We start from the raw sequence: 57671 nt of genomic DNA on the forward strand, positions 1-57671 counted from the left end.
GCATCCGGCGCCAGCGATTGCGCAGGGCAATGGCGACGGCGCGCTTGGCATCGTCCTGGCCGATGATATGGCGGTTGAGTTCGTGGACGATTTCACGGGGAGTCATGGACATAATATTTGACGGACCTTAAACAAGTGAGTCGTGGCATGGGGCCGAAACAGACTTACTCGTCGCCTTTGGCGCAGTCCTGCTCCTCAATGGTCTGAGTGTGGTTGGTGAATACGCAGATGTCGCCGGCGATGCCGAGAGCGGTCTCGACGATTTCCCGGGCCGACAGGTCGGTTTTCTTCAGCAGTGCGCTGGCGGCGGCCTGGGCGTAGGCGCCACCGGAACCCATGGCGATCAGGCCGTGCTCGGGTTCGACCACGTCGCCGTTGCCGGTGATGATCAGCGAGGCGTCCTTGTTGGCGACGGCGAGCATCGCTTCGAGGCGGCTCAGGGTGCGGTCGGTGCGCCATTCTTTGGCGAGCTCGACGGCGGCGCGAACCAGATGGCCCTGGTGTTTTTCCAGCTGGCCTTCGAAGCGTTCGAAAAGGGTAAAGGCGTCAGCCGTGGCGCCAGCAAAGCCGGCAAGGACTTCGCCGTGGTACAGGCGACGGACTTTCTTGGCGTTGCCTTTCATCACGGTATTGCCGAGAGAAACCTGGCCGTCGCCGCCCATGACGACTTTGCCTTGGCGGCGAACTGAAACGATGGTGGTCAAGGGAAGAGTCTCCACGCAGCTGGGCGAAAGTGCCTTATGCCAACCCATATGGGGGTGTAGGAAAAGATTTCAACTGTGGGGTGGAGGAGGGGACGAGTGGTGTAGGACGGGGGATGGCGTGTTGACTGTTCTGGCGCCATCGCGGGCAAGCCTTGCTCCCACAGGTCAGCGTGATTCTGTGGGAGCAAGGCTTGCCCGCGATGAACGATGACGCGGTTTTTAAATGGAATCAGCGGCTCTGGCGTTGTTGTAACAACAGATTGCTAAACCCGGCGCCGGCCAGTTGTTTCTGCGCGGTAGTCAGTTGTTCGCGATTGCTGAACGGCCCCACCAATACCCGATACCAGGTCTCGTCCTTGACCGTACCCGATTCAACCGCCACCGCCTGACCGAGCAGGATGATCTGCGCCCGAACCTTGTCGGCGTCGGTTTCCTTGCGGAACGAACCGGCCTGCAGGAAGAACTTGGTCACCGGCGCGGCCTTGGCCACAGGTGGTGCAGGGGGCGGCGTGATCCCGGACAGGGCGGCCTGGGCGCGGGCCGTGTCGATCTTCGCCGCTTCCGCGGGCGTCACCGGCGTGGTCGGAATGGCTGGCACCTGCGGTGTCGGCAGAGTTTTCTCCGGCACGGCATCCGGCGGCACGATCACTTCCGATTCCGGCAGCAGGGTGTAGAAGTCGTACTTCGGCTTCACCGGTTGCGTCGGGCTCGGCGGGGTCTTGTTGGCCTCGGCGATCTTCGCGGCTTTCTGCTGTTGCTGTTCGACCTTCTCACGCTTGACCGTATCGCTGCCCTTGCCCGGCTCCAGCTTCATCAGGAACACGATGAAGGCGCCGACCGTCAGGCCGATGGCCATCCACAGCCAACCCGGAATCGGTTGCTTCGCTGGAGCTTGGTAACGGCTGGCGCCACGTTTGGGTGCAGGTTTTTTCTTGGCAGCCAACTTACATGCGCTCCAGGGTTTCCAGACCCAGGAGTTCCAGGCCTTGCTTGAGAGTACGGCCGGTCAGCGCAGCGAGGCGCAGGCGGCTCTGCATTTGTTCCGGGGTCTCGGCGGCGAGGATCGGGCAGTTCTCGTAGAAGCTGGAGAACAGGCCGGCAACGTCGTACAGGTAGGTGCAGAGAATGTGCGGCGTGCCTTTCTCGGAGACGTTGTTCAGCACTTCGCCGAACTGCGCGAGTTTGGCTGCCAGCTCCAGTTCGTGCGGGGCATCGAGAACGATCTGGCCTTCGACTTCGCTGAAGTCCTTGCCCAACTTGCGGAACACACCGGCCACGCGGGTGTAGGCGTACAGCAGGTAAGGCGCGGTGTTGCCTTCGAAGTTCAGCATCAGGTCGAAGTTGAAGCTGTAGTCGCTGGTGCGGTGTTTCGACAGATCGGCGTATTTCACCGCGCCGATGCCCACTACCTTGGCGATGTTGCGCAGGTCGGCTTCGGCCAGTTCCGGGTTCTTGTCCTTCACCAGGGTGTAAGCGCGTTCCTGGGCTTCGGTCAGCAGTTCGATCAGCTTCACGGTGCCGCCGTCACGGGTCTTGAACGGACGACCGTCGGCGCCGTTCATGGTGCCGAAGCCCATGTGTTCCATTTCCATCGGGTGCGTCACGAAGCCGGCCTTGCGCGCCACGGCGAACACCTGCTGGAAGTGCAGGGCCTGGCGCTGGTCGACAAAGTACAGCGCGCGATCGGCCTTGAGCTTGCCACTGCGGTAGCGCACGGCGGCCAGGTCGGTGGTGGCGTAGAGGTAACCGCCGTCCGCCTTGACGATGATCACCGGCAGCGGGTCGCCGTCGGCGTTCTTGAACTCATCGAGGAACACGCACTGGGCGCCGTTGCTCTCGACCAGCATGCCGGCGGCCTTGAGGTCGTTGACCACGTTGATCAGGTCGTCGTTGTAGGCACTTTCGCCCATCACGTCGGCCATGGTCAGTTTGACGTTCAAAAGCTCGTAGATTTTCTGGCAGTGGGACAGCGAGATGTCCTTGAACTTGGTCCACAGCGCCAGGCAATCGGCGTCGCCGGCCTGCAGCTTGACCACCAGGCCACGGGCGCGGTCGGCGAACTCTTCGGATTCGTCGAAGCGTTGCTTGGCAGCGCGGTAGAAGTTCTCCAGGTCCGACAGCTCGTCGCTGGTGATCGGGTTTTCCTGCAGATAGGCCATCAGCATGCCGAACTGGGTACCCCAGTCGCCAACATGGTTCTGACGGATCACTTCGTCGCCGAGGAATTCAAGTACCCGAGCGACGCCATCGCCAATGATGGTCGAGCGCAGGTGGCCGACGTGCATCTCTTTGGCCAGGTTCGGCGCAGACAGGTCGACCACGGTGCGCTGCACAGGGCCGGCCTTGCGCACGCCGATTTTGGCATCGGCCAGCGCGGCGTCCAGACGGGAAGCCAGGGCCTGGGTGTTCTGGAAGAAATTGAGGAAGCCTGGGCCGGCGATTTCGGCCTTGGAGACGTTCTCATCAGCCGGCAGGGCGGCGATGATCTTTTCCGCCAGGTCGCGCGGCTTCATGCCGGCCGGCTTGGCCAGCATCATGGCGATGTTGCTGGCGAAGTCGCCGTTCTTCTTGTCGCGGGAGTTCTCCACCTGGATCGCCGGCGACAGGCCTTCAGGCAACACACCTTCGTTGACGAGTTGGGTGATGGCTTGTTGGATCAGCTGGCGAATGGTGTCTTTCATGGTCTTCTCTTTCGACCGCAGGCGCGGCGGCGCATGGTGCGCTGGTGGAAAAACTGGGCATTATCCGTTGCGAAGACGGGCTTGCCAACTATAGCGGGCAGGTTGTGGATGTGTGGTGACAAATCTGGCCTGTGGGAGCAAGGCTTGCCCGCGATGGCGCCCTCAATATCGCTATCGCGGGCAAGCCTTGCTCCTACAAATTCAATTGAACTTGAAATCAATACAAATCCACGGGATCGACATCCAGCGACCAGCGCACCGCCCGTCCGCTCGGCATCTGCTCCAGCACCAGCAACCAACTGGCCAGCAACCGGTGCAACGGCGCCCTGGCGTTGGCCTGCAACAGCAACTGTGCACGGTAGCGCCCGGCCCGACGCTCCATCGGTGCTGGCACCGGCCCCAGGAGTTCAATGCCGGTCAGGTTCTGTTCGGCCAGCAAGCGCTCGGCCTCGCTGCACGCCTCATCGAGAAACCCTTCAGCCTGCCCCGGTTTGTGCGCTTCGGCCCGCAACAGGGCCAGGTGGGCGAACGGCGGCAAGCCCGCCGCACGGCGCTCGCTCAAGGCCTGTTCAGCAAAGGCGAAGTAACCCTGTTCGGTCAATTGCACCAGCAACGGATGGTCGGCCAGGTGCGTCTGGATGATCACTTTGCCGGGCTCTTCCGCCCGCCCGGCGCGACCGGCGACCTGGACGATCAGTTGCGCCATGCGCTCACTGGCGCGGAAGTCACCGGAAAACAGGCCGCCGTCGGCATCGAGAATCGACACCAGCGTCACCCGAGGGAAATGGTGGCCCTTGGCGAGCATTTGCGTGCCCACCAGAATGCAGGGCTGGCCCTTCTGGATGGTCGCGAACAACTGGTTCATCGCGTCCTTGCGCGAGGTGCTGTCGCGATCGACGCGCAACACCGGGTAGTCCGGAAACAGGATCGCCAGGCGCTCTTCGGCCCGCTCGGTGCCGGCGCCCACCGGACGCAAATCGACCTTGTTGCATTTCGGGCACTGGCGCGGCACGCGTTCGACGTAGCCGCAATGGTGGCAGCGCAGCTCGCCATAGCGCTGATGCACGGTCATGCGTGCATCGCAGCGCTGGCATTCGGACATCCAGCCGCAGTCGTGGCACAGCAGCGTAGGGGCGAAGCCTCGCCGGTTGAGGAATACCAGCACTTGCTGGCCCGCCGCGAGGGTCTGGCCGATCGCCTGTTGCATCGGCCCGGAAATGCCGCTGTCCAGCGGGCGGCTTTTGACGTCCAGGCGCAGGAAGCGCGGCTGCTTGGCACCGCCGGCGCGTTCGTTGAGTCGCAGCAGGCCGTAGCGGCCGGTATAGGCGTTGTGCAGGCTTTCCAGTGACGGTGTGGCCGAGCCCAGCACGATCGGGATGTTTTCCTGTCGGGCGCGGACCAGCGCCAGATCCCGGGCGTGATAACGCAGGCCTTCCTGCTGTTTATAAGAGCCGTCGTGCTCTTCATCGATAATGATCAGCCCCGGGTTTTTCATCGGCGTGAACAGCGCCGAACGGGTGCCGATAATGATGTCGGCCTCGCCATCCCGGGCCGCGAGCCAGGCGTCGAGGCGTTCGCGGTCGTTGACCGCCGAGTGCAGCAGGGCAATGCGCGCATTGAAGCGCTGCTCGAAGCGCGCCAGGGTCTGCGGGCCGAGGTTGATTTCCGGGATCAGCACCAGCGCCTGCTTGCCGGCTTCGAGGGTCTGGCGAATCAGCTGCAAATACACTTCGGTCTTGCCGCTGCCGGTGACGCCGGCCAGCAGAAAGGCGTGATAACTGTCGAACCCGGCGCGGATCGCTTCGCAGGCGGCGCTTTGTTCCGCGTTGAGCGGCAGCTCCGGCTGGGCCAGCCAATGTTCGTGGCGAGCACCGGGCGCATGCCGGCGGACTTCGACCTGCACCAGATCCTTGGCCAGCAGCAAGTCGAGGCTGTCCTTGCTCAGCATCAGCTTGCTCAGCAGCTGATGGGCGACGCCATGGGGGTGTTGGGCCAGTGTCGCCAAGGCCTCACGCTGGCGCGGGGCACGGGCGATGCGCGGATCATCGAGGCTGGCGCCGGGGGCGACGGACCAGAAGCGTTCCTGCCGCGCTTCCGCCAGTTCGCCCTGGCGCAACAACACCGGCAGTGCCCAGCTCAGGGTGTCGCCGAGGCTGTGCTGATAATACTGGGAGGTCCACAGGCACAGCTTGAACAGCGCAGGCGGCAGCGGCGGGGTGGCATCCAGCAGCGCCAGGGCGCGCTTGAGTTTTTCCGCCGGCACATCGCTGGTCTCGGTGACCTCCACCAGAATCCCGATCATCTCGCGCCGGCCGAACGGCACCCGCAGGCGCATGCCGGGATGCAGCCGGGCGCGCGGGACCCCGGCCGGCGCCCGGTAGTCGAACAGGCGGCGCAGCGGCGAAGGCAGGGCAAGGCGCAAAATGGCGTCGGGCACGCGGGGGATTCTCGATAAACAAAGAAAGGTAACGCATGTCCTGTGGGAGCGAGCCTGCTCGCGATAGCGCCGTGTCAGGCGCCTATAGGCTGGCTGACAGGGCCTCATCGCGAGCAAGCTCGCTCCCACAGGGGGATGTGCTTGGGGTCGGGAGCCTAGCAGACGGTCGGTAGAAGCGACAGCTTGCGCGATTGGCATTGTCTGGTAGAATCCGCGGCCTAATTACGTGCGGTATTCAACAATAGTGTTGGGTGGCGGCACGCTAGCCTGAGGAAGACACCATGAAAGCTGATATCCATCCAGAATACCCAGCAGTTGCTGTTACCTGCAGCTGCGGCAACAAGTTCGAAACCCGTTCGACCTTCGGCAAAGCCCTGGCGATCGACGTTTGCAACGAATGCCACCCGTTCTACACCGGTAAGCAAAAGACTCTGGACACTGGCGGCCGCGTTCAGAAGTTCGCCGACCGTTTCGGTGCTTTCGGCGCCAAAAAGGCCTAAGGCCTCTCAACTTGGGAAGCCGTCACGGTTTTTCCATGCTGATGAAGAAGGCGTCCCTTGCGGGCGCCTTTTTTGTGTCCGCGATTTGGCTCTCCGCGGCCCAGGCGTTCTGCCCGGCGCCGAGCGCCCTGGCCCCCGTCGCGGTGCAGCGGGTGGTGGATGGAGACACGCTGCGCCTGAGCGATGGCCGCAGCGTACGCATGATCGGCTTGAATACCCCGGAGCTGGGCAAGAAAGGCCGCACCGACGAGCCATTCGCCGTGGCGGCGCGCAAACGCCTTGAAGCCCTGGTGGCGGCGAGCGACGGGCGGGTCGGTTTATTGCCGGGCAAGGAAAGCAAGGATCACTACGGCCGGACCCTGGCCCATGTCTACGGCGCCGACGGCGCCAATCTCGAAGCGCAAATGCTCGCCGAAGGTCTCGGTTTTCTGGTGGCGATCCCGCCGAATGTCGATTTGGTTGCCTGCCAGCAAGCCGCCGAGCGCAGTGCGCGCCAGGCGGGGCTTGGCGTGTGGCGCCAGTCGCCTGTACTGAAAGCGGATCAGATCAGCACCGCCGGTTTTGCTGTGCTCAGCGGCCGTGTGAGCAAGGTTCAGCGCAATCGTGGCGGGGTTTGGATCGAATTGCAGGACTCGGTTGTGTTGCGCGTTGCACCCAATGTGCTCGCCCGTTTCGATGCGAACTCTCTGCAAAAGCTCGAAGGCAGGCAGATCGAGGCGCGCGGCTGGGTGCTCGATCGTTCGCGCCGCGGCGGACTCAAGGCTGGTCAGGCGCGCTGGATGTTGCCGTTGACCGATCCGGCGATGCTGGAAGTGACGCAGCGATAAAAAATTGTAGACATTTTTCGCGTGGATTGTGAACAGTCCAGCCCTTGTGTTCCGTGGCTCTTGGCCAAAAGTAGTAGGGCAGGGCGGTTGACAGGGCTGACCGGTCAGTCTTGTGGGGATTTTGCGAGGCGCGTATCCTCGCTGACCAGTCTGTCCAACAGTAAAAGCGGAATGCCCACATGTCTGATTTGAAAACTGCCGCTCTCGAATATCATGCTAATCCTCGTCCAGGTAAGCTGAGCGTCGAGCTCACCAAGGCCACCGCTACCGCCCGCGACCTGTCGCTGGCCTACAGCCCCGGCGTAGCCGAACCAGTGCGCGAAATCGCCCGCGATCCTGAACTGGCCTACAAGTACACCGGCAAGGGCAACCTGGTTGCAGTCATTTCCGATGGCACCGCGATTCTCGGCCTGGGTAACCTCGGCCCATTGGCTTCCAAGCCAGTGATGGAAGGCAAGGGCGTGCTGTTCAAGCGCTTCGCCGGCATCGACGTTTTCGACATCGAAGTCGACTCCGAAAGCCCGCAAGCCTTCATCGACACCGTCAAGCGCATCTCCATCACCTTCGGTGGCATCAACCTGGAAGACATCAAGGCACCTGAGTGCTTTGAGATCGAACGTGCTCTGATCGAGCAGTGCGACATTCCGGTGTTCCACGATGACCAGCACGGCACCGCTATCGTGACCGCTGCCGGCATGATCAACGCCCTGGAAATCGCTGGCAAAACCCTGCCTGAAGCCAAGATCGTCTGCCTGGGCGCCGGTGCTGCCGCCATCTCCTGCATGAAGTTGCTGGTGAGCATGGGTGCCAAGGTCGAGAACATCTACATGATCGACCGTACCGGTGTGATCCATGCTGGCCGTGACGACCTGAACCAATACAAGGCCGTGTTCGCCCACGGTACCGACAAGCGCACCCTGGACGACGCCATCGAAGGCGCAGACGTGTTCGTCGGCCTGTCGGGTCCGAACCTGCTGAGCCCTGAGCAACTCAAGCGCATGGCCGCCAACCCGATCGTGTTCGCTTGCTCGAACCCGGATCCGGAAATCTCGCCAGAGCTGGCGCACGCCACCCGTAGCGACGTGATCATGGCCACCGGTCGTTCCGACTACCCGAACCAGGTCAACAACGTACTGGGCTTCCCGTTCATCTTCCGTGGTGCCCTGGACGTTCGCGCCAAGCGCATCAACGAAGAAATGAAAGTGGCTGCTGCCAACGCCCTGCGTGAACTGGCCAAGCTGCCAGTGCCTCAGGAAGTGTGCGACGCCTACGGCGGCATCAAGCTGGAATTCGGTCGTGAGTACATCATTCCGAAGCCAATGGACAAGCGCCTGATCACCCTGATCTCCGATGCTGTGGCCAAGGCTGCGATCGAGACCGGCGTTGCGACCCTGCCGTATCCGAAGCACTACCCGCTGAAAAGCGTGGATGACGTGTTCAACGGCTAAGTCGTTGTAGCGCTTCAACCAAAAGCCCTGGCTCTTGCGAGTCGGGGCTTTTTTATTGCCTGCAGATCTGTGGTGACTACCCGGCCGCCTTCGCGAGCAGGCTCGCTCCTACAGGGGAGTGCGATCAACTGTAGGAGTGAGCCCGCTCGCGAAGGCGGTGTAACAGGAACCCCAAAACCAAAAAGCCCCGCATTCCAGAGAAGAGCGGGGCTTTTCGCATTGCAGCATGGGATCAGAACAAATCGATCGGTGCCGCTTCATCCGCAGGCAGCGGGCTGCCTGGGGCATTGCCGTTGCCCAGTTCGTTCACCGACGGTGGCGTGTCTTCGGCCTTGAACAGTTCGAAGTAGGCGCCCGGGGTGCCCGGGGTGGCGGCACGACCGCTGACCGGGTCGACACGCAGGCTGAGGATGCCTTCCGGTTCCTGCTGCGTGTGCGGTGGCAGGCCCTTGAGCGCGGCGCCCATGTAGTTCATCCAGATTGGCAGTGCGACCGTGCCGCCGAACTCCTTGCGGCCCAGGCTCTCGGGTTGGTCGAACCCGGTCCACACGGTGGTCACGTAATCGGCGTTATAACCGGAGAACCACGCGTCCTTGGATTCGTTGGTGGTACCGGTCTTGCCCGCGATGTCGCTGCGGCCCAGGGCCAGGGCGCGGCGGCCGGTGCCGAGTTTGATCACGTCCTCAAGCATGCTGTTGAGGATGTAGGTCGTACGGCCATCGACAATTCGCTCAGCCACTGCGGGAGCCTGCGGCGTTGGTTGGCTGGCGGCCATTGCGTCGCCGGGCGTGGCGTTGACCGTAAAGGCCTGGGAGACCGGCGCGGCGATACCGTCGCTGGCGGCGCCACCTTTCGGAACGCTCGGCGGGTTGGCGACGAACAGCGTGTCGCCATTGCGGCTTTCGATCTTGTCGATGATGTACGGGGTGATCTTGTAGCCGCCGTTGGCGAAGGTGCTCCAGCCGGTGGCGATTTCCATCGGGGTCAGGGTCGCCGTGCCGAGCGCCAGTGAGAGGTTGGGCGGCAGATCCTGCTTGTTGAAGCCAAAGCGGGTGATGTAGTCGATGGTTTTGCCAACGCCCATGGCCTGCAGGAGTCGGATCGACACCAGGTTGCGCGACTTGTACAGCGCTTCGCGCAGGCGGATCGGGCCAAGGAAGGTGTTGGTGTCGTTTTTCGGACGCCACACCTTGTCCAGATACTCGTCGACAAACACGATCGGCGCGTCGTTCACCAGGCTGGCGGCGGTGTAGCCGCTATCCAGTGCAGCGCTGTAGACGAATGGCTTGAAGCTCGAACCCGGCTGGCGCTTGGCCTGCAACGCACGGTTGTAGTTGCTCTGCTCGAAGGCGAAGCCGCCGACCAGTGAGCGGACCGCACCGTTCTGCGGGTCGAGGGATACCAGTGCGCCCTGGGCCTGCGGGATCTGGCTGAACTTCAGCGAATCGTCCTGCTGGCGCTGCACGCGGATCAGGTCGCCGACCTGGGCCACATCCGACGGTTGCCGTGGGTTGGCGCCCATGCTGTTGGTGTTGAGGAACGGCCGGGCCCATTTCATGGTGTCCCAGTTCACGTGCTCAGTGCCGATACGAGTCAGCACTTGCAGGCCGTTCTTGTCGACCTGGGTGACGATGGCCGGCTCAAGGCTGCTGATGGTGCGTTGCTTGGTCAGCTCGGTGGCCCATGCCTCGCGGGTCTTGCCTGGCAGGCGTGATTCCGGCCCGCGATAGCCGTGACGCTGGTCGTAGGTCATCAGGCCTTCATGCACGGCGTTGTTGGCCAGTTCCTGCAGATTGCTCGGCACGGTGGTGGTGACGCGGAAACCTTCGGTATAGGCGTCGCTGCCGTAGCGGCCGACCATTTCCGCGCGAGCCATTTCGGCGATGTACGGTGCGTTCACTTCCGGCGTCGGCACGTGATAACTGGCGTTCAGCGGCTCGTTGATCGCGGCGGTGTAATCGGCTTCGCTGATTTTGCCCAGCTTGTACATCCGCCCCAGGATCCAGTCACGACGCTCCTTGCTGCGTGCCGGGTTGGCGAGCGGGTTGAAGCGCGACGGGGCTTTCGGCAGGCCGGCGATCATCGCCATCTGCGCCAGGCTGACGTCGCGGATCGACTTGCCGTAGTAAACCTGCGCCGCCGCCTCGATACCGTAGGCGCGGTTACCCAGATAGATCTTGTTGACGTACAGCTCGAGGATCTCGTCCTTGGTCAGCTGCCGTTCGATCTGCAGCGCCAGGAGGATTTCGGTGGTTTTACGGGAGAAGCTGCGTTCGCTGGTCAGGAAGAAGTTCTTCGCCACCTGCATGGTGATGGTGCTGCCGCCGGACTGGATGTGCCCGCTCTTGACCAGTTGGGTGGCGGCGCGCATGAGGCTGCTGGGGTCGACGCCGTAATGGTTGGCGAAGTTATCGTCTTCAGCGCTCAGCAACGCATTGATGAAATTGGGCGGAATGTCGGCGAACCGGATCGGCGTGCGGCGCATTTCGCCGAACTCTGCGATCAGCTTGTTGTCGCTGCTGTAGACCCGCAGCGGAATCTGCAACTGAATGCTTCTCAGTGCCTCCACAGACGGCAATCCGGGACTAAGGTAAAGAAACGCCCCGCTCAGACCCAGAAGCAGTCCGCAGAATATCGCGACGATGGACCAACCGAGAAATTTCAGCAGACGAATCAAGGCTTTTGGATATCCAGGGTAAAAATTGAAAGAGGCATCAGGGTTCAGGTTAAAGGCGAACGACCCGCGCTTGAGAAAAAGCGGAAAAAAACGCTGGGCATTATAAGCATTTTTCCGCCGCAGGCGTCATTGGCGGCTACTGTCAAGACGGGTGGATGGAACGCAACACTCATTACAGAGTCCGTAACTCACGGATAGTCATAGGGAATTGCTAGTGCCAGGACTCTTCAACAAAAAGGCCAATACGCTTCTGGGTATCGACATCAGCTCAACTTCGGTGAAATTGCTGGAGTTGAGCCGCCAGGGCGACCGCTATCGGGTCGAGGCTTACGCGGTCGAACCGCTGCCCCCCAGCGCGGTGACCGAGAAAAACATCGCCGAACTCGAAGGCGTGGGCCAGGCCCTCGCGCGCGTGGTGACCAAGGCCAGAACCAGCCTCAAGAACGTGGCGGTGGCTGTCGCCGGCTCGGCGGTAATCACCAAGACCATCGAGATGGATGCCGGACTTTCCGATGACGAAATGGAAAGCCAACTGAAGATCGAGGCCGATCAGTACATTCCCTATCCGCTGGATGAAGTCGCCATCGATTTCGAAGTCCAGGGTGCGTCCGCGCGTAATCCCGAACGGGTCAACGTGCTGCTCGCCGCCTGCCGCAAGGAAAACGTCGAAGTGCGTGAGGCCGCCCTGACCCTGGCTGGCCTCACGGCCCGAGTGGTCGATGTAGAGGCCTATGCCCTGGAGCGCTCCTTTGGCCTGCTGGCAAACCACCTGATGGTCGCCCCGGAGCGTTTGGTGGCGGTGGTCGACATTGGCGCGACCATGACGACTCTCAGCGTGCTGCTGGGTGGACGGATCATCTATACCCGCGAACAGTTGTTCGGTGGTCGCCAGTTAACCGAGGAGATTCAGCGTCGATATGGCCTGACTGTCGAGCAGGCCGGGTTGGCCAAGAAGCAGGGCGGCTTGCCCAGCGACTACGTCAGCGCAGTCTTGCAACCCTTTCGCGAGGCGTTGGTGCAGCAGGTCTCGCGTTCATTGCAGTTTTTCTTTGCTTCCGGTCAGTACCACGCCGTCGACCAAATTGTGCTGGCCGGCGGCACGGCGTCGGTCTCCGGCCTGGATCGGCTGATCGAACAGCAATTGGGCACCCCGACCCTGGTGGCCAACCCGTTTGCCGACATGACTCTCAATGGCAAGGTCAACGCCGCGGCGCTGGCCAGCGACGCCCCCGCCCTGATGATCGCCTGCGGGCTGGCCCTCAGGAGTTTCGACTGATGGCGCGGATCAATCTTTTACCTTGGCGCGAAGAGCTGCGTGAGGAACGTCGCAAGCGTTTTCTGCTGATTCTGGTTGGTGTACTGGTGGGGGCGGCGGGCTTGGTGTTGATCGCCAACCAGGTGATCACCGGCGCCATAGACCGGCAGGTTGCGCGCAATAACTACCTCGGCAAACAGATCGCCGTGGTCGACGAACGGATCAAGCAGATCAGTGATCTCAAGGCTCGCCGGCAACAGTTGGTCGAACGCATGCGAATCATCCAGGACTTGCAGGGCAATCGGCCCATCAGCGGGCGAATTTTTGATCAGTTGGCGCGAACCCTGCCGGACGGCGTGTATTTCACGCAAGTGAAAATGGAAGGCAAGACCTTGTCCATCTCGGGCGCGGCGGAATCCAACAACCGTGTTTCCGACCTGATGCGCAATCTGGAGGCGTCGGACTGGTTCGATGCGCCCAGCCTGACGGAAGTGAAGGCGACAACGGCCGGTCAGGTTGACCAGGCCAACGTCTTTCAGCTGACCGTTCGTCAGACCCAGCCGGCTGCTCCGGAGGACGGCAAATGAATCTGTCCGGATGGCTGGAAGGGCTGCGCAGGATCGATATCAACGATCTGGATACCAACAACATCGGTTCATGGCCACCAGCGATCAAGGTGGTGGTGGGTGCGTTGATCATGGTGCTGGTGTTGGTCATGGGATACAGCTTTTCCACGAGCGAGCTCGAGGATCAGCTGCAGCTCAAGCGCACAGAAGAGTCGACGCTCAAGGAGCAGTTCGCCGACAAGGCCCGCATGGCGGCCAATCTCGAGCTCTATACCCAGCAGATGAAGGAGATGGAGAACTCCTTCGGCGTGCTGCTGCGCCAGTTGCCGAGTGACACCGAAGTCCCCGGCTTGCTGGAAGACATCACCCGCACCGGCCTGGGCAGCGGCCTGGAGTTTGAAGAGATCAAGCTGCTGCCCGAGGTGACCCAGCCGTTCTACATCGAATTGCCGATCCAGATTACCGTCACCGGCGCCTATCACGACCTGGCCACTTTCGTCAGTGGCGTGGCCGGGCTGCCGCGCATCGTCACCCTGCATGATTTCGACCTGGCACCGGCCAATCCCGACGGCGGTCCCAAATTGCGCATGAGCATCCTGGCCAAGACCTACCGCTATAACGACAAGGGGCTGCATCCATGAGCCCGATACGCATGTTTTTCATGGTCGCGACCCTGGCGATCCTGGCTGGCTGTGGCGGTGGTGATGACTTCAGCGACCTGGACGCCTACATGAACGAAATGCGCCTGCGGGCGCCGGGCAAGATTGAACCAACGCCCACATTCCGGTCTTACCCGACATTCACATACAACGCCGCCAACCTGCGCAGCCCGTTTTCGCGGCAGGTCAGGGTCGACCTGGCCGGCCAGCGGCACGGCTCGCGCAACGTCAAGCCGGACCCGAGTCGGGTCAAGCAATACCTCGAGGGTTTCAACATCGAGCAATTTGAAATGGTCGGCACCATTTCCAATGCATCGGGCTCCTTTGCGCTGTTGCGCGGGGCGGGTGGGGTGCACCGGTTGAAAGTCGGCGATTACCTGGGACGTAACGACGGGCGGATCGTCGCCATCAATGCCACGCAAGTCGATGTAGTCGAAATCGTCCCGGACGGCGAGGGGGCCTGGCTGGAACGGCCGCGGACCATTCCTTTGAAAGAACACTCATAGTGGAACTCGAAAAATGAACAGGACTTTCTCCACCCTCGGGATGTCGCTATGGATAGCGCTGCTTTCGCCGATGGTACAAGCGGCCAACCTCAAGGCGCTGGATGTCGCCGCGCTGCCCGGAGACCGCGTCGAGTTGAAGCTGGCGTTCGATCAGCCACCGCCGGCGCCGCGGGGCTACACCACGGAGTCGCCCGCGCGAATTGCGCTGGATTTGCCCGGCGTCGCCAGTCAATTGGCGAGCAAGACCCGTGATCTGGGCAGCGGCAATGCCCGGAGCGCGACGGTGGTCGAAACCACTGATCGTACGCGGCTGATCATCAACCTGACTCAATTGAGTCCCTACAGCACGCGAGTCGAAGGAAACAACCTGTTCGTGGAAGTAGGCCAGGGAAGCAAGATGGCGCCTGCCAAGGCCCCGGCTTCCAGGGCGCCAGCCGCTGCGGTGTCGATACCCGCCCCGGCGCGTCAATCCGTGGCGAGCTCCAAGGCGATTCGCGGGGTGGATTTTCAGCGCGGCACCCAGGGCGAAGGCAACGTGGTGATCGATTTGTCGGACCCCTCCATTGCTCCGGACATTCAGGAGCGCGAAGGCAAGATCGTGCTCGGTTTCGCCAGGACCCAATTGCCCGAGCCTTTGCGTGTGCGCCTGGACGTCAAGGATTTCGCCACCCCGGTGCAATTCGTCAATGCCGCCGCCACAGGTGACAGGGCCACGATCACCATCGAGCCCAGCGGTGCATTCGATTACTCCACCTACCAGACCGACAACAAGTTGACCGTCAGCATCCGTCCGATGACCGTCGACGACCTGCAAAAGCGCAACGCCGATCGATACGCCTACAGCGGCGAGAAGCTATCGCTGAATTTCCAGGACATCGATGTGCGTTCGGTGCTGCAACTGATTGCCGACTTCACCAACCTCAATCTGGTGGCCAGCGATACGGTGCAAGGCGGGATCACGTTGCGTCTGCAAAACGTGCCCTGGGATCAAGCGCTGGATCTGGTGCTGAAAACCAAGGGTCTGGACAAGCGCAAGATCGGCAACGTGTTGCTGGTGGCGCCGGCCGATGAAATCGCCGCCCGGGAGCGCCAGGAACTGGAGTCGCAAAAGCAGATTGCTGAACTGGCGCCCTTGCGGCGTGAGCTGTTGCAGGTCAACTACGCCAAGGCGGCCGATATCGCCAAGTTGTTCCAGTCGGTGACCAGCGCCGAGGCGAAAGTTGACGAACGGGGTTCGATCACCGTGGATGAGCGGACCAACAACATCATCGCCTACCAGACCCAGGACCGGCTCGATGAACTGCGCCGGATCGTGGCGCAACTGGATATTCCGGTGCGTCAGGTGATGATCGAGGCACGAATCGTCGAGGCCAACGTGGATTACGACAAGAGTCTCGGGGTGCGCTGGGGTGGTTCGATCCAGAACAAGGGCAACTGGAACACCTCTGGCGTCAGCAACGGTGCCAATGGATCAACCACCATCGGCACGCCCGGCAGTACCAGCACCAACTCACCGTTCGTCGACATGGGGGCCGCAGGAAACACGTCGGGAATCGGTATCGCGTTCATTACCGACAACGTTTTGCTCGATCTTGAACTGACGGCCATGGAGAAGACCGGCAACGGCGAAATCGTCTCGCAACCCAAGGTGGTCACGTCCGACAAGGAAACCGCGAAGATCCTCAAGGGCACCGAGATTCCCTATCAGGAAGCAAGCTCCAGCGGCGCGACATCCGTGTCTTTCAAGGAGGCGTCGCTGTCGCTGGAGGTCACGCCGCAGATCACACCGGACAACCGGATCATCATGGAAGTGAAGGTTACCAAGGACGAACCCGACTTCTTGAACAAGGTGCAGGATGTACCGCCGATCAAGAAAAACGAGGTCAATGCCAAGGTCTTGGTCAATGATGGCGAGACCATCGTAATTGGCGGCGTTTTCTCAAATACTCAAAGCAAGGTTGTAGATAAGGTGCCATTTCTTGGCGATGTGCCGTATCTTGGCCGCCTTTTCCGGCGTGACGTGGTTTCGGAGAAAAAATCCGAGCTGTTGGTGTTTCTCACTCCGCGTATCATGAATAACCAGGCGTTTGCTGTGAGTCGTTGATTCTGTGCGAAATTTGATTCTTGTAGGGCCGATGGGGGCTGGAAAAAGCACCATCGGCCGATTGCTGGCCAAAGAGCTGCGCTTGCCATTCAAGGATTCCGACAAGGAAATTGAATTGCGCACGGGCGCCAATATCCCTTGGATCTTCGATAAGGAAGGCGAACCGGGCTTTCGTGATCGCGAGCAGGCAATGATTGCCGAGCTGTGCGATTACGATGGCGTGGTGTTGGCGACCGGCGGTGGTGCAGTCATGCGTGAAGCCAATCGTCGGGCACTGCATGCCGGGGGGCGGGTGGTCTACCTGCATGCTTCTGTGGAGCAGCAGGTCGGTCGCACGTCGCGCGATCGCAATCGGCCGTTGTTGCGTACTGCCGATCCCGCCAAGACCCTTCGGGATCTGCTGGCGATCCGCGATCCGCTTTATCGGGAAATCGCCGATCTGGTCGTGGAAACCGATGAGCGGCCGCCGCGAATGGTGGTGCTCGATATCCTTGAGCGCTTGCAGCAGCTGCCTCCCCGTTAAAGCGCGGGGCGAAATGCGCTATCCTCGGCGTCCTGCCACATCCGCTCCAGGATGTGGCGGATGGCTCTGGTACGGCGTCACACCACCAGATGCCGTGGACTTTCGATAATTCAAGGCGGGATGCCTGATTTAATCTTCACTGTGGGGACACATGCAGACACTCAAGGTCGATCTAGGCGAGCGCAGCTACCCGATTCATATTGGCGAAGGTCTGTTGGATCAGCCCGAGCTGCTGGCCCCGCATATTCGCGGACGGCAAGTGGCGATCATCTCCAATGAAACCGTTGCGCCGCTCTATCTTGAACGTCTGACCCGCAGCCTCGCGCAGTTCTCGGTGATTTCCGTCGTCTTGCCCGATGGCGAGGCCTTCAAGACCTGGGAAACCCTGCAACTGATTTTCGACGGCCTGCTGACCGCACGCCACGACCGTCGCACCACGGTGATCGCCCTCGGCGGCGGCGTGATCGGCGACATGGCCGGTTTTGCGGCGGCCTGCTACCAGCGTGGCGTCGATTTCATCCAGGTTCCGACCACGTTGCTGTCGCAGGTCGACTCTTCGGTCGGCGGCAAGACCGGCATCAACCATCCGCTGGGCAAGAACATGGTCGGCGCCTTCTATCAGCCGAACGTCGTGCTGATCGACACCACCTCCCTCAAGACCCTGCCGGCCCGTGAGCTGTCCGCCGGGCTGGCCGAAGTCATCAAGTACGGCCTGATCTGCGATGAGCCGTTCCTGACCTGGCTCGAAGACAACGTGGATCGCCTGCGCAATCTGGATCAGCAAGCCCTGACCTACGCCATCGAACGCTCTTGCGCGGCCAAGGCCGCTGTCGTCGGCGCCGACGAAAAAGAGACCGGCGTGCGTGCCACGCTCAATCTGGGACACACCTTCGGCCACGCCATCGAAACCCACATGGGGTATGGCGTATGGCTGCACGGCGAAGCGGTAGCTGCTGGCACGGTGATGGCGCTGGAGATGTCCGCGCGACTGGGCTGGATCAGCGAGCAGGAACGCGATCGCGGCATTCGTCTGTTCCAGCGCGCCGGTTTGCCGGTGATCCCGCCTGAAGAGATGACCGAGGCGAATTTCCTTGAACACATGTCAGTTGATAAAAAAGTGATCGACGGTCGTTTGCGCCTGGTATTGCTGCGCCACATGGGCGAAGCGGTGGTGACCGACGATTATCCGAAAGAGGTTCTACAGGCCACGCTGGGAGCGGATTACCGCGCCCTGGCTCAGCTTAAAGGTTAATAAGAAAGCGATGACTAGTTTGCATGCCGACGAGGCTTTCCTCGGCCATTACCAGTTGACCCATGATCCCTTTGCGCCACGGGTCCCTGGCTTCAAGTTCTTCCCGGCCCAGCGCAAGCCGGTGCTCGGCCAGCTGCATCACCTGGCGCGCTACAGCCAGCTGCTGTTGGTGGTCACGGGGCCTCAAGGCAGTGGCAAGACCTTGTTGCGTCAGGCGTTGGTAGCCAGCACCAACAAGCAATCGGTGCAGAGTGTGGTGGTTTCCGCTCGTGGTGCCGGCGATGCTGCTGGCGTGCTACGGCAGGTGGCTCAGGCGCTGGATGTGGCCCAGGCCGAAGTTGGCGCCATTCTGGATCAGGTGGTGCAACTGGCTTTGACCGGTCAGGAAGTCTACATGCTGGTCGATGACGCCGAGCAGCTCGACGAGTCCGCCCTGGAAGCGTTGATGGCGCTGGCCGCTGGTGCCCCGGAAGGCCGTCCGCACGTGTTCCTGTTCGGTGAGTCGTCGCTGATCGCCCAGCTTGAGGCCTTGCAGCTTGAGGAAGAGCGCTTCCACGTCATCGAATTGCAGCCTTACACCGAAGAAGAAACCCGCGAATATCTCGACCAGCGACTCGAAGGCGCGGGCCGGGGTATCGAACTTTTTACCGCAGATCAGATCTCTGATATTCACGAAAGCTCCGAAGGTTGGCCTGGCAACATCAATCAGGTCGCCCGCGATGCAATGTCGAAGCCATGATTGCCAGCCGCTCAGCGGTCAAGCGTCCAAGTATGGGGTTCAAAATGCCGAAGAAACACGTATTGGCGATTTCAGCCGTCGTTGTGGTCGCGGTAGCCGCCGCCTGGTTGATGCCGGGTCGCAGCAAAGCACCGACCACAGGTGCACCGGCCAACGAGCAGGCGCAACTGCCGCTGGGTCAGGGGCAACCACAGGCAGGCGGTAATCCGTCCGTCGAATTCGCTGGTAATACTCAGCCGATGCCATTGCCACTGGTCGGTAATTCGCAGCCGGTGATGCGCAAGCCGCTCGCCGAAGCCGCAGGCGGTATCACTGAGGGTGACGATGGCGTGCCGGTGGAAGGTTCCAGCGCCACACCGCCGACCGTGACCACCATTGCACCACCTGAGGGCGTGCAGGCCGGCCCAGCGCCGACGCCAGCGGCCAAACCGACTCCGGCCCCGACTCAGGTAGCTACCGCCAAGCCAGCACCGGCTCCGGCACCTGCCCCGGCGACCAAACCCGCTCAAGCACCGGCCAAGCCGGCCGTCGTCGCCACTGCCAAGCCTGTCGAGAAGCCTGCTGTCCCTGCAGCCAAGGCCGCTGGCGGCACCTGGTACGCAGGCCAGGCGCCGGGCAACTACGTGGTGCAGATCCTCGGCACCAGCTCCGAAGCGACCGCGCAGAACTTCGTCAAGGAGCAGGGCGGCGAGTACCGTTACTTCAAGAAAGTCCTCAACGGCAAACCGCTTTACGTCATCACCTACGGTAACTTCGCCAATCGCGATGCAGCCGTATCTGCCATCAAGGCCTTGCCAGCGAAGGTTCAGGCTGGTAAACCTTGGCCTCGCACTGTCGCCAGCGTCCAACAGGAACTGGCAACAACTCGCTGAAGATTCGGCGGCCTTACCCAGGCCGCCTCTCCCGGCACCTCAAAATTTCTACAGCGCATGCGACTTTCGGGTCGCGTGCGTTGTGGTGTCTGCGTCACAGTAGTCTTTGAGTCGTAGCGGTCAAAATTAAAAAAGTTTTGACTAGCACAGCAGATCGCTTTAAACCTTTCACAAATGCGACATAGATTTGCGACATTTCGTCGTCAAATTTGTGAGGCCAAGTGTCGGTGTGTACAATGACCTCCCTTTTGCTCCCGCAAAGCCGGCGTACGTTCGGCGCGGATCGCAACTGGTTGAATTGAAAAGAAATTTGCCTCGAAAAGAGGCAGCCTGGTGAGAAAGTGTCTATGAAAGCAGGTCTGTACCAACCAGATGAATTCAAGGATAACTGCGGTTTCGGCCTGATAGCCCATATGCAGGGCGAGCCCAGTCATACCCTTTTGCAAACGGCCATCGAGGCCCTGACCTGCATGACCCACCGCGGTGGGATTAATGCCGACGGCAAGACCGGTGACGGTTGCGGTCTGCTGATTCAAAAGCCGGACGCGTTCCTGCGAGCCATCGCCCAGGAAACCTTCGGCGTCGAAATGCCCAAGCAATATGCCGTGGGCATGGTTTTCTTCAACCAGGACCCGGTAAAGGCCGAAGCCGCTCGCGAGAACATGAACCGCGAGATCCTGGCCGCCGGCCTGCAGCTCGTCGGCTGGCGCAAAGTGCCGATCGACACCAGCGTCCTCGGCCGCCTGGCTCTGGAGCGCCTGCCGCAGATCGAACAAGTGTTCATCGGCGGTGAAGGCCTGAGCGACCAGGACATGGCCGTCAAGCTGTTCACCTCCCGTCGCCGCTCGTCCGTGGCCAACGCCGCCGACACCGACCACTACGTGTGCAGCTTTTCCCACAAGACCATCATTTATAAAGGCCTGATGATGCCGGCGGACCTCGCCGCCTTCTATCCGGACCTTGGCGATGAGCGCCTGCAAACCTCGATTTGCGTGTTCCACCAGCGCTTCTCCACCAACACCCTGCCGAAATGGCCGTTGGCTCAACCGTTCCGCTTCCTAGCGCACAACGGCGAGATCAACACCATCACCGGCAACCGCAACTGGGCCGTGGCCCGTCGCACCAAGTTCGCCAACGACTTGATGGACCTGGACGAACTGGGCCCGCTGGTCAACCGTGTCGGTTCCGACTCCTCCAGCATGGACAACATGCTCGAACTGATGGTCACCGGTGGCATCGACCTGTTCCGTGGCGTGCGGATGATCATTCCGCCAGCGTGGCAGAACGTCGAGACCATGGACCCGGACCTGCGTGCGTTCTACGAATACAACTCGATGCACATGGAACCGTGGGACGGCCCGGCCGGTGTGGTAATGACCGACGGTCGCTACGCGGTGTGCCTGCTCGACCGTAACGGTCTGCGTCCGGCGCGCTGGGTCACCACCAAGAACGGCTTCATCACCCTGGCGTCGGAAATCGGCGTCTGGGACTACCAGCCTGAAGACGTGATCGCCAAGGGTCGTGTGGGCCCGGGCCAGATCTTCGCCGTGGACACCGAAACCGGCCAGATCCTCGACACCGACGCCATCGACAACCGCCTGAAGTCCCGTCATCCGTACAAGCAATGGCTGCGCAAGAACGCCCTGCGCATCCAGGCGACCATGGAAGACAACGACCACGGTTCGGCCTTCTACGACGTCGATCAGCTCAAGCAATACATGAAGATGTACCAGGTCACGTTCGAAGAGCGCGATCAGGTGCTGCGTCCGCTGGGCGAGCAAGGCTACGAAGCCGTGGGCTCGATGGGCGACGATACGCCGATGGCCGTGCTGTCCCAGCGCGTGCGCACGCCGTACGACTATTTCCGCCAGCAGTTCGCGCAGGTCACCAACCCGCCGATCGACCCGCTGCGTGAAGCCATCGTCATGTCGCTGGAGATCTGCCTCGGTGCCGAGCGCAACATCTTCCAGGAGTCGCCTGAGCACGCCTCGCGCGTAATCCTCAGCTCGCCGATCATTTCCCCGGCCAAGTGGCGCTCGCTGATGAACCTCGACCGTCCAGGCTTCGAGCGGGCGATCATCGACCTCAACTACGACGAAAGCGTCGGCCTCGAAGCGGCCATCCGCAGCGTTGCCGATCAGGCTGAAGAAGCCGTGCGTTCCGGTCGCACCCAGGTCGTACTGAGTGACCGTCACATCGCGCCGGGCAAGTTGCCGATCCACGCCTCCCTGGCCACCGGTGCGGTGCACCACCGCCTGACCGAAAAAGGCCTGCGTTGCGACTCCAACATCCTCGTGGAAACCGCGACCGCTCGCGATCCGCACCACTTCGCCGTGCTGGTCGGTTTCGGCGCCTCCGCCGTTTATCCGTTCCTGGCCTACGAAGTGCTGGGCGACTTGATCCGTACCGGTGAAGTGCTGGGCGACCTCTATGAGGTGTTCAAGAACTACCGTAAAGGCATCACCAAGGGCCTGCTCAAGATCCTGTCGAAGATGGGTATCTCGACCATCACTTCTTACCGTGGTGCGCAGCTGTTCGAGGCCATCGGCCTGTCGGAAGAAGTCTGCAACCTGAGCTTCAAGGGCGTACCGAGCCGCATCAAGGGTGCGCGTTTTGTCGACATCGAAGCCGAGCAGAAAGCCCTGGCCACCGAAGCCTGGAGCCCGCGCAAGCCGATCCAGCAGGGTGGCCTGCTGAAGTTCGTCCACGGTGGCGAATATCACGCCTACAACCCGGACGTGGTCAACACCCTGCAAGCCGCCGTGCAGCAGGGCGACTACGCCAAATTCAAGGAATACACCTCGCTGGTGGACAACCGTCCGGTGTCGATGATCCGCGACCTGCTCAAGGTCAAGACCCTCGATACGCCGCTGGACATCAGCGAAGTCGAGCCGCTGGAATCGGTACTCAAGCGCTTCGATTCCGCCGGTATCTCGCTGGGTGCCCTGTCGCCGGAAGCTCACGAAGCCCTGGCCGAAGCCATGAACCGCCTTGGCGCGCGTTCCAACTCCGGTGAAGGCGGCGAAGACCCTGCGCGCTACGGCACCATCAAGAGCTCGAAAATCAAGCAGGTGGCCACCGGTCGTTTCGGTGTAACCCCGGAATACCTGGTCAACGCCGAAGTGCTGCAGATCAAGGTCGCCCAGGGCGCCAAGCCAGGCGAGGGCGGTCAACTGCCAGGCGGCAAGGTCAACGGCCTGATCGCCAAGCTGCGTTACGCGGTACCGGGCGTGACCCTGATCTCGCCTCCGCCGCACCACGACATCTACTCGATCGAAGACTTGTCGCAGCTGATTTTCGACCTGAAACAGGTCAACCCGAAGGCGCTGGTCTCGGTGAAGCTGGTGGCGGAAGCAGGCGTCGGCACCATCGCTGCCGGTGTGGCCAAGGCCTATGCGGACCTGATCACCATCTCCGGCTACGACGGCGGCACCGGTGCTTCGCCGCTGACTTCGATCAAATACGCGGGCGCTCCGTGGGAACTCGGCCTGGCCGAAACCCACCAGACCCTGCGTGGCAACGACCTGCGTGGCAAGGTCAAGGTGCAGACCGACGGCGGCCTGAAAACCGGCCTCGACGTGATCAAGGCGGCGATCCTCGGCGCTGAAAGCTTCGGCTTCGGTACCGCGCCAATGATCGCCCTGGGTTGCAAATACCTGCGTATCTGCCACCTGAACAACTGCGCCACCGGCGTCGCGACTCAGAACGAGAAGCTGCGCAAGGATCACTACATCGGTACCGTCGACATGGTGGTGAACTTCTTCACCTACGTCGCCGAAGAAACCCGTGAGTGGCTGGCCAAGCTGGGCGTGCGCTCCCTCGAAGAGTTGATCGGCCGTACCGATCTGCTGGACATCATCGAAGGTCAGACCACCAAGCAGCATCACCTGGACCTGACCCCGTTGCTGGGCAGCGATCACATCCCTGCCGACAAGCCTCAGTTCTGCGGCGTGGATCGCAATCCGCCGTTCGACAAAGGCCTGCTGGCCGAGAAAATGGTCGACATGGCCACCTCGGCGATCAACGACCTGAGCGGCGCCGAGTTCGCCCTGGACATCTGCAACTGCGACCGTTCCATCGGCGCGCGGATCTCCGGCGAAATCGCCCGCAAACACGGCAACCAGGGCATGGCCAACGCGCCAATCACCTTCCGTTTCAAGGGCACCGCTGGCCAGAGCTTCGGCGTGTGGAACGCCGGCGGCCTGAACATGTACCTGGAAGGTGACGCCAACGACTACGTCGGCAAGGGCATGACCGGCGGCAAGCTGGTGATCGTTCCGCCCAAAGGCAGCCTCTACAAGACACAGGACAGTGCCATCGTCGGCAACACCTGCCTGTACGGCGCCACTGGCGGCAAGTTGTTCGCCGCCGGCACCGCGGGTGAGCGTTTCGCCGTGCGTAACTCCGGTGCCCACACCGTCGTGGAAGGCACTGGCGATCACTGCTGCGAGTACATGACCGGTGGTTTCGTCTGCGTACTGGGCAAGACCGGTTACAACTTCGGCTCTGGCATGACCGGCGGTTTCGCCTACGTGCTCGACCAGGACAACACCTTCGTTGACCGGGTCAACCACGAATTGGTGGAAATCCAGCGGATCAGCGGCGAGGCGATGGAAGCCTACCGTAGCCATTTGCAACGCGTGCTGAACGAGTACGTCGAGGAAACCGACAGCGAGTGGGGTCGTGAACTCGCCGAGAACCTCGATGATTACGTGCGCCGTTTCTGGTTGGTCAAGCCAAAGGCTGCCTCCCTGAAATCGTTGCTTTCCAGCACCCGTGCCAACCCGCAGTGATATGCGCCTGAAGAGTTTGATGAGGTTTTAAAATGGCTGAACGTCTGAATAACGACTTCCAGTTCATCGAGGTCGGGCGCAAGGATCCGAAGAAGAAACTGTTGCGTCAACGCAAGAAAGAGTTCGTGGAAATCTACGAACCCTTCAAACCCCAGCAGTCGGCCGAGCAGGCCCACCGCTGCCTGGGTTGCGGTAACCCGTATTGCGAATGGAAGTGCCCGGTGCACAACTTCATTCCCAACTGGCTCAAATTGGTGGCCGAGGGCAACATCCTCGCCGCCGCCGAGCTGTCGCACCAGACCAACACCCTGCCGGAAGTCTGCGGCCGGGTGTGCCCGCAGGACCGTCTGTGCGAGGGTGCCTGCACCCTCAACGACGGCTTCGGCGCGGTGACCATCGGTTCGGTGGAGAAGTACATCACCGACACCGCGTTCGCCATGGGCTGGCGCCCGGACATGTCCCGGGTCAAGCCGACCGGCAAGCGTGTCGCAATCATCGGCGCGGGCCCGGCGGGCCTGGGCTGTGCTGACGTGCTGGTGCGCGGCGGCGTGACCCCGGTGGTGTTCGACAAGAACCCGGAAATCGGCGGTCTGCTGACCTTCGGCATTCCCGAGTTCAAGCTGGAAAAGACCGTGCTGAGCAATCGTCGCGAAGTCTTCAGCGGCATGGGCATCGAGTTTCGCCTCAACACCGAGGTGGGCAAAGACGTGACCATGGAGCAACTGCTCGAAGAATACGATGCCGTGTTCATGGGCATGGGCACCTACACCTACATGAAAGGCGGCTTTGCCGGTGAGGATCTGCCGGGCGTGTATGACGCGCTGGACTTCCTGATCGCCAACGTCAACCGCAACCTGGGCTTTGAAAAGTCGCCGGAAGATTTCGTCGACATGAAGGGCAAGAAGGTCGTGGTACTCGGCGGTGGCGACACGGCGATGGACTGCAACCGCACTTCGATCCGCCAGGGCGCCAAGTCGGTGACCTGTGCCTATCGTCGTGACGAAGCGAACATGCCGGGCTCGCGCAAAGAGGTGAAGAACGCCAAGGAAGAAGGCGTGAAATTCCTCTACAACCGCCAGCCGATCGCGATCGTCGGTGAAGACAAGGTCGAAGGCGTGAAGGTGGTCGAGACCCGTCTCGGCGAGCCGGACGCCCGTGGCCGTCGCAGCCCCGAGCCGATCCCGGGTTCCGAAGAGATCATCCCGGCCGACGCCGTGGTCATCGCCTTCGGCTTCCGTCCGAGCCCGGCGCCGTGGTTCGAGCAGTTCAGCATCCAGACCGACAGCCAGGGCCGCGTCGTGGCACCGGAACAAGGCCAGTACAAGCACCAGACCAGCAACCCGAAAATCTTCGCCGGTGGCGACATGGTGCGCGGTTCCGACCTGGTGGTGACGGCGATCTTCGAAGGCCGCAATGCCGCCGAAGGTATCCTGGATTACCTGGGCGTTTAACCAAGCGACACAAATCCCTGTAGGAGCGAGCCTGCTCGCGATGGCGATGAATCAGTCACCAGATGCATTGACTGACACTTCGCTATCGCGAGCAGGCTCGCTCCTACAGTTGTTTTGTGGTGTTGCGAAGATCGGTGTCCCCCGCGACAAATTGACCCGATAGACAAAAGGCTGAGCTGTATCCGTGCCTTTTGCGCCCGGCTCTGAGAAAATGCCCGCACTTTTTTTCCGGATGCCGACATGACTGCCCTGAAGAACGACCGATTCCTGCGCGCCCTGCTCAAGCAACCCGTAGACGTCACTCCCGTGTGGATGATGCGTCAGGCCGGACGCTACCTGCCTGAATACCGCGCCAGCCGCGCCAAGGCCGGCGATTTCATGAGCCTGTGCATGAACCCGTCGTTCGCCTGCGAAGTCACGATGCAGCCGCTGGACCGTTATCCACAACTGGATGCGGCGATCCTCTTCTCCGACATCCTGACCATCCCCGACGCCATGGGTCAGGGTCTGTATTTCGAAACCGGCGAAGGTCCGCGCTTCAAGAAGGTCGTCAGCACCCTGGCCGACATCGAAGCCCTGCCGATTCCCGATCCGCAGAAAGACCTGGGCTACGTGATGGACGCGGTCAGCACCATCCGCCGCGAACTCAATGGCCGTGTGCCGCTGATCGGCTTCTCTGGCAGCCCATGGACTTTGGCCACCTACATGGTCGAAGGCGGTTCGTCGAAAGACTATCGCAAGACCAAAACCATGCTCTACGACAACCCGCAAGCCTTGCACCTGCTGCTGGATAAGCTCGCGCAGACCGTCACCAGCTACCTCAACGGCCAGATCATGGCCGGCGCGCAAGCGGTGCAGATCTTCGACAGCTGGGGCGGCGCGCTCTCGGCGGCGGCGTATCAGGAGTTCTCCCTGGCCTACATGCGCAAAATCGTCAGCGGCCTGATCCGCGAGCACGAAGGCCGCAAGGTTCCGGTGATCCTGTTCACCAAGAGCGGTGGTCTGTGGCTGGAAAGCATCGCCGACGCTGGCGCCGATGCTTTGGGCCTGGACTGGACGTGCGATATCGGCAGCGCCCGCGCCCGTGTCGGTGACAAGGTTGCCCTGCAAGGCAACATGGACCCGACCGTGCTCTACGCCAAGCCTGAAGCGATCCGCACCGAAGTCGGGCGTATCCTCGCCAGCTACGGCAAGGGCAGTGGCCACGTGTTCAACCTGGGTCATGGCATCACCCCGGAAGTCGATCCGGAGCATGCGGGCGCGTTCCTGCGCGCGGTGCATGAGTTGTCGGCGCAGTATCACGAGTAACCAGCGCCAGCTTTTCAATGTGGGAGCGAGCCTGCTCGCGATTGCGGTGGATCAGTCAGCAGAGATGTTGAATGTGAAGCCCCATCGCGAGCAGGCTCGCTCCCACAGTTGTTTGTGGCGTACAGACTTCAGGCCTTGACGCCACCCAACGGCGGCAACTTCGCCAGCTTTAACGCCACCCCCAACGCCACCAGCAGCAACGCGCCAATGAACAATCCAATGCCATTCCACCCGCCCAGATGCCAGAACACCCCACCCGCCGTACCGGCAACACTTGAGCCCGCGTAGTAGCTGAACAGATACAGCGACGAAGCCTGCCCCTTGGCCTTGGTGGCGCGGCGGCCGATCCAACTGCTGGCCACCGAGTGTGCGCCGAAGAAGCCGAAGGTGAACACCAGCATGCCGAAGATCACCAGCGGCAGTGGTGTGAACATGGTCAGCGCAAGGCCTGCAATCATCAGCACGATGGTGCTCCACAGTACTTTGCGCCGCCCCAGCTTGTCGGCCAGCGAGCCGATTTTCGCCGAGCTGTAGATGCCCGACAGGTACACCAGCGACAGCAGGCCGACGAAGGCTTGCTCCAGGTGGTACGGCTCGGCCAGCAAGCGGTAGCCGACATAGTTGAACAGGGTGACGAACGCGCCCATCAGCACAAAGGCCTCCAGGAACAGCAGCGGCAGGCCGGCGTCGCGAAAGTGCATGGTGAAGCCGTCCAGCAGGCTGCGTGGGTGCAGCGAGCGGGAGCGGAAGTTGCGCGACTCGGGGAGGATCCGCCAGAACACTGTCGCGGCGATCAGCGCCAGGCCACCGATCACCAGCATCGCCGTGTGCCAGCTGATGAAGTCGATCAGTACCCCGGTGATCAAGCGTCCGCTCATGCCGCCGATGGCGTTGCCCGCGATGTACAACCCCATCGCCAGTCCAAGGTGTTGCGGGTGAATCTCTTCGCTCAGATACGTCATCGCGACCGCCGCCAGACCACTCAGGGACAAACCGATCAGCGCGCGCATGATCAACACCCCATGCCAGCTCGGCATCATCGCGCTGGCCATGGTGCACAGCGCCGCACAAAACAGCGCCGCGACCATCACCGGCTTGCGCCCGAGCCGATCGGACAGCGGGCCGGTGATCAGCAGGCCGAAGGCGAGCAGGCCCGTGGCCACCGAGAGAATCAGGCTGCTCTGCGCCGCATTGATCGAATATTCCTGGGACAGCATCGGCATCATCGGCTGCACGCAGTAGAGCAGGGCGAAGGTCGCGAAGCCGCCAGAGAACAGCGCCAGCACCGTACGCATGAACGCCGGCGTGCCTTTTTCGATGTAGATCTGCGCCAGCTCGGCGGCAACATCGCCTTGGGCGGCGGGGGTGATTTCATGGGCGAGTGGAGCGACAGCAGTTTTCACGGGGGACCTCGGAAGCGCACAGCCGGTCAGGCAATGAAAAAAGCATATAGCTGGCTAATGATTCAATCCAATATATTGTTCGACCTGTTTGATAGCTTGAACGACCTAATGGGGTTTCCATGGAATTGCGTCACCTGCGCTACTTCATCGCCGTCGCCGAAGAACTGCACTTCGGCCGCGCCGCACAGGCGCTGGGCATCTCCCAGCCGCCATTGAGCCAGCAGATTCAAGCACTGGAGCAGGAGCTTGGCGCGCGGCTTTTCGAACGTACCAATCGTCGGGTCGAGCTGAGCGAGGCGGGCCGGTTGTTTCTGGAAGAAGCGCGGCTGGTGCTGGCGCAGGTCGACAAGGCGGCGGATGTCGCGCGGCGGGCGCAGTTGGGCGAGCTGGGCGAATTGAAGATCGGCTTCACCTCGTCGGCACCGTTCAACTCGACCATTCCCCAGGCGATCTTCGCGTTTCGCCAGCGCTTCCCGGCGGTGCATCTGAATCTGCGGGAAATGAGCAGTACGCAAGTGGCGGATGCGCTGGTGGATGAGTCGATCGAAGTCGGGATCATGCGGCCGCTGGGGCTGCCTGATTCACTCAGCGTGGTCGAACTGATGCGTGAGCCATTGGTCGCGGTGCTCAGCTCCAAAGACCCGTTGGTGGAGGGCAGTGAAGAGGGGATATACCTGTCCGAGCTGGCCCTCGAACCCTTCGTGTTTTTCCCACGCAGCTACGGCAGCGGGCTGTACGCTCAGCTACTGAGCCTGGCGCGGGATGCGGGGTTCAGCCCGCACTTTGCGCAAGAGGCCGGCGAGGCGATGACGATCATCGGGCTGGTGGCGGCGGGGCTGGGAGTGTCGGTGTTGCCGGCGTCGTATCGACGGATGCGCATCGATGGCGTGGTCTATCGGCCATTGCTCGATCCGGCGGCGGTGTCGGCGGTGTGGCTGGTGCAACGCAAGGACCAGAAGTCGGCGATGGCGCGGGCGTTTGTGGAGTTGTTGACGAGGAAGGTCGAACCGCTGAAAGGGTGACTGCTTCGCAGTCAATCGCGAGCAGGCTCGCTCCCACATGGGAACGCGATACCTGTAGGAGCGAGCCTGCTCGCGATGGCGTTCGCAAGAACACCAAAAAAACATCAGCCGGGCACCGGACTACCAGACATTTCAACCCAGGTTGTAGGGCATTTCTGAAATCCCTCCAACAAGCTACAGCTTCTTGCGGCGCTGCCTACACCTACTCCAGAATCCGCCGGCTTGTGCGCTTCGAGGGCCGTCGCTAACTTGATTCGCGTCACTGATGGTCAGTGATCGGGTTTAGTAGCCCGCTTTCATATCTAGTGCATTGGCGCTCCTGATAGGCAGGTATATCCATACCTGCCCTTGACGGTAGCTGTGCGCAGGGCGCCTTCGGGCGCGCCGGATTGATATGGACCGGTCTACTAACCTGCGTACAGCTGCCACCCTTCTGATGTTTGGCGATTCGGTGTCGGCTCCCCCTCTTTCAGGACACTGAACCATGACCCATTCGCCCAGCCCGATCTTCCTCATCGCCCCCGACATCGACAACCACACGCTGCTCGAATACGCCTGCGTCTCCCTGGCTTCCGCCAGTGCCATGGCCAGTGACTTCGCCCGAGACCTGAAAGGGCCGCAGGGGCAGGTACTGTTGGGGATTCAGCAGTCGATCATGCTCGGAGAACTGGCGGTGAACCGGGCACTGGATAACCTCGATCAGCCATAACCTTGTAGGAGCGAGCCTGCTCGCGAAAAACGTCCGGGCAACGCGGTCATTCAGGCACCGCGCGTTATCGTTGACGACCATCGCGAGCAGGCTCGCTCCTACAGGGGACCGTGGCGAGAATGAGATTTTCGACACACAGATGAACCCTGTGGGAGCGGGCTTGCCCGCGATGAGGCCGGCACATCCAACATCAATGTCGCCTGACGTACCGCTTTGAAAGATCGTTCCCACGCTCTGCGTGGGAATGCCTCAACGGACGCTCTGCGTTCGGCTTCTAATTTGGGACGCGGAGCGTCCCGGGCTGCATTCCCACGCAGAGCGTGGGAACGATCAGTTACGCCCAACGCTTGAAGATCAGCGACGTATTCACCCCGCCAAACGCAAAATTATTGTTCATCACGAACTGATGACTCATCTGCCGGAACTCGCCGCGCAGATAATCGAGCTTGCCGCAGTTGGGGTCGACTTCGTCGAGGTTGAGGGTGTGCACGTACAGGTCGCGGTTGAGCATTTCGATGCTGAACCAGGACTCCAGTGCACCACAGGCGCCGAGGGTATGGCCGAGGAAACTTTTTTGCGAACTGATGGGCATGTGTTCGCCGAACAGGCTGCTGGTGGCCAGGGTTTCGGCGATGTCGCCCTGTTCGGTGGCGGTGCCGTGGCCGTTGACGTAGCCGATGGCCGATGGCGCAAGGCCGGCGTCTTCCAGGGCCAGTTCCATGGCCCGGCGCATGGTGACCTGCTCGGGGCGGGTGGTGTGCTGGCCGTCGGCATTGCTGCCGAAGCCGACGATTTCCGCGTGGATGCGCGCACCTCGTGCCAGGGCGTGTTCCAGTTCTTCCAGCACCAGCATGCCGGCGCCTTCACCGATCACCAGGCCGTCACGACCGGTGTCGTAGGGGCGCGGGGACAGGTGCGGGGTGTCGTTTTTCAGGCTGGTGGCGTAGAGCGCATCGAACACCATGGCTTCGGTCGGGCACAGCTCTTCGGCACCGCCAGCGAGCATCAGCGGCAGGCGACCGAACTTGATCGCCTCGTAGGCATAGCCGATGCCCTGGCTGCCGCTGGTGCAGGCGCTGGAGGTGGGGATCAGGCGACCGGTGAGGCCGAAGAAGATGCTGATATTGGCCGCCGTGGTGTGCGGCATCATGCGCACGTAGGAGTTGGCGTTCAGGCCTTCAGCCACCGAGTTGAGCAGCATGTTGCCGAACGCCTTGATCTCGTCGGTGCTGCCGGTGGAGGAGCCGCAGGCAACGCCCATGCGCCCGTCCTTGATCATGTCGTCACCCAGCAAGCCTGCGTCGGCCAACGCCATTTCCGATGCGCCTACAGCCAGCCGCGAAACCCGGCCCATGCTGCGCAGTTGTTTGCGGGTCCAGTGGGCCGGCACCTTGAAGTCATCGATGGGCCCGGCCAGGCGAGTGTTGAGTTCGGTGAAGCGATCCCACTCGTCCATCCGGCGGATGCCACTGCGGTTGGCCGCGAAGTGGCCGGCGATGCTGTCCCAGTCGCTGCCCAGAGAGGTGATGCCGGCCATGCCGGTGACGACCACGCGTTTCATCAGCACAGGCCTCCGTTGACGGCCAGCACCTGGCGAGTGATGTACGACGCTTCCGCCGACATCAGGAAATTCACCGCGCCGGCCACCTCTTCCGGGGTGCCCATGCGTTGTGCGGGAATCATTTTCATCAGTTCTTCCACCGGCACGTTTTCATCGAGCATCGCTGTGTCGATCAGGCCGGGGGCGACACAGTTGACGGTAATCTTGCGTTTGGCCAATTCGGTGGCCAAGGCCTTGGCCGCGCCGATCAACCCGGCCTTGGAGGCGCTGTAGTTGACCTGGCCACGGTTGCCGATCAGCCCCGACACCGAGGTGATGCAGACAATCCGCCCGGCGGCGCGACGACGGATCATCGGCATCATCACCGGGTGCAGCACGTTGTAGAAGCCGTCCAGGTTAGTGCGCATCACCACATCCCAATCATCCTCGCTCAGCGCCGGAAAAGCACCGTCACGCGTCAGGCCGGCGTTGAGTACCACGCCGTAATAGGCGCCGTGGTTTTCCACATCGGCTTCGAGGGCGGCCTTGCAGGCGGCACGGTCGGACACATCGAACTGCAGGATGCGCGCCTGGCGGCCCAAAGCCTCGATTTCGACTCGAACGGCCTCGGCATCCGCCACGCCGCTGCGGCAATGCAGCACGATGTCATGCCCGGCCTGGGCCAGGCGCAGGGCGATGGCGCGGCCGATGCCACGGCTGGAACCGGTGACCAGTACGAATTCAGTCATGCCTGCGTTCCTTGTGAAGTGCCTTGGGGTTCATGGAGATATTGCGTGGCCTGGGGCGGGCGATACACGTTCAGGCGGGCACTGGCGTGAATGCCCGGCCCATGGATGTGGCATTCGAAAACCCCCATGCCGTTGTCGTCTTCCAGCGAGCGCAAGCCATGGATGTTCAGCTCGGTGCCGGCGGGGAAACTCTCGACGTTGCACTCGAACTTGCGGCTGCCGAGCAGGAAGCCCAGTTCCACTTCATCACCGCGCTGGCGCGCATGGCAACCGGCGAAGGCGGCGACGCTCTGGGCCATCAGTTCGATGCCCACCCAGGCGGGCAGGCTGCCATCGGGGCGATTGAACAGCCCGGTCGGCTTGACCGTAAGGCCGGTGTGAATCTGCTCCGCGTCGAACGCCAGGATCCGGTCGATGAGGATCATATCGCCGGCGTGGGGCAGCAGTTCGGCGAGCGGCCAGTCAATCATGGGGCGTCTCCGATAATCAGACTGACGTTGTTGCCACCGAAAGCGAAGGAATTGCTCATCAGGTAGCGGGGACCAGTGGACGTCAGGCGCGTGGCCGGGGTCACCCATTTCAGGACGGGCAGCTCAGGATCCGACTGGTTGTCCCAGACATGCGGGGGCAGGGCCTGTTCTCGATTGTCGCTACTGAGGCTCAACCAGCAGAACGCCGCTTCCAGTGCTCCCGCCGCACCGAGAGTGTGGCCGGTCATGGGTTTGGTGGACGAGCAAAGGACGCCTGCCGGGAACAGCGTGTTGACCGCCGTGCTTTCCATGGCATCGTTGTGCTGCGTAGCGGTGCCGTGCAGGTTCAGGTAGCTGATCTGTTGCGGTTGCAGCCCGGCGCGGCTCAAGGCCTTGCCCATGGCTTGCAGGGCGCCACGGCCGCTAGGCTCCGGCGCGGAAATATGGTGAGCATCGGAGCTGGCGCCGCATCCAAGCAGTGCAATCGGCCGGCCTTCAGCGGGCTGCCGACTCATCAGAAACAGCACCGCCGCTTCGCCGATGTTGATGCCATTACGGTTCACCGAAAACGGGTTGCAGCGCTGATCACAGACCGCATCCAGTGCCGAGAAGCCGTTGAGGGTCAGCTTGCACAGGCTGTCGACGCCGCCGCACAGCACCACGTCGCATAGGCCCAGGTCGAGCAGGCGCTGGGCACTCATCAGCGCGCGGGCGCTGGAGGTGCAGGCGGTGGAAATCACATAGGCCGGCCCGCTCAATTGCAGCCACTCGGCGAGGAAATTCGCCGGCGCACTGAGCTCCTGCTGCTGGTAGTCGTATTCGGCGGAGAATTGACCGGTATTCAGATAGTGCGCCAGGCCCTGGCTGGCTTCTTCGATGCCCGAGGTGCTGGTGCCCAGGACGACGCCGATCCGCTCGCGGCCATAGGTCTGGATGGCCTGGTCGATGTCCTCGCGGATTTGCAGCGCGGCTTCCAGCAACAGGCGGTTGTTGCGGGTGTCGTGTCGGGAAAACCCGGCTGGCAGGGCTGCCAGTTCGCCTTGCACCGAGCCCACGGGCAACGCCCGATCGGGCACCCATCCCGCTTTGCTGCGCATGCCTGAGCAATCGCCGGCAAACAGGTTTCGCGCGACTTCATCCTTGCCGCGGCCCAGCGAGCAGATCACCCCGAGGGCATTCAAATACGCGCTCATGGCGTCTCTCCGCTCAGCGGCGTGACGTGGTATTTCGGGCCTTTGGGCAGATTCAATTCAAAGTTCATCGATTGTGAATAACGCACATCCCAGCGCTCCGGCAGGGAGCGCAGGTCGCCATGTTGCCAGGCGAGCGGGTAGTTAACGGTCAGCTCGTCCTTGGGGGTCAACGCAAACAGCAGCGCGGCGAACAGCTCCCGGGCTTCCGGATTGGGCGGCAGCAAGCCATCGGCCTGCCACTGGCGATCCTCGAGCTTTTGCCGGGCCTGGGGAATGCCCAGCAGGTCCATCATCGACCAGCGAACGGCCGGGCCCTCCTGCTGGATCACCAGCACCCAGTCCTGGCGCTGTTCGTCTTGCAGGCGTTCGATGTGCAGTTGCAGGGGGAGCGGCAGCGTCGGCGTATTTTCGGGCAGCGGTGCGCGGCTGGAGCAGGCGCTCAACAGCAGAATCACGCAAAGCAAAAGAACACCCATGACCCCTGTAGGAGCGAGCCTGCTCGCGATGGCGGCCTTGCAGTGGACATACAAGTTGGCTGACCCACCGCTATCGCGAGCAGGCTCGCTCCTACAGGTCGGGTATTTCAAGGAGCCGAATGTGAACATCAAACAACACCTTCAAGAGGCTTGCGCGCCACCACATTGACCAGCGTCTCTTCCCGCTGGCCAAAGGGTTTGGGCTTGCACACACCCAACAGTTCCAGCAGGCCGAAATCTGTGGCACGGCTCCACCACAGGTAGGGATAAGACACGTTCTGCGGGCCGAATTCGAAACCCTGTTGGCGAATCATCTCCAGGTACTGCGCCGCGCTTTTTTGCACCTGCATCGGGTGCCTGAACAGCCAGCGAATTACCCAGGTATCAATGTAGGCCTCGGTGGATTCGGCGAACAGCAGATAGCCGCCCGGCTTGAGCACGCGATAGAACTCCGCCAGCGCTTTTTCCTGCTCCACCAGATGATGGAAGGTCTGGTGACAGAACAGCAGGTCGACACTGGCGTCGGCGATTTTCAGGTTCGCGCAGTCGCTGTCGATCAACTCCACCGCCATACCCAGATTGACCGCTTCTTCGCGGCTGCGTTGCAGGCTCTGCGGGTCGGCATCCACGCCGATCAGACGGCCGGGCATGAAGGCCTGGCGCAGGTACTTGAAGGACTTGCCCTGACCACATCCGGCATCCAGCAACAACGGTTGGCTCGGCGGGGCTTCGCTGAACAGGCCGCGCAAATCCTCGATCGCCACGCGCAGCACATAGTGCTGCCAGGTGCGGCTGCGCAGGAACCACAGACCGAAGCGGGTCTCTTCGACGTAGTTGTCGCTCGAATAGGTCATGACGCCGTCCTTGCACAGAATTCTGAAATGGCCTTCAGCCGACGTTTGGCACCGCTGACGAACGGATTACGCTCGTCCCAGGCATAACCGGCGAGGATCGAACTGATCATGCCGCGGATTTCCCGGGAACTGCCCTCATGGAAAATCACATCCTGGAAGGTCCCGGCATACCAGCCTTCGACGTAGCAGCGGAAGGTATCGACACCGCGCTTGAGCGGTACGGCGAATTCCCCCTGCCAATCGACCGTTTCGCCCTGCAACTGACGGTGCAGCACGCCCGCCGCCATGCTCGCCGAACGCATGGCGATGGTCACGCCGGAGGAGAATACCGGGTCGAGGAACTCCGCGGCATTGCCCAGCAGCGCAAAGCCCGGGCCGTGCAGGGTTTTGACGTTGGCCGAGTAGCCGCCGATGGTGCGCGCCGGGGTATCCCAGATGGCATTGCCCAGCACGCGAGCCAGGCTTGGGGTTTCGCTGATGAAGCCGCGCAGGCACGCATCAAGGTCATCACCACGCCCCTCGAAGTGCTGCGCGGCGGCCACCACGCCGACCGAGCATCGGCCGTTGCTGAACGGGATGGTCCAAAACCAGATGTCGCGCTGGGTCGGGTGGGTGCTGACGAGGATTTTGCTGCGGTCGAAACTTGGGCTGTCGATGCGGTCTTCGACGTGGGTGAACACCGCCTGGCGCACCGGGAAGTTCGAGGGTGCTTCGAGGTCGAGCAAACGCGGCAGGACGCGCCCGTAACCGCTGGCGTCGAGCATGAAGTCCGCTTCGATGCGGTATTCGCTGCCGTCTTCGCGGCGCACACCCAGTTGGGGTTTGGTCGCCTCGATGTCGACGCTGAAAAGGGTTTCGCCGTAGCGGATTTCCACCCCTTGCAACGCCGCCTGGTCGGCCAGCAATTGATCGAAATCGGCGCGCTGCACCTGGAACGTGGTGGTCTTGCCCTGGCTGAATGCCTCGCCGAAATCGAAGGCGCTGTAGTGCTCGCCCCAGGCAAACGCCGCGCCAGTCTTGACCTGGAATCCCGCCGCGTTGACGGCTTCGAGCATGCCCGCTTCCTCGACGAAATCCAGGCAATGGGCCAACAGGCTTTCGCCAATGGAAAACCGTGGGAAATGCTGGCGCTCGATCACCAGCACGTCGTGGCCCTTGCGCTTGAGCAGTGCGGCGGCGATGGCGCCCGACGGGCCGGCGCCGATCACCAGGACCTGGCGGCGTTCCATTTCAACGGTGGGCATGGGGGCTCCTTGCCGGGGCAGCTGCATTCAGGGGAATCCGGTGCATGCCGGCCAACGCCGGCAGCAGGGTCGCGACCAGGCCCATCACCATCAGCGCAAAGTACAGCGCCGGGCTGATGAGCTGTTGTTGCAGCAGCAGGTTGAGAAACACGATCTCGCTCAGGCCGCGAATGTTCAGCAGCACGCTTTCCCGCCAGCGGCTGGCGCCCGGGAACGAGGCGCCGGCCCAGCCGAGACCGAGCCAGTTGCCGAGCATTTTGCTGGCAATCGGCAACAGCAGCAGCGCCGCCAACTGCACCCAGCCGAGGCTGTCCAGTGCGCTGTGGACGTTGATCTGCACGATGCCGAACGTAAGGATCAGCGGGATCGCCACGTATGTTTGCAGGCGGCTCATCCAAATCGCCGGCAGCGGGTGCGTCAGCGGAGCTTTCAGCACGGCCATGACCAGCACGTAACCGATGCCGAAAATAAGCGCGTTGAGCTTGTAGTGCTCGGCCACCACCAACAGTCCGAAAAAGCCCAGGCTGTACAGTTTCAGCTGGCGCAGGCCGAGCAGGCGCAACAGCAGGGGCAGGCAGGCGCCGACCAGCGGCAGCAGCAGGCTGCTCAAGTGCAGGGTGCCTTGGGCGATGGCGAACAGGGTCCAGCAGGCGAGGTCGATGAGGATCGCGGTTTGCACCAGTCGCCGGGTGGCGCTGGCGGGGTAATCGATGTGCCGCAGGTACAGGTACAGCACCGGTATCGCGGTGATGGCGAACAACAGGCCGACGGCCAGCGAACTGATCCAGGGCTGCGCGGGCAGCAGCCAGATCGCCGTGGCCAGGCCGCAGGCAAACGGAATGCAGAAACTCGGCAGGGCAATTTTCAGACTCTGGCGATCCAGGTGCAGGTCGATCACGTCGCTGAGGATGTAGCCCAGCAACAGCGCAAAACTCAGGCTGTAGAGGTTCTTCAGCCAGACCGGCGACACCAGCGCCGCGCCGCTGAGCTGCCATTGTGGCTCGACCCAGAAATACATCAGCAACGGCAGGCCGACGGTCGCCAGCAACAGCTGGCTGACAATCGGAATCAGGCCGAAGTGACGGCCGACACGGGTGGCGGCGGCGAACAGCGCCAGGGCCATGGCCCAGAACAGCGCAATCATCATGCTGTCGGCTCCGCGACCGTGGCGGTGTGTGCCTGGCGACCGGCCCAGGGCGCGAGCATGAAGCTGAACATCAGGCCCAGGCTGACCGACAGACCGAAATTGCTCACCGCCGGCGTGCTCGACACCGCCAGCAGGCCGAACGACAGCCAGGTGGTGAGCGCCGCCAGCAAGGTACCCAGCAGGCTCACGGCCGCGCCGCCCACCTGTTCGCGCATGAGGATCGCGTAGTCGACGCTGATGGCCGTCACCAGCAGCAGGCCGAACAGGCTGAACAGGGTCAAAGGCTGCCCCAGCCAGCCGAGACTGGCCAGGCTGCACAGGGCGGCCAGCAGTGGCAGGGAAACGATGCGCAGCGCGCCGCCCAGGCCGAACGGCAGGATCAGCACCAGCACGATCAGCACGCAGGAGGCGAGTTTCAATTCGGCGGCGCTGATTTGGGTCGCGGCGAACACTTCGTTCAATTCCCCCAGCCGATCCACCAGCTTCACGCCGGGCAAATCTGCGGTCTGGACCCGCAGCAGCGACGGATTGTTCAAGCCTTGCAGGCTGACCATCGCCGCCACGCCGTGCGCGGTCGGCCCCAGCCACAGCAGGCGATAGGGTTCTGCCAACGGCCCGGCCAGCGCCGCGTCGATGTCCTGGGTGGGCAACGCCTGCAATCGGGCCAACTCGGTTTGCAGCGCCTCCACCGGCACCCCGACCCCGAGCAATGGCTGCCAGAACGGCGGCAGTTTGCCCAGCGCCTCGCGCACCCGTTGCTGCTCGTTGGGCGGGCTGACCAGTTGGTTGAGCGACAGGTAGCCCTCGAGCTTGTCCAGATTGATCAGTTGATCGAGGCGATCATCCAGGGCGTCCTGGCGTTCAAGCAGTTGCTGTTCATCGGCGGCCTGCACCAGGAAGAACTGGCTGGTGGGTTGATAGCCGGTGATCCGCGCGATGGTCTGGGCTTCGTCGGTCAATTGCGGTGGTGCGCTGATCCATTGGCGGATGTCGTTTCGGGATTCCAGTTTCAGAAGGCCGCCGGCACAAAAGGCAATCAGCAGGGCCAGCAGTACTGGGGTGCTCAGGTGTTTGAGCAAGGCTTCACGACAGGCGAGCAAATGACCGGAAAGCCGCAACGGCCATTGCGCTGGTTGTAGCTCAACACCCTTGAGCAGCGCCGGCAGCAGGCATACGGCGGACAGATAGGCACCCAGCAGGCCGGCGGCGGAGAACACCGCGATCTGGGTCAGCGCCGGGAACGGGGTCCAGGCCAGTGCCAGGTAACCGATGGCGCTGGTGGTCAGGCTCAGGGTCAGGCCTGACAGGGTCAGGCGCAGGGCCGGCCAACTGCGCCAGGGTTGCAGGCTCCAGCTCTTGGACAGGTAGTGCAGCGGGTAATCGACGGCCACGCCGATCAGGCTCGAACCCAGCACCAGTGTGATCGCGTGCATGTGGCCGAACAGCGCCACGCAGGCCACGGCGCCGAACAGCATGCCCACCAGCACCGGGACGAAGGCCAGCAACACCCGCCAGCGACGGAAGGCCAGCAACAGCAGCAACAGGATGCCGAGAGTGGCGCCACCGCCGACCCAGGTGATCTCGCGGGTCGCTTGCTTCTGGCCGTTGGCGGCATACAGCAGGCCGCTGGCGGCCAGCAGTCGTACGTCGGATGCGGCGGCTTGCGCGCGGCTGCGCTCAAGCAGGTTCGCCACTTGCAGCGGCAGGTTCATGTCGAAGGCGTTGCCCGTGGTGCGCGCCCGCACCAACACCCAGCTCTTGCCATCGGCATCGGCGATCAGGGCACCGCTCCCGATGTCCAGTTGCACCGCGCCGTGTTGCGGCTGGCTGTTCTGGATGCGCCCGGTCAGGCCGAGCCAGTCGTCCTGGCTCGGCACCAGGCTGAATCCGGTAAAGGGGTCGAACAAGGCTTGTACCCGCTGCTGGATGAACGCATCGGGGTGTTCGATCAGTTGCCGGCGATCATCCGCCGACAGCATTGCCAGGCGACCTTGCAGCAGTTGCGCGCGCAGGGCCGGCAAGTCGGCTTGCAGGTTCCACTGGACCTTTTCGAACAGGCCGCTGGCTTGCCACTGCTCGCTCAGTTTCTGCGCCATGGCGACCGCCTGCTGGCGATCGGTGTGGCCGACCAGCACCAGCATTTCGCGGTTCAGCGGCTCCTGCATGCGCTGTTCGGCGCGTAGCTCCAGGGCGTCCGGCGCGGTGCCGGGCACCAGTTCCATCAGGTTCGCCGACAGCGGCGCGCCGTCGCGCCACTGCCAGCCGGCGAGCGCCAGCACGGCCAGCAGCAGGATCAGGAACAGGCGCGGAAGCAGGCGTTCACTGGGCAAAGTCGCGTTGCTCCGCGTCGCTCAACGGTTGGGCGCTGGTGCTGTCCTGCATGCGCAGCAGGGTGCTGTCGCCCTGGGTTTCCAGCAGTTCGATGCTGTTGACCAGTTCGGCGCCGGTGATGTTGATCTGGTTGAACACCTGCTTGAGCAGCATCGAGCGTGGTACCAGCGTCAGCTTCCAGTTCTGCGCGTCGCCGTTCAGGGACAGTTCGAAATCCCGTTGCAACCCGCTGCTGTCGCCTTGCAGCACCGCGAGGAACAAGCGGTTCTGCTCGGCACCGGCACTCTTGCCCGGCAGCATCTGCCAGCCACTGGCGTCACGGCGCGCGATGCCCTGGGCCGTGATGCGGTAGTCCTGTTGCAGCGGTGTTTTCAGCAGCCACAACAAGCCGTGGTTTTTCGCCAGGACGAAGGTGCCCTTGCTGGTCAACGGCTGGGGCAGGGCGCGCAGGTGTTTTTCCTGGATGAAGTTGCCGTGGATCACATCAGGCTTGGCCAGTTGGTCGCTGAGCTGTTGCAGATCGAAGGCCTGGGCCAACCCCGGAATCCCCAACAGTACACAAAACACTGTAGGAGCGAGCCTGCTCGCGAAAAACCTGAGGACGCCTCGGGGTGTCAGGTGCCCCGCGTCATCGTTAACGACCATCGCGAGCATGCTCGCTCCTACAGGGGATCGGGTGAGCATCATGGCAAGACCCTCTCGACCGCGTCGGTGAAGACTTTCGGCGAAGCCAGCAGCATCTCGCGAGTGCCCATGTCGACGGCGACCTGCACGGAGACGGCGCGGGTCATGCGTTCGCCGGTTTCCAGGTCGCTGATCAGGTAATTGATCTTCAGACGGTTCTCCCACTCCACCAGATTGGCCCGCACATTCAGCTTCTGACCGAACACGGCACCGCGTATGTAGCGCAGTTGCAGGTCGATCACCGGCCAGGCGTAGCCAGACTCGGACATGGCGGTGTAATTGTGGCCGATCTTGTCCAGCAACGCGCAGCGGGCGACTTCCAGGTACTTCACGTAATGGCCGTGCCAGACCACGTTCATGCTGTCCACGTCGAAGAACGGCACGAGGATTTGCGTATCGGTGTGAAGCACGCCCTTGCTACGCATGCAGCCTCCAGTGTTGTTCGGCGATGCGTTGCAGGCACAGGCGCAGTTCGCCCTCCAGGGCGCGGTCTTCGATCACCGGCGCAAAGTCTGCGGCCAGTTCTTCGTGCATGGCAGCCAGGGCCGGTGGCAGCGGCCGCGCATCTTCGGCTTGCCCGCGCAGCCACACGCCCTGGTTGGCCGCCAGCAGGGTAGCGGCGGCGACCTGTTCGGTCAGCTCCAGCACACGAATCGCATCGCGGGCGGCGATGGTGCCCATGCTTACCTTGTCCTGGTTGTGGCACTCGGTGGAGCGCGAGAACACGCTGGCCGGCATGGTGTTTTTCAGTGCTTCGGCGGTCCAGGCGCTGGCGCCGATCTGCACGGCCTTGAAGCCGTGGTTGAGCATGGCGCGCTCGGCGCTGGCGCCGGACAGGTTGCTCGGCAGGCCGTGGTTGTAGCGTTCGTCTACCAGCAGCGCGAGCTGGCGATCCAGCAGGTCGGCGACGTTGGCCACGAGGTTCTTCAGGCTGTCCATGGCGAAGGCGATATGGCCGCCATAGAAGTGCCCGCCGTGCAGCACGCGCTCGGCTTCGGCGTCGATGATCGGGTTGTCGTTGGCGCTGTTGAGCTCGATTTCGATGAACGAACGCAGCCAGTTCAGGCTGTCCGCCAGCACGCCGAGGACGTGGGGCGCGCAGCGCAGGGAATAGCGGTCCTGCAGGCGGTGCAGCGGCGCGGTCGGCGCGTCGATGGCCAGGTCCTTGCGCAACCAGGCGGCGACTTGCATCTGCCCCGGATGCGGCTTGGCGGCGAATAGACGCTCGTCGAAATGCTCCGGGTTGCCTTGCAGGGCGACCACGTTCAGCGCGGTGATGCGGGTTGCCAGTTGCAGCAGGTAATCGGCGCGGGCGTAGGCCAGGCAGGCGAGGCCGGTCATCACCGCCGTGCCGTTCATCAGCGCCAGGGCCTCTTTCGGACGCAGCACCAGCGGCTGCCAGCCCAGTTCGCGGTGTACGTCGGCGGCTTGCCTGCGCTCGCCGCGATACATCACTTCGCGCTCGCCGGACAGGGTCGCGGCGACATAGGACAGCGGCGTCAGGTCGCCGCTGGCGCCCACCGAACCTTCCTCCGGGATCAGCGGCAAAATGTCGTGTTCAAGGAACGCTTGCAGGCGCTCCAGCAATTCCACGCGCACCCCGGAAACCCCGTGGCACAGCGACTGCAAACGCGCCGCCAGCACCGCGCGGGTGGCCTGGGCGTCGAGCAGCTTGCCCAGCCCGCAACCGTGGAAGGTGAACAGGTGCTGCGGCAGCGCCTCGACGTGATGCAGCGGCACTGCCACCACGCAGGAATCGCCGTAACCGGTGGTCACGCCATAGATCACGCCTTCCTTGTCCAGCAGCGAATCGAGGAAACGCGCGCCCTTGGCGATGCGCTCGCGGTAGGCGGGGTCGCCCTGCAACTGCGCGGGGGCCTGACGGTTGGCCACGGCCAGCACGTCTTCGATGCGCAAAGGGAGTTCGCCGAAAGTTACCGGCTCAAGCGTTGGCGTCGTCATCGGTCTTCCAGAAAGGGTAAAAGTTGAACCATTGTCGGGGCGCTTCGAGGCAATAGTGACCCAGGCGCTCGGCATAGCGGGAGGCCCACTGATGAATGACCTGCTCGCGATCGCTGCGCTTCCAGGTGATGGCCTGGGCGAAGGGCTCGATGGTCAGGCGATAGTGGCCGTCGGGTTTCTTCAGGCACATTAGCAGGTGGATCGGGCATTTCAGCAGGCCGGCCAGCAGCCACGGGCCCTGGGGGAACCTGGCCGGATGGCCGAGAAAGTCCACGGTCACGCTGCGCCCGCCATGCAGGGGCACGCGGTCGCCGGCAATCGCCAGCCACTCACCGCGCTCCAGGCGCTCGTGCAGTTGCAGCATGATCACCGGATCCAGTTCACTGACCTGAATCAGGCGCAAATTGGTCGCCCCGGCTTCGCCCAGCAAACGGTTGAACTGCTCGGCGTGCTTGGTGTGCACCAGCACGTTCATGGTCACCTTCTCGCCGATCTCCGCCAGCGCGCGGCAGACTTCCAGATTGCCCAGATGAGCCCCCACCAGCATCTGCCCGCGGCTGCCGCGCAACTGGTGGCGCAGCAGCGCCGGGTCGATGATTTCGATCTGCTCGATACTCAACTTGCGGTTCCACACGTCGAGTTTGTCGAGCATCGAGTCGGCGAAGGCCATGAACTGGCCGAACACGCGCCAGTGGGTCGGGCGCAGCTCGGGTCGGGCACTCCAGTCGGCCAGGCGTTGCTGGTACTGCCAGGCGCTATGGCGTGCGGTGCGTCCGAACAGGAAAAAGTACAAGACGATGCCGTACAGCACCGGGCTCAGCATCCGGCGGCCGAGGACTTTGGCGCCGAAGGCGGTGAGCTTCATCAGCCAGAAGCTGCCGCGCTCCTCGCGGTCGGCCCAGTGTTGCTTGTCGCTGCTCAAGATCGCCACCGTCGCCAGAGGATCACGGGCGAGCGCAGCAACATGCCGAAGAACAGGCGAGTGTGCATGCTCGATATCAGGACGTTGTCGTGGAACATCCGGAAGTGCGAAACACCGTCCAATGGGTAATGGACCCTGGTGTGCAGCCATTGCATCGGCTGATTGCGCCAGGCCAGGCGCACCAGAATGTCCGAGTCGAAATCCATGCGCTTGCCAATCCTGGCGGTGTCGATCAACGCCAGCACCGGCGGCAGGGGATAGACGCGGAAGCCGCACATGGAATCGCGAATCTGCAACGACAGGGTGTTGATCCACACCATGACGTGGGTCAGGTAGCGGGCGTACAGGCGGCCCTTGGGTACGCTGGCGTCGTATTGCGGATAGCCGCAGATCACGGCGTCGGGATGGGCGCGTGAGTGTTCGATGAAGCGCGCGACGTCTTGCAGATCGTGCTGGCCGTCGGCGTCCACCTGCAGGGCGTGGCTGAAGCCCAGTCGACCCGCTTCACGCAGGCCGGTCATGACGGCACCGCCCTTGCCCTGATTGGCGGCGAGGCGAATCAGGTGGACGTTATCGCGGTGGGCCAATTGATCGAGGACCCTGGCGCAGGATTGATCGCTGGCATCGTCCACCAGGATGCACGGCAGGCCGCTGGTCAGCAGCGCGTCGACCACCGTGGTGATCGCGGTTTCGTGGTTGTAGACCGGGACGATGGCGCAGGGGTTATGCATCTTGGCGTGTACCTGCCAGACCGAGGTGCCTGCATCGCGAGCAGGCTCGCTCCCACAGTGGATTTGCGCTGACCTTGTAGGAGCGAGCCTGCTCGCGATCGAGTGCGCAGCACTCGCCTGAATTACACATGCTCAGCCTCCAGCAAAATCCGCCCACTGGAGCAGGTGGCGGTTTCATTGCGATAGGCGAAATACAGTTTGCCCCGGGTCAGGTCGAAGCGCAGATGCAGCTGGATTTCATCCCCCGGTCGCACCAGCTGCTGGAATTTCAGGACTTCCATGCCGGCGAATTTTTCCGGAAGGTTCATCAGTTGCTGACCCAGGCTCATGGCCCACTCGACTTGCACCACGCCGGGCAATACCGGGGCTTTAGGGAAGTGCCCGCTGAAGTAGGCCAGGTCCGGGGGCACGGCCAGTTGCAAGCTCCATTCGCCGTTGACCTCGGTCTGCTCCAGCACCTGAGGTGCTTTGGGGCGCGGCGCCAGCAACAGGGCTTCGACATCCGCCTGGGGCAGTTTGCCTTGCGCATTCAGGGGCATTTGTCGCAGCAAACGCCAACGCCGTGGCAGCGCCAGGGTTTCGCAGTGCTGGCTCAGGTATTGGCGCAAAGTTTCAGTGAGCGTGCGTCGACCTTGATTGCGCAAGGCGTGCAGTCCGGTCTCGCTTAGCACCAGCAACGCCCCCAGCGAGGCGCGGTTTTCCTGGACCACGGCGAGCCGTGCTTCGGCGACCCATTCATGGGCCACTAGCGCCTGCTCCAGCATGGGCAGCGAGATGCGTTTTTCTTCAAGCTTGACGATCCGGTCCAGCCGACCGAGCAGCTCGAAACGGCCGTCCGCCGCGATACGTGCGGCATCGGCGGTGTGTTCGATATGGGCTTCAGGCAAGTAGGGCGAAGCGATCAACAGGGCGCCGTCGCTGTCCTGTTGGAGCTGCACATCGGCGAAGGGCTGCCACAGGTCGGGCCCCTGACGCCAGGCGATGCCACCGGTTTCCGAGCTGCCGAAAATTTCCGTCGGCCATTGCTGCAGGCGCTCGTGCAGGCTTTGTGCAGCCTCGGCGGGCAATGCACCACCGGAGGAGAACACGCGCCGCACCGCGCTCAAGGCCGGCCAGTCGAGGTTGTCGCCCATGCGCTTGAGCAGCGCCGGGCTGGCCACCCAGGCAAATGCCGCCTGCTCGCGGCTGGCGCGTTGCAGGTCTTCCGGAAACGCCAGTTGCTTGCGCACGAACGTTCGCCCGGCGCACAGCGGCCACAACACGCGAAACAGCAGGCCATAAATGTGTTGGGTGGCGACGCTGCCGATGATGCATGCCGAACCTAGATCAGCGCCCCACAGTCGCTCCAGGGCTTCGACTTCATTGACCAGTTGGCGCAGGCTTTTTTCGATGCGCTTGGGCTCGCCGCTGGAGCCGGAGGTGCACAGGCTCAGGGTGCAGCGGTCCAGATCCAGCTCGGCGGCGGCCAGCGGCGGCTTCTTGAAATCGTTCAGGTGCGCGTCTTCAGGCAGATCGGTCAACCACAGGTCGACGTCATTCGACCAGCGCTGGCGGGTCTGGGGTTGCAGGTCGGCGGGCAGCAACACGCTGACCCCGGCGCGCCAGGCACCCAGCAGGGCAATCGCCAGGTCGGCGGCATCTTCCAGGTGCACGGCGATGCGCCGGGCGCCCCGTGCCTTGAGGCCGGCGGCCAGGCTCAGGGCCTGTTCGCACAGTTGGCCGTGATTCAGGGCCGGCGCGACCGCTGCGGCGCGCGCCGGCTGGGCCTTGAGCAGCAGGTGCTCAAGTTTTATCCAATTCATATACGGCCTCGTACCCGTATTCTTACGAGCAGTTCAATGGCGAACATCAGGCCGATCAATCCGTAGGAGATCAGCCCGGTGTAGACCATCCACCAGCTCAGCGGCGCCCAAAGCGTCAGGGCGGCGGCACACAGGCCGTTGCAGAGAAAAAACACGCTCCAGGCGATGGTGACCTGGCGGGTGTAGCGAATGCCTTCGTCCGGCAGATCCGGTTCACGCACCCGGGCCAGGCGTTCAACCACGGGCATCCCGTACATCAGGCTGCCGCCAAACAGCGCCAGCATGAAGGCGCTGATCAGTACCGGGTACCAGCGCAGCAGCGCCGGGTTATCGAACAACGCCAGCAACAGGCAAAAAACAATCGCCACCAGGGCCATCCACAGGCTGCCGGGCTGGCGTTTGCCGGTGAGCACGCGGGCCAGCCACAGGCTGCCCAGCATCAGGCCGAACTGCCACGGGGCGAAATGCTCCATGCCGAAATACACCGCGAAGGGGTACAGCAGGCCCGCCAGCAGCAGGCCAAGGCCGATCAGTCGACTCATGCGGCGGGTTGAACAAGACGGTAGACCGCCTCGACCACGTCACTGACGGTGCGCACCGATTTGAATTCTTCGGCGGCGATTTTCTTGCCGGTCTGACGTTTGATGTGATCGATCAGGTCGACGGCATCGATGCTGTCGATTTCCAGGTCCTGGTACAGGTTGGATTCGAGGCTCACCCGCTTGGGGTCCAGCTCGAACAGCTCGACCAGGGCATCGCGCAGTGTGTTGAAAATGTCGTCACGAGTTTGCATGGTCCGGTCTCAAGCTGCCTGTTTTGCGGTGACGAACGCCGCAAGGCTCGCCACGTTGCTGAAGTGGTTGCGGGTGTCCTTGGCGTCAGCGTCGATCTTGATGCCGTACTTTTTCTGGATGGCCAGGCCCAGTTCCAGGGCGTCCACCGAGTCCAGGCCCAGGCCTTCGCCAAACAGCGTCTGCTGGTCGCCGATGTCTTCGACGCTGATGTCTTCGAGGCCGAGGGCTTCGATGATCAATGCTTTGATGTCCCGGTTCAGGCTATCGGTGTTCAGATCGCTCATCTTCGGCGAGCTCCTTGATGAAGTAAGAATGCAGGTAATCGTTGAGCTTGCGTGAGGCCTGAGGGGCCGGACCCAGCGCGGCGAAGGCCTGCGGGTCTATATCGGCGCCGACACGAAAACTGAAGTGCACGCGGCGTTTGGGGATGCGGTACCAGGGCTCGGCCTTGGTCAAAGTCGTCGGGCTGACCCGGATCACCACAGGGGTGAGGATTTTCGCACCCCGCAGGGCAATTGCCGCACCCCCCCGATGAAAGGCCGGCGCCTGGCCCGGCTGGGTGCGGGTGCCTTCGGGAAAGATGATCAGGGTCTGGCCGCTTTTCAAGGCATCGGCGGCGGCATCGAGCATGTCCATGCTGCCGTCGTTGCTGATGTATTGGGTGCGGCGCAGCGGCGCGCGGGTGAACGGGTTTTCGAAGAGGCTTTGCTTGACCACGCAGTTGGCGTGGCGCACCAGGCCGATCAGGAATACCACGTCGATCAGTGAAGGGTGATTGGCGACGATCATCTGCCCGGGGCGGCCGAGTTTTTCCGCGCCCTGAATGTCGTAGGTCAGCACCCCGGCACGGGCCATGAACCGCACGAAAAACCAGAAGCAGCGACTGACGGTTTGCCGTGCGCGCGACCGATGGGCCATGGCGTCGCCCGGCAGGCAGCTCAGCAACGGAAAAACCACCAGGCGCAGGCACAGCCCGCCTAGCCCGAACAGGGCGAAGCTTGCGGCGGTGGCCAGCAGGCGCCAGTGGTAGGCGTCGCGGTTTTTCTCGGTCACAGGTTGCGTTGCCAGGTCCATACACGATTTTTCCAGGCATGTTGGCAGGTGGTTTGCTGGCCGAGCAGCGCGCGCAACAGATTCAACGCGTGTGGCCATCGGGCTTTGGACAACGCATCCGAGGGGCTGTTCAGGGACAGCTGCCAGTCATTGCCGGGCGTGATCAGCATGCCGAGTGCATAGGGAAACGGCACGTCGTCGATCCAGGTCGAATACGCCTGCGGCGGCTGCTCTTCGGTGACCACCAGCAAGACCGCGCTCGCGCCTTCAGCGAGCAGGGCCGCAGCTTCCAGCATGCCGTGCTCCAGGCCATCGCCGCCGGCGGCCAGGGCGGTCATTTCGCTGGTTTCGCCGCGCATGATCGACCACAGGCCAATGATCGCGTTGTGCACTGAAAGGCTGAATTGGGTGGGTGACAGCGGCTGCTCGGCTGCGAGGTCGCTGAGGATATCGACGGTGCGCGGGGTTTCACCGTGACGGGAAACGAATACCAGCGGCAACGACTGATGGCCCTCGGCCAATGACCAGCCGACGCTGAACGCCATCCGCGCCAATCGACTCAGGCGCCGGCGTTGCATGGCGGGCAGGAACGAAACGTCTGGTGCGGCATCGCTGGCCGGCAACTCGACCGGTTGTCGGCTCCATGCCTGCCAATCGTCCACGCTTTCAAGCCCCGGGGCCCAAGCGCGCCATTGGGCGATGTTGAAATTGATCACAGACATTTTTTCCCGCCCTGGAGGGCTTGTTTGGCGCGGCAAGTGGCAGATAACCGACTTCCTCTGCGTGGCGCCTGGCGCAGAGTGCTGGGCATTATCCCGGTGCCGGGAACGTGTAGCAAATGCTGGTTACATTTTGCACAACCGGTTACACCCACTTGATCGTGAAAATCGAGTAGTTGCCAATTATTCGTATTACCAGACTTCCCGTCTGTCGGGTCTGGATGAGTCTGATGCGCGAGCTTGCCGTCCTTTCTGCGGGAGATTGCCGATGACTGTGTAGTCCCGTTCTCGAGGAGGTAGCTAAGCCATGCCGTGCACCACTACACTCGGTCATTCTTTGATACACGGAGGTTTTGACATGCGGCGCGTGGTGTTCAATCAGAAAGGTGGCGTAGGCAAATCCAGCATTGCCTGCAATCTGGCGGCGGTCAGCGCCAGCGAGGGCTATCGCACCCTGTTGGTGGATCTCGATGCCCAGGCCAACTCCACCCAATACCTGACGGGGCTCACCGGTGACGATATTCCGATGGGTATCGCCGATTTCTTCAAGCAGACCTTGTCTTCCGGGCCTTTCTCCAAGAAAGGCCAGGTCGATATTTACGAAACTCCGTTCGATAACCTCCACGTCATCACCGCCACGGCGGAACTCGCGGACTTGCAGCCAAAACTCGAGGCCAAGCACAAGATCAACAAGCTGCGTAAGTTGCTCGAAGAGCTCGACGGGGACTACGACCGCATTTACCTCGATACGCCTCCTGCGTTGAATTTTTACGCAGTTTCGGCGCTGATTGCCGCTGATCGTGTGTTGATTCCTTTCGATTGCGACAGTTTTTCGCGTCAGGCGCTGTATGGCCTGCTGGCGGAAATCGAAGAATTGAAAGAGGACCACAATGAAGGGCTGGCGGTTGAAGGGATCGTGGTCAATCAGTTCCAGGCCCGTGCCAGCCTGCCTCAGCAGATGCTCGACGAATTGATCGCCGAAGGCCTGCCGGTGTTGCCGGTTTACCTGGGCAGCTCGGTGCGCATGCGTGAATCCCACCAGGCCAATACGCCGCTGATCCACCTGGACCCACGGCACAAGCTGACGCAGCAGTTTGTCGAGTTGCACAACCTGCTCGAAAACGCCTGATTTCTAATGTAGGAGCGAGCCTGCTCGCGAAAGCGGAATGTCACCACTATTTTGACTGTTACACCGCCTTCGCGAGCAGGCTCGCTCCTACATGTGGATCAGCGCGGCCATTAAATCCCCTGGCTACGCAACCAACTCATCAACTGCGGCAACGGAAACGCCCCGCTCTGACGCGCCACTTCTCGGCCGTTCTTGAACAGAATCAGGCTCGGGATCGAACGAATCCCCAGCTGCGCCGACAGCTGCTGGTTCGCCTCGCTGTCGAGCTTGGCCAGCCGACACTTGCCCGCCAACTGCCCGGCCGCCTGCTCGAACACCGGTGCAAACGACTTGCACGGCCCACACCAATCCGCCCAGACGTCCACCAACAGCGGCAGATCGCCCTTGATCTGACTGGCGTAGTCACCCTGTTTCAGTTCGAAAGGCTTGTTCAGCAGGACGTCGGATTTGCAGCGACCGCATTTGGGGTGATCGCCCATTCGCTCGGCGGGGATGCGGTTGAGGCCGTTGCAGTGGGGGCAGGGGATGAGGAGTGGTTCGGGCATGACAGATAGTCCAATTGGAAGCTGATAACTCCTAGTTGGAGACGTTTGCTCATATTTCAATCGCGCACTGTCTGGCGATAAAACTAGGCTGAGTCCTGCTGAGCCAGACCGCTGGTCTGTCTATGGTTATCGCAACTTGCGATATTTTTGATCTGTGATTAACTTCCCATAGCAAAATGCGATAAGGATATTGCATGCGAGTGTTTTCCGAAAAACGAATCTGGGACGCCAAGGAAAAGTGGCCGCAAGCGGCCAGCGCATTGGACCAGTGGTATCGAACCGCGAAGCGCGTCAAGCCAAGGGATTTTGCGGAAATGAAATCTTCATTTCCTGCAACCGACAAGGTCGGTGAGTTTCACGTTTTCGATATCGGCGGTAACAAATTGCGGCTGATTGCCTATGTTCGATATCCGCATCAAAAAATCTACATCAAACATGTGCTGGATCACCGCGAATATGACCGCGGTAAATGGAAGGAGGGATGAACATGAGCGTTCTGATCAAAAACGCGGCCGAACATTGGGAGTTCGTATCGCCATTGCTGCGTAAACCCAAAAACGAAGACGACTATGACGCGCTGGTGCAGGCACTCGACGAGTTACTCGAGATGACCGGTGTTGACGAGTCGCATCCTCTTATGAGCTTGGTGGATATCATCGGCGACTGGATTGAGGAATGGGACCATAAGCATCGACCTATGCCCGAAGCCACGGGTGCTGAAGTGCTTGGTTACATGATGCGCGAACACGGACTGACTCAAAGCGATCTGCCAGGTGTCGGCCCTCAGTCGGTTGTATCCGAGATCCTGAGCGGAAAGCGCCAGCTCAACCTGCGGCAGATCCGCTGGTTGGCCGAGCGATTCAATGTGCCGGTGGATGTCTTTATCTGACCTGCCTCACGACGAACAACTGATCTCCAGATGCTTGCCCCACTCCGGTGGCCGCTCTGCATAGCTCTCCATCCCCGGCTGCTCCTCGAACGGATTGCTCAGCACCGCATGCAGCCGGCGGACTTCCAAGTAATCGCCTTTTTCCGCCGCTTCGATAGCCCTTTGCGCCAGGTAGTTGCGCAGGATGTACAGCGGATTGACCGCATGCATCCGTTGGCGACGCTGTTCCTGGTCGAGTTCGCCTTCGCGGGCGACCCGGGCGATGTAAAGCTCGCCCCAGGCGTCGAAGCCCTTGAGGTCGACGAAGTCGTCACGCAGGCGAGCGATGGCCGCTTGTGGTGATTCTTCGCCCAGGCGGCGGAAGAACAGGCTGTAGTCGACGCCGCTGTTCTGCATCAGTTGCAGCAGTTGCTCCAGCAGTTTCTGGTCGTCGTCCTCAGCGGTGGTGAGGCCCAGGCGGCGGCGCATCAGGTCCAGGTAGTGGGCCTGGAACAGCGGCAGGTACAGGCCCAGGGTTTCGCGCAGGGCCTCGACGCTGATGAACGGCGTCAGGGCCTGGGCCAGGGCACTGAGGTTCCATTGGCCGATCGGCACCTGGTTGCTGAAGGAGTAGCGGCCCTGATCATCGGAGTGGTTGCAGATGAAATTGGCGTCGAAGTCGTCGAGGAAGGCGAACGGGCCGAAGTCGAAAGTAATGCCCAGGATCGACATGTTGTCGGTGTTCATCACCCCGTGGCAGAAGCCGTAGGCCTGCCATTTGGCGATCAGTTCGGCATTGCGTTCGACGACTTCGCGGAACATCGCCAGATACGGTTCCGGCTGTTCAAGGCACTCGGGGAAATGCATGGCCAGCACGTGCTCGCCGAGTGCTTTCTGCTGTTCGGGGCGCTTGGTGTAGTAGAAGTATTCGAAATGGCCAAAGCGCACATGGCTCGGCGCCAGGCGCAGGACCATGGCCGCACTCTCCCGTTTCTCGCGCCAGACTGGCGTGTCGGAGCCGATCACGCACAGGGCCCGGGTGGTCGGGATATTCAGCGCGTGCAGGGCTTCGGAGGCGAGAAATTCGCGGATTGAGGAACGCAGTACCGCGCGTCCATCACCCATGCGCGAGAAGGGTGTCTGCCCGGCGCCCTTGAGGTGCAGGTCCCAATGCTCGCCGGCCGCGTTGTACACCTCACCCAGCAACAAGCCGCGCCCGTCACCCAGCTGCGGGTTGTAGGAACCGAACTGGTGGCCGGAATAGACCATCGCCCTCGGGATCGCATCGGCCCACAGCTTGTGGCCGCTGAACAGCTCGGCGAACTCCGGGGTTTCGGCCACGGCCGGGTCGAGATCCAGCAGGGCCATGGCGGCTGTGCTTGCGACTACCAGGCGCGGATTGTCGATCGGCTCGGGCAGCACATGGGCGGAAAACGCATCGCCCAAGCGGTCGAAGCGATTATCGAAGGTCAGTTCGTCGAGGGCTTTCAAAGGCCGTCTCCAGCAGAATGTCCGAGCATTCTGCTGGGGAATGGCCGCTTAGTCGAGTTTGGCGGCTGGCGGCGCGAGAGGCGGTTGCTTGTCATCGTTGAGCGGCACGATGGTTTTCGCTTCCGGCTCGATGGGCACCATCTTGTATTCCTGGCCGTGCAGGTTCTTGAGGTAGACCTCCATCTGCCGGAACGAGATGTTGATGTGCTGCTTCTTGAACTCGCGGTTGATGTAGCGGTTGACCTCATCGATCACCGGGTTGCGGTCGCCGAGGTCGCGCACATGCATGCGCAGTTCGTGGTCGAGGGTGCTTTCGCCGAAGTTCAGGAAGTACACGTGGGGCTCCGGTTCCTTGAGCACCCGTGGGTTCTCCCGCGCGGCCTTGAGCAACAGTTCCTTGACCAGATCCAGGTCCGAACCGTAGTCGACGCCGAGCTTGAGCGTTACCCGGGTGATGGTGTCGGTCAGCGACCAGTTGATCAGTTGCCCGGTAATGAACGTCTTGTTCGGGACGATGATGTCCTTGCGGTCGAAATCGGTGATGGTCGTGGCGCGGATGCGGATCTTGCTCACCGTGCCCGACAGGTTGCCGATGGTGATGGTGTCGCCGATCCGCACCGGGCGTTCGAACAGGATCATGATGCCGGAGATGAAGTTGGCGAAGATTTCCTGCATGCCGAAACCCAGGCCGACCGACAGCGCCGCCACCAGCCACTGCAACTTGTCCCAGCTCACGCCGAGGGTCGACAGCGTCGAGACGAAGCCGATGCCGGCGATCGCGTAGGACAGCAGCGTCGTGGTGGCGTAGGCGCTGCCCTGGGCCAGGTCCAGCTTGGACAGGACGAACACCTCCAGCAGGCCCGGCAGGTTGCGCGCCAGGGCGAAGGTGATGCCGATGATGATCAGCGCGCCGAGCATGTCGCCGATGCTGATCGGCACCATGCTCATGTTGGCGCCGGTGCCGCTGGTGTATTCGTACAGGGTGACGTTGTCCAGGTACGAGAACACCGTGATCAGGTCGGCCCAGACCCAGTACAACAGCGCCATGAAGCCGCCGAGCAGTGCCAGGCGGATCAGGCGCAGGGACTGTTCGTTGACCTTCTCGATGTCCATGCTCGGCTCTTCGATCACCGCTTCGCCGTCGCCCGCTTCCTTGGCGGCCTGGCGCTTGGCCAGGGCGCGTTGGTAGGCCAGGCGGCGTGCCGCGACGCTGAGGCCGCGCACGAAGGTGGCTTCGATCACGATCCAGAACATCAGCAGGTACAGGGTGTTGATCAACCGGTCACTGAGCTTCAGTGCGGTGTAGTAGTAGCCAAAGCACACGGCGACGAACAAAGCGACCGGCAGGGCAGTGAACATGATGGCCACGGCCTTGCGGAACAGCGAGGCGTTTTCGTGGGTCGGGCTGCTGATCAGCAGGCGGCTGAGCAACCAGGTCATCAAGGCGTAGCAGATCAGCACCACCGGCATGCCCAGTACATCGTCGGCGAGGATCGCCGGCTGCAGTTCGGCAACCGCCACCACGGCGACCAGCGCCATCACCACCATGCCGAGCCGGCGGACCCAGCCGCGGAGGAATTCGACCTGAGGTTTTTCCCAGCGGAAATGCAGCTCCGCCACGCCGCCTGGCGCCAGGACCCGGTAGGCGGTGTAGAACACCAGCCAGGCGCCGGCCATTTGCATCAGGGCCGCGCCCATGTTGGCGTTCTGTCCGCGTGCGTCTATTTGCAGGGCCAGGCCACACAGCCCCAGGCCCAGCGTCACCGGCATTGCCAGCAGGATATTGATCAGAATCGCTTGCGGGGTGTGCCACTGACTGTCGCGCTTGAAGTGGCCGATGTCCTGGTGGACCTTGTTCAGTCGGGCGTACAGCTGCTTGCGGCGCCACAGCAGCGCACCGATCAGCAGCGCCAGTGGCAGGAACAATAATGGGCGCTGGGTCAGGCCATCAGTCAGCTCACTCAGACTCGAAGCCAGGGGCAGGGCGTCTAGCTGGCGCATCAGGCGATCAGGCACGCCACGCACCCACTCCAGATCCAGCGGCTTGTTGCTGGGGATCCAGAACATCTGCTCATCGAGCGTTGCCCGCAGGCTTTGCGCGGTGCTCAGCAGCTGTTTCTGGTTCAGTTGCAGGGTGATGGACTCGTTGAGTACCGCGCTCAGTTCACGATTGAGCCGCTCCAGCAGGTCCGCGCGGGTGGTGGCCAGCTCCAGCAGGCTTTTGCGCAGCTGCGGGGTGACTTGCTCGGGCGGTTGGGTCGAGAGCAGGTTGTCGACGTAAGTGGCCGGACTGCTGAGCAACTCCCGTTGCTGGCTGACTTCGAACTGATACAGGCGAATGTCGGCGATCTGGTCGGCCAGGTCGCGGTCGACCCGCAGGCGTGGCAAGGCCTGTTTCTGTTTGTAGAGAATCTTCGACAGCAGCAGGCTGCCCTTGAGTACGTTGATCTGCTCGTCCAGGGCGGCATCGCTCTGGGTCACGCTATCGAGTTGCTGCTTGGTCTGCAGGTTTTTCTGGGTGACTTCGTTGAGGCGGTCGGTGCTTTTGAGCAGGTAATCGGAAAGCCTCAGGTTGGTGGCGCTTTCGGTGGCCAACAGGCTGCTGCCACCGGCCTTTTGCGCCTCGATGGACTGCTGGGTCACCGTCTCCTGGGACTGTGCCAGGCGCTTCTGGTTGATCAGGTTTTGCAGTTCCTGGATCTCCTGATCCAGTCGGTCGGAGCGCTCCGACAGCAAGTCATGCTGGCTGTTGCCGAGGTCTTGCAGCTGGGTGTTGCCGGCCAGTTCCTGGCGGCGCAGGGGGATCAGGGCGTTGAGTGCCGCCAATTCGGCGTTGAGCTGGTCGCGCTGCTCGGCGCTCAGGGCCTTGCCGCTGTCCTTGCCGGTCTTGAGGATGTTGTTGATCTGCTGGATGCGCGTCTGGCTGCTGGCGATCTCGGCCTGCGCGCGTTCGGGGCGCGTCTGGGCGGTAATGATCAGGCTGTTGGCGTCAGACAGGGCTTTTTGCAGGTCGGCTTGCTGGGTCGAGCGCTCGGTGAGCATTTGCTCCAGCTGCTGGATCGACTCCTTGGTAAAGCGTTGCGCCACCGGCACCACGGCGCTGGCCTTCAGGCGCGTCAGCTCGCGCTGGTTCTCGATGGTCTGCTTGGGCGCGGTCGCCAGCTGCTGCTTGAGATCGTTGAGTTTCTGCTCGTAGTCGCGACGGTTGTTGAGCTGGGTCAGCGTGCCTTGCAACACCGACTGCAACGCCTTCTGGTCAGCCTCCGGCAGCTTGCGGTCGGCGATCTTGTCCAGGCTCGCCTGTACGGATTCTCGGGTGGGCGGTTCGGCGGCTTGCAGGGTGCCGACGGAGAGACTCAGGCCCAACAGGACCACGGCGAAAAAGGTGCGCAGGCTTGACATAAAGACCGATCAAAGTACGAGGCGAAGAATGGAGTTTAGAGGAACAACCCGGGGCCCGGGCGACTTCCTTCGGGGAATCTGACGCCCACTTTGCCGATCTTGTTCCCGTCCATGACCGCGACGGTCCAGATGGTGTTGTTCCATTCCACCTGGTCGCCGACCACTGGAGCACCACCCACTTTCTGGGCAATGAAGCGGGCCAGGGACATGTCCGGATCGATGCCTTCGACCTTCAACCCGTACAGGGCGGCAACCGCGGCCAGCTGGGCGTCTCCTTCGAGTACGAAGTCGCCGAAGAAGCGCAAATCGAGGCCCCGTTGCGGTGCCTGGCTGAACAGTTTTCCCAGGGCCGGCAGGTTGTGTTCATGGCCGATTACGCAGAGTAAATCGTCGACTTCCAGCACCGTACTACCCGACGGATGGAGCAGTTGTTCGCCTCGAAACAGGGCAGCAATCCGGGTGCCCTCGGGCATTTTCAGTTCACGCAGGTGCGAACCGATGCACCATTTTTCAGCACCGAGGCGATAAACGAACAGCTCCCATTCGCTGGTGACGTGCACTTCCAGCGCCGAGCGGGAGATGGGGGCGGGTTCCGGTGGCACCGTCACTTTCAGCAGCTTGGCGATCCACGGCAGGCTCGTGCCCTGCACCAGCAGCGACACCAGCACGATAAAGAAGGCGAGGTTGAAATAGAGCTGGGCGTTGGGCAGGCCCGCCATCAACGGGAACACCGCCAGAATGATCGGGACCGCGCCGCGCAGGCCGACCCAGGAGATAAAGGCCTTCTCGCGTCCGTGGAACGCCTTGAACGGCAACAGGCCGACGATTACGGAGAGCGGCCGGGCAAACAGGATCATCCACAACGCCAGTGCCAGTGCCGGCAGGGCAATCGGCAGCAGGTCATGGGGCGTGACCAGCAGGCCCAGCACCAGGAACATGCCGATCTGCGCCAGCCAGGCCATGCCGTCGAGCATGTGCAGAATGCCGTGACGACTGCGCACCGGACGGTTGCCAATCACCAGGCCGCACAGGTACACCGCCAGGAAGCCGCTGCCGTGCAGGGCGTTGGTCAGGGCAAAGACCACCAGGCCACCGGCGATGACCAGGATCGGATAAAGACCGGTGGCCA

At 62.2% G+C, this 57671-nt stretch carries 49 protein-coding genes and 1 pseudogene (2 of these 50 only partly in view); 19 read left to right on the forward strand and 31 right to left on the reverse strand.

Annotated elements, in window-relative coordinates; all coding sequences use genetic code 11:
* The 5 genes from hslU to DKY63_RS21690 all read right to left on the reverse strand — a co-directional run.
* A protein-coding gene (gene hslU, locus DKY63_RS21670; RefSeq protein ID WP_110965956.1) for an HslU--HslV peptidase ATPase subunit crosses the window boundary here: on the reverse strand, positions 1 to 112 show its start. It extends 1226 nt beyond the left edge of the window; only the first 112 of its 1338 coding nucleotides appear in the window; it begins with the start codon at positions 110 to 112; its stop codon lies off the left edge, out of view.
* Between the two features lie 52 nt (positions 113 to 164).
* Entirely contained in the window at positions 165 to 704 is a 540-nt protein-coding gene (gene hslV / locus DKY63_RS21675) for an ATP-dependent protease subunit HslV (RefSeq protein ID WP_110965957.1), read from the reverse strand.
* A 229-nt stretch (positions 705 to 933) separates the two neighbouring features.
* A complete protein-coding gene (locus DKY63_RS21680; protein ID WP_110965958.1) occupies positions 934 to 1647 on the reverse strand; it encodes an SPOR domain-containing protein in 714 nt (237 codons plus the stop codon).
* Position 1648: 1 nt separating this feature from the next.
* The gene (gene argS / locus DKY63_RS21685) at positions 1649 to 3385 is read right to left on the reverse strand and encodes an arginine--tRNA ligase (protein ID WP_110965959.1); all 1737 of its coding nucleotides are present in this window, start codon (positions 3383 to 3385) and stop codon (positions 1649 to 1651) included.
* A 217-nt stretch (positions 3386 to 3602) separates the two neighbouring features.
* Positions 3603 to 5822, reverse strand: coding sequence for a primosomal protein N' (locus DKY63_RS21690; RefSeq protein WP_110965960.1), 2220 nt, complete (start codon positions 5820 to 5822; stop codon positions 3603 to 3605).
* Positions 5823 to 6103: 281 nt separating this feature from the next.
* Here DKY63_RS21690 and rpmE point away from each other — a divergent pair, with 281 nt between their 5' ends.
* The 3 genes from rpmE (at position 6104) to DKY63_RS21705 (ending at position 8597) form a co-directional block, all read left to right on the forward strand.
* Entirely contained in the window at positions 6104 to 6322 is a 219-nt protein-coding gene (gene rpmE / locus DKY63_RS21695; protein WP_007975586.1) for a 50S ribosomal protein L31, read from the forward strand.
* Between the two features lie 35 nt (positions 6323 to 6357).
* Complete coding sequence (locus DKY63_RS21700; RefSeq protein WP_110965961.1) at positions 6358 to 7149, forward strand: thermonuclease family protein; 792 nt, start codon at positions 6358 to 6360, stop codon at positions 7147 to 7149.
* A gap of 179 nt (positions 7150 to 7328) precedes the next feature.
* Entirely contained in the window at positions 7329 to 8597 is a 1269-nt protein-coding gene (locus DKY63_RS21705) for a malic enzyme-like NAD(P)-binding protein (protein ID WP_110965962.1), read from the forward strand.
* Between the two features lie 232 nt (positions 8598 to 8829).
* Here the strand turns inward: DKY63_RS21705 and DKY63_RS21710 are convergent, their stop codons facing one another.
* Positions 8830 to 11271: a penicillin-binding protein 1A gene (locus DKY63_RS21710; protein WP_430523165.1), complete on the reverse strand. Its 2442-nt coding sequence runs from the start codon at positions 11269 to 11271 to the stop codon at positions 8830 to 8832.
* Between the two features lie 217 nt (positions 11272 to 11488).
* On the opposite strand from DKY63_RS21710, the gene DKY63_RS21715 reads away from it, so the two are divergent.
* From DKY63_RS21715 to hemE, 11 genes and pseudogenes are all read left to right on the forward strand, one after another.
* A complete protein-coding gene (locus DKY63_RS21715) occupies positions 11489 to 12550 on the forward strand; it encodes a pilus assembly protein PilM (protein ID WP_110965964.1) in 1062 nt (353 codons plus the stop codon).
* On the forward strand, positions 12550 to 13116 hold the full coding sequence (locus DKY63_RS21720; RefSeq protein ID WP_110965965.1) for a PilN domain-containing protein: 567 nt from the start codon (positions 12550 to 12552) through the stop codon (positions 13114 to 13116). Before DKY63_RS21715 ends, DKY63_RS21720 begins: the two co-directional genes overlap by 1 nt.
* Positions 13113 to 13736: a type 4a pilus biogenesis protein PilO gene (pilO, locus tag DKY63_RS21725; RefSeq protein ID WP_110965966.1), complete on the forward strand. Its 624-nt coding sequence runs from the start codon at positions 13113 to 13115 to the stop codon at positions 13734 to 13736. Before DKY63_RS21720 ends, pilO begins: the two co-directional genes overlap by 4 nt.
* Positions 13733 to 14260 (forward strand): pilus assembly protein PilP, encoded by a 528-nt coding sequence (locus DKY63_RS21730; protein WP_110965967.1) that lies wholly within the window; start codon positions 13733 to 13735, stop codon positions 14258 to 14260. The genes pilO and DKY63_RS21730 overlap by 4 nt, the downstream gene beginning before the upstream one ends.
* Before the next feature lie 13 nt (positions 14261 to 14273).
* The gene (gene pilQ / locus DKY63_RS21735; protein ID WP_110965968.1) at positions 14274 to 16364 is read left to right on the forward strand and encodes a type IV pilus secretin PilQ; all 2091 of its coding nucleotides are present in this window, start codon (positions 14274 to 14276) and stop codon (positions 16362 to 16364) included.
* Between the two features lie 4 nt (positions 16365 to 16368).
* Complete coding sequence (aroK, locus tag DKY63_RS21740; protein ID WP_056725695.1) at positions 16369 to 16887, forward strand: shikimate kinase AroK; 519 nt, start codon at positions 16369 to 16371, stop codon at positions 16885 to 16887.
* Positions 16888 to 17038: 151 nt separating this feature from the next.
* Positions 17039 to 18139, forward strand: coding sequence for a 3-dehydroquinate synthase (gene aroB / locus DKY63_RS21745; protein WP_110965969.1), 1101 nt, complete (start codon positions 17039 to 17041; stop codon positions 18137 to 18139).
* 10 nt (positions 18140 to 18149) lie between these two features.
* Positions 18150 to 19750 (forward strand): annotated as a pseudogene (locus DKY63_RS21750) (SPOR domain-containing protein).
* Positions 19751 to 20097: 347 nt separating this feature from the next.
* Positions 20098 to 24543: a glutamate synthase large subunit gene (gene gltB / locus DKY63_RS21760; RefSeq protein WP_110965970.1), complete on the forward strand. Its 4446-nt coding sequence runs from the start codon at positions 20098 to 20100 to the stop codon at positions 24541 to 24543.
* Positions 24544 to 24575: 32 nt separating this feature from the next.
* Complete coding sequence (locus DKY63_RS21765) at positions 24576 to 25994, forward strand: FAD-dependent oxidoreductase (protein ID WP_110965971.1); 1419 nt, start codon at positions 24576 to 24578, stop codon at positions 25992 to 25994.
* A gap of 240 nt (positions 25995 to 26234) precedes the next feature.
* Positions 26235 to 27302, forward strand: a complete 1068-nt coding sequence (gene hemE / locus DKY63_RS21770; protein WP_110965972.1) for a uroporphyrinogen decarboxylase — start codon at positions 26235 to 26237, stop codon at positions 27300 to 27302.
* Positions 27303 to 27430: 128 nt separating this feature from the next.
* Here hemE and DKY63_RS21775 read toward each other — a convergent pair whose 3' ends face one another.
* Complete coding sequence (locus DKY63_RS21775) at positions 27431 to 28672, reverse strand: MFS transporter (RefSeq protein ID WP_239499418.1); 1242 nt, start codon at positions 28670 to 28672, stop codon at positions 27431 to 27433.
* Positions 28673 to 28824: 152 nt separating this feature from the next.
* On the opposite strand from DKY63_RS21775, the gene DKY63_RS21780 reads away from it, so the two are divergent.
* Complete coding sequence (locus tag DKY63_RS21780) at positions 28825 to 29727, forward strand: LysR family transcriptional regulator (RefSeq protein WP_110965974.1); 903 nt, start codon at positions 28825 to 28827, stop codon at positions 29725 to 29727.
* Positions 29728 to 30211: 484 nt separating this feature from the next.
* Positions 30212 to 30436: a DUF6124 family protein gene (locus DKY63_RS21785; protein WP_110965975.1), complete on the forward strand. Its 225-nt coding sequence runs from the start codon at positions 30212 to 30214 to the stop codon at positions 30434 to 30436.
* A gap of 334 nt (positions 30437 to 30770) precedes the next feature.
* Here the strand turns inward: DKY63_RS21785 and DKY63_RS21795 are convergent, their stop codons facing one another.
* The 20 genes from DKY63_RS21795 to DKY63_RS21890 all read right to left on the reverse strand — a co-directional run bounded on the left by DKY63_RS21795 (position 30771) and on the right by DKY63_RS21890 (position 49110).
* Positions 30771 to 31997: a beta-ketoacyl-ACP synthase gene (locus DKY63_RS21795; RefSeq protein ID WP_110965976.1), complete on the reverse strand. Its 1227-nt coding sequence runs from the start codon at positions 31995 to 31997 to the stop codon at positions 30771 to 30773.
* On the reverse strand, positions 31997 to 32725 hold the full coding sequence (gene fabG, locus DKY63_RS21800) for a 3-oxoacyl-ACP reductase FabG (protein ID WP_110965977.1): 729 nt from the start codon (positions 32723 to 32725) through the stop codon (positions 31997 to 31999). The genes DKY63_RS21795 and fabG overlap by 1 nt, the downstream gene beginning before the upstream one ends.
* Positions 32722 to 33195 (reverse strand): hotdog family protein, encoded by a 474-nt coding sequence (locus DKY63_RS21805; protein WP_110965978.1) that lies wholly within the window; start codon positions 33193 to 33195, stop codon positions 32722 to 32724. Before DKY63_RS21805 ends, fabG begins: the two co-directional genes overlap by 4 nt.
* Positions 33192 to 34388, reverse strand: a complete 1197-nt coding sequence (locus DKY63_RS21810) for a beta-ketoacyl-[acyl-carrier-protein] synthase family protein (RefSeq protein WP_110965979.1) — start codon at positions 34386 to 34388, stop codon at positions 33192 to 33194. Before DKY63_RS21810 ends, DKY63_RS21805 begins: the two co-directional genes overlap by 4 nt.
* Entirely contained in the window at positions 34385 to 34993 is a 609-nt protein-coding gene (locus DKY63_RS21815) for a hypothetical protein (protein ID WP_204354254.1), read from the reverse strand. Before DKY63_RS21815 ends, DKY63_RS21810 begins: the two co-directional genes overlap by 4 nt.
* Entirely contained in the window at positions 34993 to 35718 is a 726-nt protein-coding gene (locus tag DKY63_RS21820) for a class I SAM-dependent methyltransferase (protein WP_110965981.1), read from the reverse strand. The genes DKY63_RS21815 and DKY63_RS21820 overlap by 1 nt, the downstream gene beginning before the upstream one ends.
* Positions 35715 to 36962 (reverse strand): NAD(P)/FAD-dependent oxidoreductase, encoded by a 1248-nt coding sequence (locus tag DKY63_RS21825; RefSeq protein WP_110965982.1) that lies wholly within the window; start codon positions 36960 to 36962, stop codon positions 35715 to 35717. The genes DKY63_RS21820 and DKY63_RS21825 overlap by 4 nt, the downstream gene beginning before the upstream one ends.
* Positions 36949 to 38109 carry a sodium:proton antiporter gene (locus DKY63_RS21830; protein ID WP_110965983.1) on the reverse strand — a complete coding sequence of 387 codons (1161 nt, stop codon included), beginning with the start codon at positions 38107 to 38109 and terminating at the stop codon, positions 36949 to 36951. The genes DKY63_RS21825 and DKY63_RS21830 overlap by 14 nt, the downstream gene beginning before the upstream one ends.
* The gene (locus tag DKY63_RS21835) at positions 38106 to 40439 is read right to left on the reverse strand and encodes an MMPL family transporter (RefSeq protein ID WP_110965984.1); all 2334 of its coding nucleotides are present in this window, start codon (positions 40437 to 40439) and stop codon (positions 38106 to 38108) included. Before DKY63_RS21835 ends, DKY63_RS21830 begins: the two co-directional genes overlap by 4 nt.
* Positions 40429 to 41094 (reverse strand): outer membrane lipoprotein carrier protein LolA, encoded by a 666-nt coding sequence (locus DKY63_RS21840; RefSeq protein WP_239499322.1) that lies wholly within the window; start codon positions 41092 to 41094, stop codon positions 40429 to 40431. Before DKY63_RS21840 ends, DKY63_RS21835 begins: the two co-directional genes overlap by 11 nt.
* Positions 41095 to 41123: 29 nt before the next feature.
* Positions 41124 to 41549 (reverse strand): acyl-CoA thioesterase, encoded by a 426-nt coding sequence (locus DKY63_RS21845; protein WP_110965986.1) that lies wholly within the window; start codon positions 41547 to 41549, stop codon positions 41124 to 41126.
* Complete coding sequence (locus tag DKY63_RS21850) at positions 41542 to 43086, reverse strand: HAL/PAL/TAL family ammonia-lyase (protein ID WP_110965987.1); 1545 nt, start codon at positions 43084 to 43086, stop codon at positions 41542 to 41544. The genes DKY63_RS21845 and DKY63_RS21850 overlap by 8 nt, the downstream gene beginning before the upstream one ends.
* Positions 43067 to 43951, reverse strand: coding sequence for a glycosyl transferase (locus DKY63_RS21855; protein ID WP_430523166.1), 885 nt, complete (start codon positions 43949 to 43951; stop codon positions 43067 to 43069). Before DKY63_RS21855 ends, DKY63_RS21850 begins: the two co-directional genes overlap by 20 nt.
* Positions 43952 to 44004: 53 nt before the next feature.
* A complete protein-coding gene (locus DKY63_RS21860; RefSeq protein WP_110965989.1) occupies positions 44005 to 44739 on the reverse strand; it encodes a glycosyltransferase family 2 protein in 735 nt (244 codons plus the stop codon).
* A 122-nt stretch (positions 44740 to 44861) separates the two neighbouring features.
* Entirely contained in the window at positions 44862 to 46541 is a 1680-nt protein-coding gene (locus DKY63_RS21865) for an acyl-CoA synthetase family protein (protein ID WP_110965990.1), read from the reverse strand.
* Positions 46538 to 47083 (reverse strand): hypothetical protein, encoded by a 546-nt coding sequence (locus tag DKY63_RS21870; RefSeq protein WP_110965991.1) that lies wholly within the window; start codon positions 47081 to 47083, stop codon positions 46538 to 46540. Before DKY63_RS21870 ends, DKY63_RS21865 begins: the two co-directional genes overlap by 4 nt.
* Positions 47080 to 47334 carry an acyl carrier protein gene (locus tag DKY63_RS21875; RefSeq protein WP_110965992.1) on the reverse strand — a complete coding sequence of 85 codons (255 nt, stop codon included), beginning with the start codon at positions 47332 to 47334 and terminating at the stop codon, positions 47080 to 47082. Before DKY63_RS21875 ends, DKY63_RS21870 begins: the two co-directional genes overlap by 4 nt.
* Positions 47335 to 47343: 9 nt before the next feature.
* Positions 47344 to 47619, reverse strand: a complete 276-nt coding sequence (locus DKY63_RS21880; RefSeq protein ID WP_110965993.1) for a phosphopantetheine-binding protein — start codon at positions 47617 to 47619, stop codon at positions 47344 to 47346.
* Entirely contained in the window at positions 47597 to 48409 is an 813-nt protein-coding gene (locus DKY63_RS21885; RefSeq protein ID WP_110965994.1) for a lysophospholipid acyltransferase family protein, read from the reverse strand. The genes DKY63_RS21880 and DKY63_RS21885 overlap by 23 nt, the downstream gene beginning before the upstream one ends.
* The gene (locus DKY63_RS21890) at positions 48385 to 49110 is read right to left on the reverse strand and encodes a beta-ketoacyl synthase chain length factor (RefSeq protein WP_110965995.1); all 726 of its coding nucleotides are present in this window, start codon (positions 49108 to 49110) and stop codon (positions 48385 to 48387) included. The genes DKY63_RS21885 and DKY63_RS21890 overlap by 25 nt, the downstream gene beginning before the upstream one ends.
* 355 nt (positions 49111 to 49465) lie before the next feature.
* Here DKY63_RS21890 and DKY63_RS21895 point away from each other — a divergent pair, with 355 nt between their 5' ends.
* Positions 49466 to 50236 (forward strand): ParA family protein, encoded by a 771-nt coding sequence (locus tag DKY63_RS21895; RefSeq protein ID WP_110965996.1) that lies wholly within the window; start codon positions 49466 to 49468, stop codon positions 50234 to 50236.
* Positions 50237 to 50346: 110 nt separating this feature from the next.
* Here DKY63_RS21895 and trxC read toward each other — a convergent pair whose 3' ends face one another.
* Positions 50347 to 50781, reverse strand: coding sequence for a thioredoxin TrxC (gene trxC, locus DKY63_RS21900; protein WP_110965997.1), 435 nt, complete (start codon positions 50779 to 50781; stop codon positions 50347 to 50349).
* A 194-nt stretch (positions 50782 to 50975) separates the two neighbouring features.
* On the opposite strand from trxC, the gene DKY63_RS21905 reads away from it, so the two are divergent.
* Together DKY63_RS21905 and DKY63_RS21910 are read left to right on the forward strand one after the other, a co-directional pair.
* Positions 50976 to 51266, forward strand: coding sequence for a type II toxin-antitoxin system HigB family toxin (locus DKY63_RS21905; RefSeq protein ID WP_110965998.1), 291 nt, complete (start codon positions 50976 to 50978; stop codon positions 51264 to 51266).
* Between the two features lie 2 nt (positions 51267 to 51268).
* On the forward strand, positions 51269 to 51670 hold the full coding sequence (locus DKY63_RS21910) for a helix-turn-helix domain-containing protein (RefSeq protein WP_110965999.1): 402 nt from the start codon (positions 51269 to 51271) through the stop codon (positions 51668 to 51670).
* Between the two features lie 6 nt (positions 51671 to 51676).
* On the opposite strand, the gene selO is transcribed toward DKY63_RS21910, so the two are convergent.
* The 3 genes in view from selO to DKY63_RS21925 are tightly spaced (at most 48 nt apart) and all read right to left on the reverse strand, a layout consistent with a single transcriptional unit that may run on beyond the window.
* A complete protein-coding gene (gene selO / locus DKY63_RS21915) occupies positions 51677 to 53140 on the reverse strand; it encodes a protein adenylyltransferase SelO (RefSeq protein ID WP_110966000.1) in 1464 nt (487 codons plus the stop codon).
* Positions 53141 to 53188: 48 nt separating this feature from the next.
* Complete coding sequence (gene mscK / locus DKY63_RS21920) at positions 53189 to 56542, reverse strand: mechanosensitive channel MscK (protein ID WP_110966001.1); 3354 nt, start codon at positions 56540 to 56542, stop codon at positions 53189 to 53191.
* A gap of 35 nt (positions 56543 to 56577) precedes the next feature.
* On the reverse strand, positions 56578 to 57671 hold the 3' portion of the coding sequence (locus DKY63_RS21925) for a potassium/proton antiporter (RefSeq protein ID WP_110966002.1). 649 nt of this gene lie beyond the right edge of the window; only the last 1094 of its 1743 coding nucleotides appear in the window; the start codon falls outside the window, past its right edge; its stop codon occupies positions 56578 to 56580.

It is taken from the genome of Pseudomonas putida, assembly GCF_003228315.1.
Classification (GTDB): Bacteria; Pseudomonadota; Gammaproteobacteria; order Pseudomonadales; family Pseudomonadaceae; genus Aquipseudomonas; species Aquipseudomonas putida_S.

Excerpts from the sequence above, each read along its gene's own strand:
- argS (WP_110965959.1), bottom strand. The coding sequence starts at position 3,385 with ATGAAAGACACCATTCGCCAGCTGATCCAACAAGCCATCACCCAACTC.
- rpmE (WP_007975586.1), top strand. The coding sequence starts at position 6,104 with ATGAAAGCTGATATCCATCCAGAATACCCAGCAGTTGCTGTTACCTGC.
- DKY63_RS21700 (WP_110965961.1), top strand. The coding sequence starts at position 6,358 with ATGCTGATGAAGAAGGCGTCCCTTGCGGGCGCCTTTTTTGTGTCCGCG.
- DKY63_RS21705 (WP_110965962.1), top strand. The coding sequence starts at position 7,329 with ATGTCTGATTTGAAAACTGCCGCTCTCGAATATCATGCTAATCCTCGT.
- DKY63_RS21720 (WP_110965965.1), top strand. The coding sequence starts at position 12,550 with ATGGCGCGGATCAATCTTTTACCTTGGCGCGAAGAGCTGCGTGAGGAA.
- pilO (WP_110965966.1), top strand. The coding sequence starts at position 13,113 with ATGAATCTGTCCGGATGGCTGGAAGGGCTGCGCAGGATCGATATCAAC.
- DKY63_RS21730 (WP_110965967.1), top strand. The coding sequence starts at position 13,733 with ATGAGCCCGATACGCATGTTTTTCATGGTCGCGACCCTGGCGATCCTG.
- pilQ (WP_110965968.1), top strand. The coding sequence starts at position 14,274 with ATGAACAGGACTTTCTCCACCCTCGGGATGTCGCTATGGATAGCGCTG.
- aroB (WP_110965969.1), top strand. The coding sequence starts at position 17,039 with ATGCAGACACTCAAGGTCGATCTAGGCGAGCGCAGCTACCCGATTCAT.
- gltB (WP_110965970.1), top strand. The coding sequence starts at position 20,098 with ATGAAAGCAGGTCTGTACCAACCAGATGAATTCAAGGATAACTGCGGT.
- DKY63_RS21765 (WP_110965971.1), top strand. The coding sequence starts at position 24,576 with ATGGCTGAACGTCTGAATAACGACTTCCAGTTCATCGAGGTCGGGCGC.
- hemE (WP_110965972.1), top strand. The coding sequence starts at position 26,235 with ATGACTGCCCTGAAGAACGACCGATTCCTGCGCGCCCTGCTCAAGCAA.
- DKY63_RS21780 (WP_110965974.1), top strand. The coding sequence starts at position 28,825 with ATGGAATTGCGTCACCTGCGCTACTTCATCGCCGTCGCCGAAGAACTG.
- DKY63_RS21785 (WP_110965975.1), top strand. The coding sequence starts at position 30,212 with ATGACCCATTCGCCCAGCCCGATCTTCCTCATCGCCCCCGACATCGAC.
- DKY63_RS21795 (WP_110965976.1), bottom strand. The coding sequence starts at position 31,997 with ATGAAACGCGTGGTCGTCACCGGCATGGCCGGCATCACCTCTCTGGGC.
- fabG (WP_110965977.1), bottom strand. The coding sequence starts at position 32,725 with ATGACTGAATTCGTACTGGTCACCGGTTCCAGCCGTGGCATCGGCCGC.
- DKY63_RS21805 (WP_110965978.1), bottom strand. The coding sequence starts at position 33,195 with ATGATTGACTGGCCGCTCGCCGAACTGCTGCCCCACGCCGGCGATATG.
- DKY63_RS21810 (WP_110965979.1), bottom strand. The coding sequence starts at position 34,388 with ATGAGCGCGTATTTGAATGCCCTCGGGGTGATCTGCTCGCTGGGCCGC.
- DKY63_RS21815 (WP_204354254.1), bottom strand. The coding sequence starts at position 34,993 with ATGTTCACATTCGGCTCCTTGAAATACCCGACCTGTAGGAGCGAGCCT.
- DKY63_RS21820 (WP_110965981.1), bottom strand. The coding sequence starts at position 35,718 with ATGACCTATTCGAGCGACAACTACGTCGAAGAGACCCGCTTCGGTCTG.
- DKY63_RS21825 (WP_110965982.1), bottom strand. The coding sequence starts at position 36,962 with ATGCCCACCGTTGAAATGGAACGCCGCCAGGTCCTGGTGATCGGCGCC.
- DKY63_RS21830 (WP_110965983.1), bottom strand. The coding sequence starts at position 38,109 with ATGATGATTGCGCTGTTCTGGGCCATGGCCCTGGCGCTGTTCGCCGCC.
- DKY63_RS21840 (WP_239499322.1), bottom strand. The coding sequence starts at position 41,094 with ATGCTCGCGATGGTCGTTAACGATGACGCGGGGCACCTGACACCCCGA.
- DKY63_RS21845 (WP_110965986.1), bottom strand. The coding sequence starts at position 41,549 with ATGCGTAGCAAGGGCGTGCTTCACACCGATACGCAAATCCTCGTGCCG.
- DKY63_RS21850 (WP_110965987.1), bottom strand. The coding sequence starts at position 43,086 with ATGACGACGCCAACGCTTGAGCCGGTAACTTTCGGCGAACTCCCTTTG.
- DKY63_RS21855 (WP_430523166.1), bottom strand. The coding sequence starts at position 43,951 with ATGAAGCTCACCGCCTTCGGCGCCAAAGTCCTCGGCCGCCGGATGCTG.
- DKY63_RS21860 (WP_110965989.1), bottom strand. The coding sequence starts at position 44,739 with ATGCATAACCCCTGCGCCATCGTCCCGGTCTACAACCACGAAACCGCG.
- DKY63_RS21865 (WP_110965990.1), bottom strand. The coding sequence starts at position 46,541 with ATGAATTGGATAAAACTTGAGCACCTGCTGCTCAAGGCCCAGCCGGCG.
- DKY63_RS21870 (WP_110965991.1), bottom strand. The coding sequence starts at position 47,083 with ATGAGTCGACTGATCGGCCTTGGCCTGCTGCTGGCGGGCCTGCTGTAC.
- DKY63_RS21875 (WP_110965992.1), bottom strand. The coding sequence starts at position 47,334 with ATGCAAACTCGTGACGACATTTTCAACACACTGCGCGATGCCCTGGTC.
- DKY63_RS21880 (WP_110965993.1), bottom strand. The coding sequence starts at position 47,619 with ATGAGCGATCTGAACACCGATAGCCTGAACCGGGACATCAAAGCATTG.
- DKY63_RS21885 (WP_110965994.1), bottom strand. The coding sequence starts at position 48,409 with ATGGACCTGGCAACGCAACCTGTGACCGAGAAAAACCGCGACGCCTAC.
- DKY63_RS21890 (WP_110965995.1), bottom strand. The coding sequence starts at position 49,110 with ATGTCTGTGATCAATTTCAACATCGCCCAATGGCGCGCTTGGGCCCCG.
- DKY63_RS21895 (WP_110965996.1), top strand. The coding sequence starts at position 49,466 with ATGCGGCGCGTGGTGTTCAATCAGAAAGGTGGCGTAGGCAAATCCAGC.
- trxC (WP_110965997.1), bottom strand. The coding sequence starts at position 50,781 with ATGCCCGAACCACTCCTCATCCCCTGCCCCCACTGCAACGGCCTCAAC.
- DKY63_RS21905 (WP_110965998.1), top strand. The coding sequence starts at position 50,976 with ATGCGAGTGTTTTCCGAAAAACGAATCTGGGACGCCAAGGAAAAGTGG.
- DKY63_RS21910 (WP_110965999.1), top strand. The coding sequence starts at position 51,269 with ATGAGCGTTCTGATCAAAAACGCGGCCGAACATTGGGAGTTCGTATCG.
- mscK (WP_110966001.1), bottom strand. The coding sequence starts at position 56,542 with ATGTCAAGCCTGCGCACCTTTTTCGCCGTGGTCCTGTTGGGCCTGAGT.